This is a genomic window from Pseudomonas sp. B16120 (assembly GCF_044218845.1).
Lineage (GTDB): Bacteria > Pseudomonadota > Gammaproteobacteria > Pseudomonadales > Pseudomonadaceae > Aquipseudomonas > Aquipseudomonas paracarnis.
Map to the genome: position 1 here is coordinate 1 of NZ_CP162588.1, position 56,394 is coordinate 56,394.

A 56,394-nucleotide genomic window follows, 5' to 3' on the forward strand; every position below is an offset into this window, starting at 1 on the left:
GTGTCAGTGGAACTTTGGCAGCAGTGCGTGGAGCTTTTGCGCGATGAGCTGCCTGCCCAGCAATTCAACACCTGGATCCGTCCGCTACAGGTCGAAGCCGAAGGCGACGAGTTGCGTGTCTATGCGCCCAATCGTTTTGTCCTCGACTGGGTCAACGAGAAGTACCTGGGCCGCGTTCTCGAATTGCTCGACGAACATGGCAACGGCCTGGCGCCTGCTCTCTCCTTATTAATAGGCAGCAAGCGCAGCTCAGCTCCTCGCGCCGCGCCGAATGCGCCATTGGCCGCCGCCGCGTCGCAAGCCCAAGCTGCAGTGGCGCCTGTCGCCGCAGCACCTGCACCGACAGCTGCGCCGTCCAAGCCGTCGTCGCGCAAAAATAATGCGCCAGAGAATGAAGAGCCGTCCCGCGACAGCTTCGACCCGATGGCCGGTGCCAGCTCTCAACAGGCGCCCGTGCGCTCCGAGCAACGTACTGTGCAGGTAGAAGGCGCGCTCAAGCACACCAGTTACCTGAACCGCACGTTTACCTTCGAGAACTTTGTCGAAGGCAAGTCCAACCAGCTGGCCCGAGCGGCCGCCTGGCAGGTCGCCGATAACCCCAAGCATGGTTACAACCCGCTCTTCCTTTATGGCGGCGTGGGCTTGGGTAAGACGCACTTGATGCACGCCGTCGGTAACCACCTATTAAAGAAGAACCCGAATGCCAAGGTGGTTTACCTGCATTCGGAGCGCTTCGTGGCCGACATGGTCAAGGCCTTGCAGCTCAACGCCATCAACGAGTTCAAACGTTTCTACCGCTCCGTTGATGCCTTGTTGATCGATGACATTCAGTTCTTTGCCCGCAAGGAACGTTCTCAAGAGGAGTTCTTCCACACCTTCAACGCCCTGCTCGAAGGTGGCCAGCAGGTCATCTTGACCAGTGACCGTTACCCGAAGGAAATCGAAGGCCTGGAAGAACGTCTGAAGTCTCGTTTCGGCTGGGGCCTGACGGTTGCCGTGGAGCCACCGGAGCTGGAAACCCGCGTTGCGATCCTGATGAAGAAGGCCGACCAGGCTAAAGTCGATCTGCCTCACGATGCTGCGTTCTTCATCGCCCAACGCATCCGTTCCAACGTGCGTGAGCTGGAAGGCGCGCTCAAGCGGGTCATCGCCCACTCGCACTTCATGGGTCGCGATATCACCATCGAGCTGATTCGCGAGTCCTTGAAGGACTTGTTGGCCTTGCAGGACAAGCTGGTGAGTGTGGATAACATCCAGCGCACCGTGGCCGAGTACTACAAGATCAAGATTTCCGACCTGCTGTCCAAGCGCCGTTCGCGCTCGGTAGCACGTCCACGCCAGGTTGCCATGGCCCTCTCCAAGGAGTTGACCAACCACAGCCTGCCGGAAATCGGTGATGTGTTTGGCGGACGCGACCACACCACGGTCTTGCACGCATGCCGCAAGATCAATGAACTTAAGGAATCCGACGCGGATATTCGCGAGGACTACAAGAACCTGCTGCGTACACTGACTACGTGATGACACCAGCGCAGCTTATTAAGGCAAGGGACTAGACCATGCATTTCACCATTCAACGCGAAGCCCTGTTGAAACCCCTGCAACTGGTCGCAGGCGTCGTCGAGCGCCGACAGACCTTGCCGGTGCTTTCCAACGTATTACTGGTGGTCGAGGGGCAACAGTTGTCCTTGACCGGTACCGACCTGGAAGTCGAACTGGTGGGTCGTGTCCAGCTCGAAGAGCCTGCCGAACCCGGCGAGATCACCGTGCCGGCGCGCAAGCTGATGGATATCTGCAAAAGCCTGCCTAACGATGCGCTGATCGACATCAAGGTGGATGAGCAGAAGTTGGTGGTCAAGGCAGGCCGCAGCCGTTTCACCCTGTCGACCTTGCCGGCCAATGACTTTCCAACCGTAGAAGAAGGCCCTGGCTCGCTGACGTGCAGCCTGGAGCAAAGCAAGCTGCGTCGTTTGATCGAGCGCACCAGCTTCGCAATGGCCCAGCAGGACGTGCGTTACTACCTCAACGGTATGCTGCTGGAAGTCTCGGAAGGCATCATCCGTGCTGTAGCCACCGACGGTCACCGCCTGGCGATGTGCTCGATGCGTGCCGATATCGGTCAGCCGGATCGTCACCAGGTAATCGTTCCACGCAAAGGTATCCTTGAACTGGCGCGCTTGCTCACCGAGCCGGACGGCAACGTCAGCATCGTGTTGGGCCAGCACCACATTCGCGCGACCACCGGTGAGTTCACCTTCACCTCCAAGTTGGTAGACGGTAAGTTCCCGGACTACGAGCGTGTGTTGCCTAAAGGTGGCGACAAGCTGGTGGTCGGTGATCGTCAGGCTCTGCGTGAAGCCTTTAGCCGTACTGCGATTCTGTCCAACGAAAAGTACCGTGGTATTCGCCTGCAGCTGGCCAACGGCCAACTGAAAATCCAGGCCAACAACCCGGAACAGGAAGAGGCGGAAGAAGAAGTGGGTGTCGACTACAACGGCGCATCGCTGGAAATCGGCTTTAACGTAAGCTACCTGTTGGACGTGCTGGGTGTTATGACAACCGAACAGGTTCGTCTGATCCTGTCGGACTCCAACAGCAGCGCCTTGGTGCAAGAATCCGACAACGACGACTCGGCATACGTTGTCATGCCGATGCGCCTGTAATCATGCTCAGCAGAAGCTAGATGTCCCTCAGTCGCGTCTCGGTCACCGCGGTGCGCAATCTGCACCCGGTGACCTTCTCCCCTTCCCCCCGCATCAACATCCTCCATGGCGCCAACGGCAGTGGCAAAACCAGTGTGCTGGAAGCCATCCATCTGCTGGGGCTTGCGCGTTCCTTCCGCAGTGCCCGTTTGTTACCCGTGATTCAGTACGAACAATTGGCCTGTACCGTATTTGGCCAAGTGGAACTGGCTGAGGGCGGTCATAGCAGCCTGGGGATATCGCGTGATCGTGGTGGGGAATTTCAGATCCGAATCGACGGGCAAAATGCGCGCAGCGCAGCGCAACTGGCAGAGATCCTGCCGTTGCAACTGATCAACCCCGACAGCTTTCGATTGCTGGAAGGTGCCCCGAAAATCCGTCGGCAATTCCTCGACTGGGGCGTGTTCCACGTGGAACCCCGCTTCATGGCCACTTGGCAGCGGCTGCAGAAGGCCCTGCGGCAGCGGAACTCATGGCTGCGGCATGGTACACTTGACGCCGCTTCGCAAGCAGCCTGGGACCGTGAACTGTGCCTGGCCAGCGACGAAATAGATGAATACCGCCGCGCCTATATCAAAGCCTTAAAACCAGTCTTTGAGCAGACCTTGAGCGAGTTGTTGGACCTCGAGGGGCTGACGCTGAGTTATTACCGGGGTTGGGACAAAGAACGTGAGCTGAGTGCAGTGCTCGCAACGTCCTTGCAACGGGATCAGCAAATCGGACACACCCAGGCTGGCCCCCAGCGCGCTGATTTGCGCCTTAGATTAGGTGCACACAATGCTGCGGATATATTGTCTCGCGGCCAGCAGAAGCTAGTGGTCTGTGCGTTGCGTATCGCGCAGGGCCATCTGGTTAGCCAGGCTCGACGCGGTCAGTGTATTTATTTGGTGGATGACTTGCCGTCAGAACTCGACGAGCAGCACCGCCGCTCGCTATGCCGCTTGTTGGAAGACTTACGCTGCCAGGTGTTTATCACCTGTGTAGACCACGAATTATTGAGGGAAGGCTGGCAGACGGAAACGCCAGTCGCTTTGTTCCACGTGGAACAAGGCCGTATCACCCAGACCCACGACCATCGGGAGTGAAGGCATGAGCGAAGAAAACACGTACGACTCGACCAGCATTAAAGTGCTGAAAGGTTTGGATGCCGTACGCAAACGTCCCGGTATGTACATTGGCGACACCGATGATGGTAGCGGTCTGCACCACATGGTGTTCGAGGTGGTCGATAACTCCATCGACGAAGCTCTAGCCGGTCACTGCGACGACATCAGCATTATCATCCACCCGGATGAATCCATCACCGTGCGTGACAACGGTCGTGGCATCCCGGTAGACGTGCACAAAGAAGAAGGCGTTTCGGCGGCAGAGGTCATCATGACCGTGCTCCACGCTGGCGGTAAGTTCGACGACAACTCCTATAAAGTATCCGGTGGTTTGCACGGTGTAGGTGTGTCGGTAGTGAACGCCCTGTCCGAAGAACTGATCCTCACTGTCCGCCGTAGCGGCAAGATTTGGGAGCAGACCTACGTCCACGGCGTACCACAGGAGCCGATGAAAATCGTCGGTGACAGTGAAACCACCGGTACCCAGATCCACTTCAAGCCATCGGAAGAAACCTTCAAAAACATCCACTTCAGCTGGGACATCCTGGCCAAGCGGATTCGCGAACTGTCTTTCCTTAACTCCGGTGTCGGCATCGTCCTCAAGGATGAGCGCAGCGGCAAGGAAGAGCTGTTCAAGTATGAAGGTGGCCTGCGAGCGTTCGTTGAATACCTGAACACCAACAAGACCGCGGTCAACCAAGTGTTCCACTTCAACATCCAGCGTGAAGATGGCATCGGCGTGGAAATCGCCCTGCAGTGGAACGACAGCTTCAACGAGAACCTGTTGTGCTTCACCAACAACATTCCACAACGCGATGGCGGTACTCACCTGGTGGGTTTCCGTTCTGCGCTGACGCGTAACCTGAACACCTACATCGAAGCGGAAGGCTTGGCGAAGAAACATAAAGTCGCCACCACCGGTGACGATGCCCGTGAAGGCCTGACGGCGATCATCTCGGTCAAGGTACCGGATCCGAAGTTCAGCTCCCAGACCAAAGACAAGCTGGTGTCTTCCGAAGTGAAGACTGCGGTTGAACAGGAAATGGGTAAGTACTTCTCCGACTTCCTGTTGGAAAACCCGAACGAAGCCAAGCTGGTTGTCGGCAAGATGATCGACGCTGCACGCGCCCGTGAAGCCGCGCGGAAGGCCCGTGAAATGACCCGCCGCAAAGGCGCGCTGGATATCGCCGGCCTGCCAGGCAAACTGGCTGACTGCCAGGAGAAGGACCCTGCCCTCTCCGAACTGTACCTGGTGGAAGGTGACTCTGCTGGCGGTTCCGCCAAGCAGGGTCGTAACCGTCGCACCCAGGCCATCCTGCCGTTGAAGGGTAAGATCCTTAACGTTGAGAAGGCCCGCTTCGACAAGATGATTTCCTCCCAGGAAGTCGGCACCTTGATCACGGCGTTGGGCTGCGGTATTGGCCGCGATGAGTACAATATCGACAAGCTGCGCTACCACAACATCATCATCATGACCGATGCTGACGTCGACGGTTCGCACATCCGCACCCTGCTGCTGACCTTCTTCTTCCGTCAGTTGCCGGAGCTGATCGAGCGTGGCTACATCTACATCGCCCAGCCGCCGTTGTACAAAGTGAAAAAGGGCAAGCAAGAGCAATACATCAAAGACGACGACGCCATGGAAGAGTACATGACGCAGTCGGCCCTGGAAGATGCCAGCCTGCACTTGAATGACGAAGCGCCGGGTATCTCCGGTGAGTCGCTGGAGCGACTGGTCAACGACTTCCGTATGGTCATGAAGACACTCAAGCGTTTGTCGCGCCTGTACCCTCAGGAGCTGACCGAGCACTTTATCTACCTGCCGGCCGTGAGCCTGGAGCAGTTGGGCGATCACGCCGCCATGCAGGATTGGCTGGCCCAATACGAAGTGCGCCTGCGTACTGTGGAGAAGTCTGGCCTGGTGTACAAAGCCAGCCTGCGTGAGGACCGTGAACGTAACGTATGGCTGCCAGAGGTCGAACTGATCTCCCACGGCCTGTCCAATTACGTCACCTTCAACCGCGACTTCTTCGGTAGCAACGACTACAAGACCGTGGTTACCCTCGGCGCGCAATTGAGCACCCTGCTGGACGACGGTGCTTACATTCAGCGTGGCGAACGCAAGAAGCAGGTCAAGGAGTTCAAGGAAGCCTTGGACTGGTTGATGGCGGAAAGCACCAAGCGTCATACCATCCAGCGCTATAAAGGTCTGGGCGAGATGAACCCGGATCAGCTGTGGGAAACCACCATGGACCCTGCTCAACGTCGCATGCTGCGCGTGACCATCGAAGACGCCATTGGCGCCGACCAGATCTTCAACACCCTGATGGGTGATGCGGTCGAGCCTCGTCGTGACTTCATCGAGAGCAATGCTTTGGCGGTGTCTAACCTGGACTTCTGATCAGGAACATCTGCTAAAAACAAAAGGCCAACGCTTAGCGTTGGCCTTTTTTGTTGGTTCGTAGTCGCGCATTTTTTAAATGCTCCACGTGGAACATCAGGCTGTTTAACTTTCCACAGCGGGTGTCACACTCTCCAACCGATACCCGTACCCATAGATCGTCAACAGCTGCCAACCGCGATCCGCGGTCAGCCCTAGCTTGTTGCGCAGGCGGTAGATATGCGTGTCCAACGGCCGCGACGACACCATTTCTTCGTGGCTCCAGAACCGCTCATACAGGTACTCGCGAGACAACGGTCGGGCCAGGTTGGCAAATAGACAACTTGCCAAACGGTATTCCCGTTCTGTCAGGTTAATGGGCTTGCCCGCTCGGGTGACGGTCAGTTCGGCATCGTCGAACGTCAGATCGTTAAAGCTCTGCACTTCCTGGGTAGCCGACTTTTGCAAACCGTGGCGCCGCAGCACGGCGCTGACTCGGGCTTTGAGTTCGTTGGGCCGAAACGGCTTGCTGACATAATCATCCGCCCCGCTGTTCAACGCCGTCACGATATCGCTTTCGGCATCGCGACTGGTGAGCATGATAACGGCGGGAGGCGACTCCATGTGCTCGCGGGTCCAGCGCAATAACGCGATCCCGGAGATATCCGGCAGTTGCCAGTCGAGGATCAGCAGGTCAAAGGTTTCCCGGCGTAGCTGGCGTAGCAGGTCTTCGCCACGTTCAAAAAAATGCAGGGACCAGGGCTGTTCAGCCGGACCGGGAATCTGTCGCAGTGTCTGTTCCACCCGTCGCAACTCTGCGGGTTCGTCATCCAGTATTGCGACACGCATGGGCGGGGTCCTTCCTACAAAAATACGAGAGCTTGAATGGGGGGCACATGCTGTACAAATGCCGGCCTATGAATCTGAATAATTATGGACGGATTCTACAGTGCCTGGATCTCTCGATACGCTGAAAGCGCCGTAAACTCAATCCACTACGATCCTCAAAGAAGATACCGGCTCCTGTCGTTCCGTAAAAGCGTCGGTGTGATCGCCTCGCCGGGGCGTTATGCCCGCTCCAATGTGCGGTATCGTTCATTGCGCGGTCGTGGGAAGTCCTCCAATGAGACCGAAATAAGCTTCACTGGTTTCAGAACACTGCATGCACTTCATCGCAACCCCATGGAGAGGGATCCTGGGCTTATGACATCTTTACTTAACGACCATCAATGCCTTGGCCCCCTCATGGCGCTAGCCCTGTGAAGCTCTGGCGCAAAACCGAGAAACGCCAACCTACCCAGGCCCAGCTTTTGTTCCATGGGTTGGTTCGTGAATGGCTGTTGATCGGTTTGGTACTCCTGCCCTTTACGGCCTACTTATCCTTGAGCGCTGGCTTAGCGCTCAATAATCCGCTCTATGACAGCCTGCGCCGCCTCACGCCCTTGCCGGTAGATCCACGCATCGTCCTGGTGACCATCGACGCACCCAGCCTGGAAGCACTTGGCCCATGGCCTTGGCCGCGCAGCGTACATGCCGAGCTGATTGAACGCGTGAACGCCGCACAGCCGGCGGGCATTTTGTTGGATGTGATCTTCAGTGAGACCGACCACAGTCATGACGAGCAGCGCCTGGCCGATGCCGTATGCAAAGCCGGCAATGTATTGCTGCCCATCGCCGGAGACAGCAGCGTCAGCCCCAAGGCTCCCATAGCGCCGTTGTCGCCACTGCTCAAGTGCGCCAAGGGTGTCGGTCACATCAACGTCGAAGCGGACAACGACGGTGTGGTGCGCAGCGTGTATCTACGTGAAGGCCCGCCGGGGAGCACGCTTCCTCAGTTGGCGTGGCTGGCGTTCGCCATGAGCGAGCATGCCGAGACGATGCCGGGCCTGCCACAAGAGCCTACTGGAGGGCACTGGCATCAGGAACATGAGATTCGTGTGCCGTTCACTTCGGAACCAGACCATTTTCCCAGTCTGTCCTACGTCAGCGTACTACGCGGCGAGGTAGCTCCCGAGTCGCTGCGGGGTCGCCTGGTTCTGATCGGCGCCTCAGCCTATGGCATGGCCGATCGTTTCGTGACGCCGCTCTCTTCCACCGTGGGCACCACTGCGGGGGTTGAGATCCAGGCTGAAGTACTGAATGGTTTATTGCAGGGTCGCAGCATCGTCGATCTGCCCGGCTGGTTCGCGGCGTTGCTGGCAACGTCCCTGGTGGCCCTGCTGCTGGGCCTTCTGCTTGTGCGCCCCCGTTACGCCCTGTGGATGACCTTGGCGTGCATGGCCGTGGCTTTGCTGGGCTCATGGGGCTTATTGCGCCTGGGCCACTGGTGGAGCCCCGCAGCATGCCTGATCGGTTTGTTGCTGAGTTACCTGATCTGGAATTGGCGACGTCTGAGCGTAATTCTCGCCTACTTTGGCTGGGAACTGGCACGTCTGGATAACGAACCCAAGGTGCTTCCGGAACGTCGTCGCGCGCCCGCCAGTAAGGGCGATGTGCTGCAAGGGCGGATCTTTGCCCTTGAACAAGCCGTCAGTCGTACACGCGATACGCGGCGCTTTATGGCTGACGGGCTGGAGTGCCTGCCGGTAGCAACGCTGATCACCGACCCTCAGGGCAGCATCCTGTTGGCCAACCGCGTGGCCCGTGAAGTATTCGGCAATGACCTGGTCGGCGAAAACCTCGTCGAACAGCTCGCCGATCTAGGCTATCCCCCGCTGCACAATGGTGTACGCCCTGCCCTATCGGCACTGGAACTGGTCGAGTTTCGCGATATCCACCAACGCAGTTTGCGCATGGAGCTAGCCCCTTTGCTGCCTGCCGAAGGGGATTTCGCCCTCGGCTGGTTGTTGAGCCTCACGGACCTGAGCAAGGAGCGTGAAGCACAGCAGCACCGCGAGACGATGCTGCGTTTCCTTTCCCACGACCTGCGTGCACCGCACTCAGCGATCCTTGCCCTGTTGGACGTGCACAACGGGGAGTCCCCGGTGTTTACCCAGATCGAACAGCAGGTGCGGCGGGCCTTGAGCCTGACTGAATCCTTTGTGCAATTGGCCAAGGCTGAAGCGGACGGTTACCAGTTCCAGCCCACCCTGTTTGCCATGCTGGTGATGGACGCTTTTGATCAAGTGGCGGTGATTGCGCAGTTGAAGGGCATCCATTTGGTTCACGACCTGGATGAGGCGGACGAGGCCATGGTCTACGCCGACCAATCGCTGCTCACCCGGGCGTTGTTCAATGTGCTGGAGAACGCGATCAAATACTCCCCATCCGGTACCACCGTCAGGTTGAGGCATGGCAGTGCGCAAGGTTGGTTGGAATGCAGGATAAGCGACCAGGGACCGGGGATTGCGCCTGAGGATCTGCCGGAGTTGTTTAACCAATACCGACGTTTCGATTCGGCTCAAGGCAGTGAGGGGCTTGGACTGGGGCTGACCATGGTTAAAGCAGTGTTGGAGCGGCACGGTGGGCGCATCGTGTGTGAAAGTGAGCTGGGCAAGGGCTCGACGTTTATCCTGCTGCTGCCGTTATTGGAGGACTGAAAAAGCGGCTTTTCTGCTGTGCATAAAAAACCGGTCACAAGGACCGGTTTTTTTATGAAGAAAAAACTTATGCACGTTTTTCTGAATTTTATGAGCTTCAGAAATATGTAAGTAAATCAGCTTGTTATGAAGCAAAAAAGCCAATTCGCCAACAAAGCGTACACAGGTTATCCACAGATGCTCAAACGGCCGGCGTCTCCACCACCACCGGTTCCGGAGGCAGGGAGCCCATGGCCCGTTGCTGCGCCTCATTCCACGCCGCAGCGCGGTCGTTCAGGGCGGCGATGGCACGTGGTCCTTCGCCTTCTGCGTACATCGGTTCGCCGATCACTACGGTGATAGTGCCTGGGCGTTTAGCCCAGCCAGTCTTGGGCCAGAACTTGCCGGCGTTATGCGCAATTGGCAGCACAGGCAGGTTGGCGTTGACCGCCAGGGCGGTACCACCCCGTGAGAACTTACCCACGGTGCCGTAGGGCACCCGCGTGCCCTCGGGAAAGATCAGCACCCAGACGCCGTCCTTGAGCAACTCATCGCCCTTCTTCGCTACATGCTTGAGCGCAGCCTTGGGGTTGTCCCGGTCGATGGCGATCGGACGCAACATGGCCATGGCCCAGCCGAAGAATGGCACATACAGAAGCTCGCGCTTGAGCACCTGGCTCAACGGCGAGAAATACGCCGAGAGGAAGAACGTCTCCCAGGTGCTCTGATGGTTCGAGAGAATCACGCACGGTTGATCAGGAACGTTTTCAGCGCCCTTGACCTCGAAACGAATATTCAGGAACACCTTGCTCAGCCACAACGCGCAGCGGCACCAGTAGACGTTGATAAAGCGATAGCGCGCCTTGAAGGGAAGGAACGGTGCAATAAAAAAGCTCAGGGTGCACCAGAGAAACGAACTGGTGCCCAGCAGCAGGTAAAAGAAAAAGGTTCTGATGGCCTGCAAGATCGACATGGCGGCATTTACCGTTGCGGGACACGGCCCGCCTGCTAAAAGCGCACTCCCGAACAGTCCTTGGTCAGGAAGTCGAGGGCGGCTAGTTGTTGATAAGTTCTGCGGCAACGGCCGCCAGATCGTCAAAAATCAAGGTGCCTACCGGCAGGTTTTTAGCCTGGGTCTTTTCGCCTTTTCCGGTTTTAACCAAAACTGGCTGAGAGTCGACGGCTTTAGCCGCCTCCAGGTCACCGAGGCTGTCCCCGACGAACCATATCCCAGCCAAGGGCACCTTGTAATGTTCTGCAATAATTTTCAACATGCCAGGCTTGGGCTTGCGGCAATCGCAGCCTTCGTCCGGCCCGTGGGGGCAGTAGACCACCAGCCCCACCTCGCCGCCCTGCTCGGCCACTAACGCGCGCAAACGCGCGTGCATGGCCTCCAGGGTCGCGATGTCGTAGTAACCGCGAGCGATGCCGGACTGGTTGGTGGCGATGGCCACCGTCCAGCCGGCTTTGCTCAACTGCGCGATGGCCTCGATCGAACCGGGCAGCGGGATCCACTCCTCCACCGACTTGATGTAAGCGTCGGAGTCGTAGTTGATCACCCCGTCCCGATCGAGAATCAGCAGTTTCAACATGATCAGCCCAGTACGGAGATGTCGGCGATATTGATGAACAAGCCACGCAGGCGCGCCAGCATGGCGTAGCGGTTTTTACGCACGCCAGCATCATCGGCATTGATCATCACCGCTTCGAAGAACGCATCCACCGGCTCACGCAAGGACGCCAGGCGCGCCAACGCTTCAGCGTAGTTACGCTCAGCGATCAGCGGCTTCACGGCGTTCTCGGCCTTGGCGATGGCTGAGTTCAGCGAGAACTCCTTGGCATCGGCAAACAGGCCCGGGTCGACTTCGGCAGTGCCGAGGTTGTCGGCCTTGCTCAACAGGTTCGACACGCGCTTGTTCACGGCGGCCAGGGCATCGGCTTCCGGCAGCTTGCGGAACGCTTGCACGGCTTGTACACGCTGGTCGAAGTCCAGTGCCGAGCCCGGTTGCAGGGCACGTACCGACAGGTAGACGGAAACGTCCACGCCTTCGTCTTCATAACGCGCACGCAGGCGATCGAACACAAACTCCAGCACTTGCTCGGCCAGGCCGGCTTGCTTGACCTTGGTGCCGAACTGGCCGACGGCAAATACCACGGCCTGGGTCAGGTCGAGGTCCAGCTTTTTGTCGATCAGGATACGCAGCACGCCCAAGGCCGCACGGCGCAGGGCATACGGGTCTTTGCTGCCGGTGGGCAGCATGCCGATACCGAAGATACCCACGAGGGTGTCCAGCTTGTCGGCAATGGCCACGGCCGCACCGGTCAGGGTGCTCGGCAGTTCTGCACCGGCACCGCGCGGCATGTACTGCTCGTTCAGGGCCAGGGCGACATCATCCGGCTCGCCGTCGTTGAGGGCGTAGTAGTAACCGGCCACGCCTTGCATCTCTGGGAACTCGCCGACCATCTCGGTGGCCAGGTCGCACTTGGACAGCAAGCCAGCACGCGCTGCCCAGGCTGCGTCGCCGCCAATACGTGGGGCAATGTAGGCCGCCAGCTTGGAAACACGCACGGCCTTGTCGTAGACGCTGCCGAGTTTTTCCTGGAACACCACGTTTTGCAGGCGCAGGTTGAAGTCTTCCAGCTTCTGCTTCTTGTCTTGCTTGAAGAAGAACTCGGCGTCGGTCAGGCGCGGGCGCACGACTTTTTCGTTACCGGCGATGATCTGCTGTGGGTCTTTGCTTTCGATGTTGGCCACGGTGATAAAACGCGGCAACAACTTACCGTCCACGTCCAGCAGGCAGAAGTACTTCTGGTTGTCCTGCATGGTGGTGATCAAGGCTTCTTGCGGCACGTCGAGGAAACGCTCTTCGAACGAGCACACCAGCGGCACCGGCCATTCCACCAGGGCGGTCACTTCGTCGAGCAGGCTTGGCGGCACGATGGCGGTGCCTTCCTGCAGACGGGCCAGCTCTTCGGTGCGCTTGCTGATCAGCTCGCGACGCTCATTGGCGTCGGCCAGCACGTAAGCAGCGCGCAGGTCGTTGAGGTAGTTGGCCGGCGAAGTGATGCGCACGCTTTCTGGATGATGGAAGCGGTGACCACGGGAGTCACGACCGGCCTTCTGGGCGAGGATGGTGCAATCGATGACCTGGTCACCGAGCAGCATCACCAGCCATTGGGTTGGGCGCACGAACTCTTCCTTGCGCGCACCCCAGCGCATGCGCTTGGGGATAGGCAGGTCGTTCAGGGAATCTTCAACGATGGTCGGCAACAGGCTGGCGGTTGGCTTGCCGGTGATGACCTGGCTGAAACGCAGTTTCGGGCCGCTCTGGTCGATCTCGCTCAGCTCCACGCCACACTTCTTGGCAAAGCCAAGGGCCGCCTGGGTCGGGTTGCCTTCGGCGTCGAAAGCCGCCTGGCGCGGTGGGCCGTCCAGGTTGATGCTGCGATCCGGCTGCTGGGTTTCCAGCGCGGTCAGCAGCACAGCCAGGCGGCGCGGCGCGGCGTAGACCTTCTTGGCTTGAAACTTCAGGCCAGCGGTCTGCAGGCCTTTTTCGATACCGGCCAGGAATGCATCGGCCAGGGTATTGAGGGCCTTGGGTGGCAGCTCTTCGGTGCCCAGTTCAACCAGGAAATCTTGAGCACTCATTGTGCAGCCTCCAGCTTAGCCAACACTTCATCACGCAAATCCGGGGTTGCCATCGGGAAGCCCAGCTTGGCGCGAGCCAGCAGGTAGGCTTGGGCGACGGAACGCGCCAGGGTGCGCACACGCAGGATGTATTGCTGGCGCGCAGTAACCGAAATGGCACGGCGGGCGTCCAGCAGGTTGAAGGTATGGGAGGCCTTCAACACCATTTCATAGCTTGGCAACGGCAGCGGCTGGTCGAGTTCGATCAGGCGCTTGGCTTCGCTTTCATAGAAGTCGAACAGTTCGAACAGTTTGTCGACGTTGGCGTGTTCGAAGTTGTAGGTGGACTGCTCCACCTCGTTTTGGTGGAACACATCGCCGTAAGTCACCTTGCCGAACGGGCCGTCAGCCCATACCAGGTCGTAGACCGAGTCCACGCCTTGCAGGTACATGGCCAGGCGCTCAAGGCCGTAGGTGATTTCGCCGGTGACCGGGTAGCACTCGATGCCGCCGGCTTGCTGGAAGTAAGTGAACTGTGTCACTTCCATGCCATTGAGCCAGACTTCCCAGCCCAGGCCCCAGGCGCCCAGGGTTGGCGATTCCCAGTTGTCTTCGACGAAACGAATGTCGTGCACCAGTGGGTCCAGGCCGACATGTTTCAGCGAGCCCAGGTACAGCTCCTGGAAGTTGTCCGGGTTGGGCTTCAATACCACCTGGAACTGGTAGTAGTGCTGCAGACGGTTCGGGTTTTCGCCGTAGCGGCCGTCAGTCGGGCGGCGACTGGGCTGCACATAAGCGGCGTTCCAGGTTTCCGGGCCGATGGCCCGCAGGAATGTAGCGGTGTGGAAAGTGCCGGCGCCTACTTCCATATCGTAGGGCTGAAGTACCACACAACCTTGCTCGGCCCAGTATTGCTGGAGGGCGAGGATCAAGTCTTGGAAGGTACGCACGGCTGGCGTAGGCTGGCTCACGAAATTCACCTGTTACTTGGGCTGCGATTTAAAGAGCGGGAGTATACCCGATTCGGCCCCGCCACCACTCCCTGGAGCCTTATGCCACGCTGCTTTTGGTGTTCTGAAGATCCGCTGTACATGGCTTATCACGATCAAGAGTGGGGAACGCCGCTGCGCGATGCGCAGGGTTTGTTCGAGTTGCTTTTGCTCGAAGGGTTCCAGGCAGGCCTGTCCTGGATCACCGTTTTACGCAAACGCGAGCATTATCGAAAGGTGTTGTTCGGCTTTGACGCGCAGCGTCTGGCGCAATTGAGCGATGACGAAATCGAGGTGCTGATGCAGGACCCGGGTATCGTGCGCAATCGCTTGAAGCTCAACGCTACCCGGCGCAACGCCGCGGCCTGGCTGGCGCTGGAAGATCCCGTGGGGTTGCTGTGGTCGTTTGTCGGCGGCAAACCCAAGGTCAATCACTTCAAGGATCGCAGCGACGTCCCGGCGATCACGCCCGAAGCCCAAGCCATGAGCAAAGCCTTGAAAAAGGCCGGCTTCACCTTCGTCGGGCCGACCATCTGCTACGCCTTCATGCAGGCCTCGGGCATGGTCATGGACCACACCCAGGACTGCGACCGTTACGCGGACTTGGTCAACGCCGGTTAGAATGCCGGCTTTGCGCACCACACACGATCAGGAGTGACCTGTGGAAAAGTTTAAAGGCGCCTTGCTGGTAGGCGCTCTTCGGTTGTTTGCCCTGCTGCCCTGGCGCGCCGTACAAGCCGTCGGCACGGGGATCGGCTGGATCATGTGGAAAACCCCCAACCGTTCCCGCGATACCGTGCGGATCAACCTCTCCAAATGCTTCCCGGACATGGACCCTGCAGAACGCGAGCGCCTGGTGGGCCGCAGCCTGATGGACATCGGCAAGTCCCTCACCGAAAGCGCCTGCGCGTGGATCTGGCCGGCGCAGCGCTCCATCGACCTGGTCCGCGAAGTCGAGGGCTTGGAAGTGCTGCACGAGGCCCTGGCTTCTGGCAAAGGCGTGGTGGGCATCACCAGCCACCTGGGCAACTGGGAAGTGTTGAACCACTTCTATTGCAGCCAGTGCAAACCGATCATTTTCTATCGCCCGCCCAAGCTCAAGGCGGTGGACGAACTGCTGCGCAAACAACGCGTGCAGCTGGGCAACCGCGTGGCGGCTTCCACCAAGGAAGGCATTCTCAGCGTGATCAAGGAAGTGCGCAAAGGCGGCCAGGTGGGCATTCCTGCCGACCCGGAGCCGGCTGAGTCCGCCGGGATCTTCGTACCGTTTTTTGCCACCCAGGCGCTTACCAGCAAGTTCGTGCCGAACATGCTCGCGGGCCACAAGGCGGTGGGTGTGTTCCTGCATGCCCTGCGGCTGCCGGACGGCTCGGGCTACAAGGTGATCCTGGAAGCGGCGCCGGAGGACATGTACAGCACCGACACCGCGACGTCCTGTGCGGCGATGAGCAAGGTAGTTGAGCGCTATGTAGGCGCTTACCCAAGCCAGTACATGTGGAGCATGAAGCGCTTCAAGAAACGCCCGCCGGGTGAGGCTCGGTGGTATTGATACACCGCTGACCTCCAGCCCAATGGAGATCAAATGTGGGAGCTGGCTTGCCTGCGATAGCATCACCTCGGAGTGCCTGATATACCGAGGTGTCTGCATCGCAGGCAAGCCAGCTCCCACAGGTGATCACCTCAGGTTTGGCGATCAAGTTTCTTCAGGAACACCGTCATTTCTTTTTCGGCCTGTTTGTCGCCATGGGCCTGGGCGGCTTCGATGCCCTTCTCCCATGCCAGGTGTGCTGCCGCGCGATCTTCCAATCCCAGCCGCGCCTTGCCCAACAACTTCCACGCCGCTGAATACTTCGGATCGAACTCGACGCATCGCTGCAAATGCTCGGCCGCCGTTGCGTTGTCCTTCAGGTCCAGATAACCCTTGCCCAGGCCAAAGCGCAGCAGCGAATTATCCACACCCTTGGCGAGCATTTTTTCCAGGGATTCGAGCATGACTGTGCGTCCTTTAGCTATATAACGGTTTCGATATCGTCATCGCGGCCAAGCCCGCTCCCACACTTGGAACGCGATCACATGTGGGAGCGGGCCTGCCCGCGATGGCGGCGGCAGGCTCACTCAATTTTTTAATCAGAAAAAACTCAGCCCCACGTGGAACAGCTTCTCCACATCGCGGATATGTTTCTTGTCCACAAGGAACAAAATCACGTGGTCTCCGGTGGCGATCACCGTGTCGTCGTGGGCAATGATCACTTCTTCATCGCGAATGATCGCGCCAATGGTGGTACCGGGCGGCAGGCCGATATCGCGGATCGCCTTGCCAATCACTTTGCTGGACTTGGAGTCACCGTGGGCAATCGCCTCGATGGCTTCCGCTGCGCCACGGCGCAACGAGTGCACGCTGACAATGTCGCCACGCCGTACGTGGGCGAGCAAGGTGCCAATGGTCGCCAACTGCGGGCTGATGGCAATGTCGATATCGCCGCCCTGGATCAGGTCGACATAGGCCGGGTTATTGATGATGGTCATCACCTTCTTCGCCCCCAGCCGCTTGGCCAGCAAGGACGACATGATATTGGCTTCATCATCGTTGGTCAGGGCCAGGAAGATATCGGCGTCGGCGATGTTTTCTTCCATCAGCAGGTCACGGTCCGAGGCGCTGCCTTGCAGTACAACAGTGCTGTCGAGGGTGTCGGACAAATGCCGGCACCGCGTCGGGCTCATCTCGATGATCTTCACCTGGTAGCGGCTTTCGATGGCTTCTGCCAAACGCTCGCCAATCTGCCCACCGCCGGCGATGACGATGCGTTTGTAGCTTTCGTCGAGCCTGCGCATTTCGCTCATGACCGCACGAATGTTCGCCTTGGCGGCGATGAAAAATACTTCGTCGTCAGCCTCGATCACCGTATCGCCCTGGGGCAGGATCGGCCGGTCACGGCGGAAAATCGCGGCGACGCGGGTTTCCACATTCGGCATGTGCTCACGCAGCTGGCGCAATTGCTGGCCAACCAGCGGCCCGCCGTAATAGGCCTTCACGGCTACCAGTTGCGCTTTGCCTTCAGCGAAGTCGATAACCTGTAGCGCACCTGGAATTTCGATCAGGCGCTTGATGTAGTGGGTCACGACCTGTTCCGGGCTGATCAGGACGTCTACCGGGATGGCGTCGTTGTCGAACAGCCCGGCGCGGGTCAGGTAAGCCGCTTCGCGCACCCGAGCGATCTTGGTCGGGGTGTGGAACAGGGTGTGGGCGACCTGGCAGGCGACCATGTTGGTCTCGTCGCTGTTGGTCACAGCCACCAGCATGTCGGCATCGTCGGCACCGGCCTGGCGCAGCACCGTCGGAAACGACGCGCGGCCTTGCACCGTACGAATGTCCAGGCGGTCGCCCAGGTTGCGCAAGCGCTCGGCATCGGTGTCGACCACGGTAATGTCGTTGGCTTCACCGGCCAAATGTTCGGCCAGCGTGCCACCCACCTGCCCTGCTCCAAGGATGATGATTTTCATCCGGTCACTCCCTTAAAACCATTCAGCCGCGCACGGCGGCAATCTTGATCAGTTTGGCGTAGTAGAAGCCATCGTGCCCGCCTTCCTGCGCGAGCAGTTGGCGGCCGTGGGGCTGCTTGATGCCGGCGCTGGTGGCAAGGTCCAGTTCGCGTGCGCCGCTGGTGCGGGCGAGGAAGGCTTGGATGACCTCGGTATTTTCGGTGGGCAGCGTGGAGCAGGTGGCGTAAAGCAGGATGCCGCCGACTTCCAGAGTCGGCCACAGCGCGTCGAGCAGTTCGCCTTGCAACACCGCCAGGGCGGCGATGTCGTCGGGCTGGCGGGTCAGCTTGATGTCCGGATGACGGCGGATCACGCCGGTGGCGGAGCAAGGAGCGTCCAGCAGGATGCGCTGGAATGGCTTGCCGTCCCACCACGTCGCGGTGTCGCGGCCGTCGGCGGCGATCAGGTCGGCGTTGAGGCCCAGGCGTGCAAGGTTTTCCCGCACACGCACCAGGCGCTTGGCCTCAAGGTCCACAGCCACCACACCGGCCAGGTCTTTTTCAACCTCAAGGATGTGACACGTCTTACCGCCTGGCGCGCAGCAGGCGTCGAGTACGCGCTGGCCTGGGGCCAAATCGAGCAGATCGGCAGCCAATTGCGCGGCCTCGTCCTGCACGCTGATCCAGCCTTCGGCAAAGCCCGGCAGGCTGCGTACATCGGCGGCGACTTCCAGCACGATACCGTCCGTGCTGTACACGCACGGGGTGGCGTTGATGGCCGCGTCGGCGAGTAATTGCAGGTATGCATCCCGGCTGTGGTGGCGACGGTTGACCCGCAGGATCATCGGCGGGTGCGCGTTGTTGGCCGCGCAGATAGCCTCCCATTGCTCGGGCCAAAAGGCCTTCAGGGATTTTTGCAGCCAGCGCGGGTGGGCGGTGCGCACCACCGGATCATGTTCCAGCTCGGCCAACAGCGTTTCGCTTTCACGCTGGGCGCGGCGCAGCACGGCATTGAGCAGCGCCTTGGCCCAGGGCTTTTTCAGCTTGTCGGCGCAACCGACGGTTTCACCAATGGCGGCGTGGGCGGGCACGCGGGTGTAGAGCAACTGGTAGAGACCCACCAGCAACAGCGCCTCGACATCCGCGTCCGCCGCTTTGAACGGTTTTTGCAGCAGCTTGGCGGCCAACGCAGACAACCGTGGCTGCCAACGGGCGGTGCCAAAGGCCAGGTCCTGCGTAAACCCCCGGTCGCGGTCTTCAACCTTATCCAACTGCGTGGGCAATGAACTGTTCAGCGAAGCCTTGCCGTTGAGCACGGCGGCGAGAGCCTTGGCGGCGGCCAGACGTGGGTTCATTGAGTGACCACTCCAAGCGTGGTGCCCAGGGCGAATTTCTCACGACGACTGTTGAACAAATCACTGAAGTTCAGCGCCTTGCCGCCGGGCAATTGCAGACGCGTCAGGCACAGCGCCTGTTCACCGCAAGCCACCAACAGGCCGTCTTTGCTGGCGCCGATGATCTCACCGGGAGCGCCTGCGCCATCGGCCAGGGTCGCGGCCAACACTTTTAAGGCTTCGCCGTTCAGGGTGCTGTGGCAGATCGGCCATGGGTTGAAGGCACGTACCAGGCGCTCCAGTTCCACGGCTGGGCGGCTCCAGTCGATGCGTGCTTCGTCTTTGTTCAATTTGTGCGCGTAGGTGGCCAGGCTGTCGTCCTGTACCTCGCCTTCCAGTGTGCCGGCAGCCAGGCCGGCGATGGCCTGGATCACGGCGGGCGGCCCCAGTTCAGCGAGGCGGTCGTGCAGGCTGCCGCCGGTGTCTTGGGCGGTGATCGGTGTGGTGACTTTGAGCAGCATCGGCCCGGTATCCAGGCCGGCTTCCATGCGCATCACGGTCACGCCGCTCTCGCTGTCGCCTGCTTCAACGGCACGTTGAATCGGCGCCGCACCGCGCCAGCGGGGCAGCAGTGAAGCATGACTGTTGATGCAACCCAGGCGCGGTATATCCAGCACAGCCTGAGGCAGGATCAAACCGTAAGCCACCACCACCAGCAGGTCCGGCTTCAGCGCGGCCAGTTCGGCCTGGGCGTCGGCGTTACGCAGGGTCGGCGGTTGCAGCACCGGAATGTTGTGCTCCAGTGCTAATTGCTTGACCGGGCTCGGCATCAGTTTTTGCCCGCGACCGGCCGGGCGATCCGGCTGGGTGTACACCGCGACGATGTCATAAGGGCTGGCAAGCAGCGCCTTGAGGTGTTCGGCGGCAAATTCAGGAGTGCCGGCAAAAACAATGCGCAATGGCTCGGTCATGGGAGTTCTCGGTTAAAAACAGTCACAAAAGAAAAAGGCTTGCCGCAGCAAGCCTTTGGAAGAAGGGCATCAAGCTTGCTGGCGATGCTTTTTTTCCAGCTTTTTCTTGATCCTGTCCCGCTTGAGCGTGGACAGGTAATCGACAAACAGTTTGCCGTTGAGGTGGTCGCATTCATGCTGGATGCACACCGCCAACAGACCTTCGGCAATCAGCTCAAACGGCTTGCCGTCACGGTCCAGCGCCTTGATCTTCACGCGCAGCGGGCGTTCAACGTTTTCGTAGAACTCCGGCACCGACAGGCAGCCTTCCTGGTATTCGCCCATCTCTTCGGTCAGCGGTTCGAACTCAGGGTTGATGTACACCCGAGGTTCGCTGCGATCTTCCGACAGGTCCATGACCACGACACGCAGGTGCACGTTGACCTGGGTAGCGGCGAGGCCGATGCCCGGGGCTTCATACATTGTTTCAAACATGTCATCGACCAACTGACGAACCTTGTCGTCCACTACGGCCACCGGCTTGGCGATCGTGCGCAGGCGCGAGTCGGGAAATTCGAGGATGTTCAAAATAGCCATAAGCGTAATTGCTGCACATGTGAGGAAGAGACAAATCGGCGGTGGGATGGACCCATACGGCCGGTGTGAAACGCTCGGAAGCCGCGAAGGCTATGGCATTTCACGCGAACGCACATAATAAAGGAGATTCACCCCATGAGGAAATCGCTACTCGTCTTGCTGCTGTGGGCCCCGTTCGCCACGGCATTGATTGTGCAACCCACTGAGCGTCTGGATCAGGCCGCGCAACAGGCCATTCAGCATTTTTTACTGCACAACCGTATTTTTGAATCCCCCCACGACCTGGACAACGCGCCTTATATTGTTGCGGCTCAAGGCGGGCGCGTGCTGGGTGCCAACGACGAGCGTGTGCATGCGCGCGGGCATCTGGACCCGGCCCAGCCCAGCTACGGGATCTTTCGGCGGGGCAAGGCCTACACCGACCCCGTTACCCAGGAATTACTCGGCATCAATGCCGACGACATCGGCACTGCACGCTTTGTGCTTGCCGACAGCCTCACCACCTTGGCAGTGCAACGGGTGACCCAGGAAATTCGCCCGGGTGACCGTTTGTTGCGCGCCGAGCCTCCCGTTGCTTTGGCCAGCCTGGAACCCTGCAAACCCGCACCCTTGATTACAGGGCACATCATCGACATCCCCAAGGGCGTCACGCAGATTGGCGTGCTCGATGCTGTGACCCTGAACAAGGGCCGCCGCGATGGCCTGATGGAAGGCCAACTGCTCACGGTGATCAAGGCTGGCGCCACCGTGCGAGACGCCCTCACCGGTACGCCCACGCCGCTCCCGGATGAGCGAGCGGGCACCCTGCTGGTGTTTCGCACCTACGAAAAGCTCAGCTATGCCCTGGTGCTCAGTGCTTCAAGGTCGTTGGCCGTGCAAGACCGTTTCGAGACGGCTCAACAAGCGCAATAAATAGCCTGCTAAATAAGTTACCAACAGAGTTATCCACAGCTTGTTCCGGTCAAGGATGATCATATGAATCCGATAAACAGTAGCGATATTTCCCCGGCAGAGCTGGAAGCCCGGCTACGCTTGCACAGGCTGCCAGAACTGGGGCCCAAGCGTTTTCACGTGTTGATCGAAGCCTTTGGTTGCGCTTCCAAGGCCCTGAGTGCTCCCGCCAGCGCCTGGCGTTCCCTCGGTTTGCCCGCCATCAGTGCCGAGGCCCGACGTAGCCCCAAAGTCCGTGACGGTGCCAGTGAGGCGTTAGCCTGGCTGGCGCGCCCGGCCCAGCATTTGCTGATGTGGGACCAACCAGAGTACCCGGCGTTGCTCGCGCAGATCGACGATGCGCCGCCGTTGTTATTCGTGGCGGGCGACCCCGGTATTCTGGAAAAACCACAGTTGGCCATGGTCGGAAGCCGGCGTGCCTCTCGCCCAGGCATGGACACGGCAGCGGCCTTTTCCCGCAGCCTGGCGAGCGCCGGTTTTGTCATCACCAGTGGGCTGGCGGTGGGCATTGACGGCGCGGCGCACCAGGCGGCATTGGACGTGGGCGGCCATACCATCGGCGTGCTTGGCACTGGCCTGGAAAATTTTTATCCACAGCGCCATCGCAAGCTTGCTGCGGCGATGATCGCCCAAGGCAGCGCCGTGGTTTCCGAGTTTCCACTGGATACCGCGCCCCAGGCCGGTAATTTCCCACGGCGCAACCGGATTATCAGCGGGTTGTCGTTAGGCGTGCTCGTGGTGGAGGCCAGTATGTCCAGCGGCTCGCTGATCACCGCACGCCTGGCGGCGGAGCAAGGGCGCGAGGTGTACGCGATTCCGGGTTCCATCCACCACCCCGCCGCCAAGGGCTGTCATCAACTGATCCGTGATGGCGCGGTGCTGGTGGAAACCATCGAGCACATTCTTGAAGGCCTGCGCGGTTGGCAGCGGTTGCCCCCTGCTGCGCCGGTGCCCGTGACCCATCCGCTGGTGGCGCTGCTGCACGCGGCACCGCATAGCAGCGAAGCCTTGGCGATTGCCAGCGGCCGGCCGTTGTCCCAAGTGCTGGCCACCCTGACGGAGCTGGAGTTGGAGGGCCAGGTGATTTGCGAAAGCGGGCGCTGGCTGGCGCGGTGTCGGCTTTTGTAGTGGACGTTTTTGGCGCTAGGTTTTGTAACGAAGATCGGTAAACTGCCCAGAGCTTTAGTCCGGAGAGTAAACAATGGTCAACAGGTGGCGTGTGCTGGAAGCCGCACGGGAAATTCGCGCAGGCGCGGTGATCGCCTATCCGACCGAAGCGGTCTGGGGCCTGGGCTGCGACCCGTGGAACGAAGAAGCAGTGGATCGGCTGCTGGCGATCAAGAACCGCTCGGTCGACAAAGGCCTGATCCTGGTGGCGGACAATATTCGTCAGTTCGACTTTCTGTTTGAAGATTTCCCGGACACATGGATCGAACGCATGGCCAGCACCTGGCCAGGGCCGAATACCTGGCTGGTGCCCCATCAAGACTTGCTGCCCGAATGGGTCACGGGTGTGCACGACACCGTAGCGCTGCGGGTCAGTGATCATCCGTTGGTGAGAGATTTGTGCGCCGAGGTCGGCCCGTTGATTTCCACCTCGGCCAACCCACAGGGCCGCCCGGCAGCCCGCACGCGGATTCGCGTGGAGCAGTATTTTCGCGGGCAAGTGGACCTGGTGTTGGGCGGCGCCTTGGGTGGGCGCAAGAACCCGAGCCTGATTCGGGACCTGGTGACGGGTGATGTGGTGCGCCCCTCGTAGGTGCAGCTCGTTCCCACGCTCTGCGTGGGAACGCCGCATTGGACGCTCTGGGTCCGCTTGTGACGCAGAGCGTCACGGTATGCATTCCCACGCAGAGCGTGGGTACGATCTTAAGGCAGCAGGATGGTCGATCCAGTCGTGCGCCGCCCCGACAACTCCGTCTGCGCTTTGGCCGCCTCTGCCAGCGAGTAGCGCTGGTTGATATCAATGCGCACCTTGCCACTTTTGATCATCGAAAACAGATCGTCCGCCATCGCCTGCAAGTTCGCCGGGTTGTTCGCGTAGGTCGCCAAAGTAGGCCGGGTCACGTACAGCGATCCTTTCGCCGACAGAATTCCCAGGTTCACCCCATCCACTGCACCCGACGCATTGCCGAAGCTCACCAACAAGCCCCGTGGCGACACGCTGTCGAGCGAGGTCAGCCAGGTGTCTTTGCCGACGCCGTCATATACCACCGGGCACTTCTTGCCGTCAGTCAATTCCAGTACGCGTTGTGCGACATCCTCCTTGCTGTAGTCGATGGTTTCCCAGGCCCCCAGCGATTTGGCCAAAGCGGCTTTTTCCGGGGAGCTGACCGTACCGATCAACTTCACGCCCAGGGCCTTGGCCCATTGGCAGGCCAGGGAACCCACGCCACCGGCGGCGGCGTGGAACAAAATGGTTTCACCGCCTTTGAGCTCATAGGTCTGGCGCAACAGGTATTGCACGGTCAGGCCTTTGAGCATGGCACCGGCGGCCTGTTCAAAGCTGATCTCATCCGGCAGGTGCACCAGGTTGGCGGCAGGCAACACATGCAGCTCGCTGTAGGCACCCAGCGGGCCGCTGCCGTAGGCAACACGGTCGCCGATTTTGAATTGGCTGACTTCACTGCCCACGGCATCGACCACACCAGCGCCTTCCGCACCCAGGCCCGATGGCAGGGTGGGCGGCGCGTAGAGACCACTGCGGAAATAGGTGTCGATGAAGTTCAGGCCGATAGCTTCGTTGCGCACCCGAACCTGCTGTGGGCCAGGCTCCGCTGGCGTGTAGTCCACATATTCAAGTACTTCGGGGCCGCCATGGGCGCTGAACTGGATACGTTTGGCCATCTGCACTTCTCCTTGGGTTCGAATCTGCGTAGCCCCCTATCGGACTCCTAAGCTTGATCCTCGTCAACTGCTGTGCACCTAAGTGCAGTGGCATGTAGGCGCAGTGGTATCCTGTGCGCCCATTTGCCGCCGACGCCCCATGGGCCTCGCGTAGCTTTGCCCGATTCAAGGTGATGCCATGACTACCCGCACCGAGGCCGTTAAAGCCTACCTGCTTGACCTGCAAGACCGCATTTGCAGCGCCCTGGAAACCTTCGAGACGGACACTCGCTTTATCGAAGACGCCTGGACCCGGCCAGCCGGCGGTGGCGGTCGTACCCGTGTGATGGAAAACGGTTCGGTGATCGAAAAAGGCGGTGTCAACTTTTCCCACGTGTTCGGCAGCGGTCTGCCACCGTCTGCCAGTGCCCATCGCCCTGAACTGGCGGGCCGTGGGTTTGAGGCCCTGGGTGTGTCACTGGTGATCCATCCGCATAACCCTCATGTACCGACTTCCCACGCCAATGTGCGGTTTTTCATCGCTGAAAAAGAAGGCGAAGAACCGGTGTGGTGGTTCGGTGGTGGCTTCGATCTCACCCCGTATTACGGCAATGAAGAAGACTGCATTCACTGGCACCGCGTGGCCGAGCAGGCCTGTGCACCGTTTGGCCCGGACGTGTACTCCCGCTACAAGGCCTGGTGTGACACCTACTTCCACATCAAGCACCGCAACGAGCCCCGTGGCATCGGTGGGCTGTTCTTCGATGACTTGAACGAGTGGGGCTTTGACACCTGCTTCGCCTTCATCCGCGCCATCGGCGATGCCTACATCGATGCCTATCTGCCGATTGTGCAGCGTCGCAAGGCCATGGCGTACACCGAGCAACAACGCCAGTTCCAGGAGTTCCGCCGGGGCCGCTACGTTGAGTTCAACCTGGTCTATGACCGGGGCACCCTGTTCGGCCTGCAATCGGGCGGGCGTACGGAGTCGATCCTGATGTCGCTGCCACCTCAGGTACGCTGGAGCTACGACTGGAAGGCCGAAGCCGGCAGCGAAGAGGCGCGCCTCACCGACTACTTCCTGCAAGACCGTGACTGGCTCGGCGTTGCCGCGCCCAAGGCGGCGGTGTGATGGACCGTTATGTGGTGTTCGGCAACCCCATCGGCCATAGCAAGTCGCCGCTGATTCATCGTCTGTTCGCCGCCCAGACCGGCGAGCAACTGGACTACAGCACGATGCTCGCGCCGTTGGAGGACTTCACCGCCTGTGCCCGTGAGTTTTTCCAACAGGGCCGTGGCGCCAACGTGACCGTGCCGTTCAAGGAAGAGGCCTATCGCTTGGCCAATACCCTGACCGAACGTGCCCAGCGCGCCGGCGCCGTGAACACCTTGAGCAAACTGGCTGACGGCACGTTGTTGGGCGACAACACCGACGGCGCGGGCCTGGTGCGCGACTTGACGGTCAATGCCGGGCTGAGCCTGCAAGGCAAACGCATCCTGTTGTTGGGCGCCGGTGGCGCGGTACGCGGTGCGCTGGAGCCGTTGCTGGCGCAGCAACCCTCGTCGTTGATCATCGCCAACCGCACCGTGGAAAAGGCCGAGCGACTGGCTGAGCTGTTCGATGACCTGGGCCCGGTGTCTGCCAGTGGTTTCGACTGGTTGCGTGAGCCGGTGGACGTGATCATCAATGCCACGTCGGCCAGCCTGTCAGGCGATGTACCGCCGATTGCCGGCAGTCTGATCGAGCCGGGCAAGACCTTCTGCTACGACATGATGTACGCCAAGGAACCCACTGCATTCTGCCGCTGGGCGAGCGAGCAAGGCGCGGCGGTGGCGATGGATGGCCTGGGCATGCTGGTGGAGCAAGCGGCGGAAGCCTTCTTGCTGTGGCGCGGCGTGCGTCCGGATTCGGGCCCCGTACTGGCCGAACTGCGCCGGCAATTGGCCTGATTCCCCACTCCAAATGTGGGCACAGTTAAAATGTGGGAGCTGGCTTGCCTGCGATAGCAATAGGTCAGTTACCCATGTGCTGGCTGACCCACCGCTATCGCAGGCAAGCCAGCTCCCACAGTTTTGATCGCGTTCAGTTTTCAAAGTCGATGGGGCAGTTATCGGGCCCGTCGAGCTTTTTCAGCTCCTCGACCACCTGCGGCCTGGCCCCACGCAACGTCAAGCTACGGCCCAACCCCGCCAACCGCCGCGCCTCCTGGTGCAGCATCTCCACCCCGGAATAGTCGATAAAGTTGATCTGCTGCGCCTCGATCACCACCCGCTCACCCTGCAGACGTTGCAGGCGCACTTGCAGGTAATGGCTGGCGCCAAAAAAGATCGAGCCGCCCACCCGCAACACATCCGCTTCACCGTCGCGCCAGTGTTGCACCCGTGGCTGCGAGGTGCGTTTGAGGTAGAAAAACAGCGACGCCAGTACCCCGGCATAGATCGCCGTTTGCAGCTCCAGCAACAAGGTGGCGACACAGGTCAGGCTCATCACCACAAATTCGGCGCGGCTGACCCGGAACAGCGCACGAATGCCGCGGTGGTCCACCAGGCCCCAGCAGATCAGCAGGATGCTCGCCGCCATGCTCGGGATCGGAATATGCGCAATCAACGCTGCGCCAAATAACGCGAATAACGCCACCCACAGAGCCGAAAAAACCCCCGCCAATGGCGAACAGGCACCCGCCTCATAACTGAGGCCCGAGCGGGTGAACGATCCGGCTGACAGGTATCCGGAAAAAAATCCGCCCACGATGTTGGATAAACCCTGGGCGCGTACTTCCTGGTTGGCGTCGAGCAGTTGTTGCGAGCGGGCGGACAGCGAACGGGCAATCGACAGGCTGGTCACCAACCCCAGCATTCCCACCGCTACGGCACTGGGCAGCAGGCGTAGTACCAGATCCAGATCCATCGGCAACGGGCTGAACGGCGGCAGTTTGCCAATAAACGAACTGACCCGTGCCACATGCCCGAACATCGCCGGCAACAGCCATGCCGCCAGGCTGCCCAACACCAAGGCGATCAACAATGTCGGCCAACGTGGCACCAGGTACTTGAGCAGCATACCTGCCAGCAATGTACCCAGCCCCAGGGCCAGGGACGCGTGGTCCCACTCGCCACGATGGTCGATCAGCGCCAGCAGGCCATTGATAGCCGTGGCCTGGCTCGGTAAATCCAAGCCGAGCAGGTTGGGCAGTTGCCCCAAGGCGATCACTACGGCGGCACCCAGGGTGAAACCCAGCACCACCGAATGGGAGACAAAGTTCACCAACGCGCCGAAGCGCAGCAGGCCGAGCAACCATTGGAATACCCCGGCGAGGAAGGTCAGCAACAGTATGAGGGTGATGTAGTCCTGGGAGCCTGGCACGGCCAGTGGGCTGATGCTGGCGTAAAGCACGATGGAGATGGCGGCCGTGGGCCCGCAGATCAGGTGCCAGGACGAGCCCCACAGGCAGGCGATCAATACTGGGATGATGGCTGCGTAGAGCCCATATTCGGGTGGGAGACCGGCGATCAGTGCGTAGGCAATCGACTGCGGCAGCGCAAGCACAGCGCCGCTGAGGCCGACGATCGCGTCCCGGCCGACGCTGGCGCGGGTTTGGCGCGGCAGCCAGCGCAGGAAAGGCAAGAGTGTATGGCGGTTGGGCCGGGGCATCGCAGGCTCGGATAAAGGGTTTTGGCAAGAGTATCAATATGCATGGGTACCTGTGGGAGCTGGCTTGCCTGCGATGCTGGCGCCTCGGTGTGAGAGGCATACCGGGGTGATGCTATCGCAGGCAAGCCAGCTCCCACGGGGTCGCCGGCAAGCGTCAGAGTTGATCGTTCCCACGCTCTGCGTGGGAATGCTGCTCGGGACGCTCTGCGTCCGATTTTAACGTCAGAGTTTGGCTTTTACCGCCGGCAACGCCTCCTGGCCGTCCAGGGTTTTCACCCCCTCCAGCCATTGGTCCAGGACCGCCGGGTTGGCCTTGATCCACGTCTTCGCCGCCTGCGCATTGCTGACCTTGTTGTTCGCCACGTCAGCCATGATGCTGTTCTCCATGGCCTGGGTAAAACTCAGGTTGGTCAGCAGTTTGCCGACATTGGGGCACGCTTGTGCGTAACCCTTGCGAGTCAAGGTATAGACGCTGCCTGTGGCACCAAAGTACTGCTCGCCGCCCTTGAGGTAGCGCATTTTCAGTTGCACGTTCATCGGGTGCGGGGTCCAGCCGAGAAAGGTGATGAAACGCTGTTTCTTCACCGCTCGCGAGACCTCTGCGAGCATCGCCTGTTCGCTGGACTCGATCAGCTTCCACTGCCCCAGGTCGAAATCATTTTTCTTGATGATCTCCTGCAACGAGATATTGGCTGGTGCGCCGGAGCCGATGCCGTAGATCTTCTTGTCGAACTTGTCGGCAAATGTGTTCAGGTCGGCAAAGTCATGCACCCCGGCGTCCCACACATAGTCCGGCACGGCGAGGGTGAACTCGGTGCCCTCCAGGTTCTTCGCCAGTTGCACCACATCGCCGTTGGCCACGAACTTGTCGTAGAAGCCCTGCTGCGCCGGCATCCAGTTGCCGAGGAAGACATCCACCTGGCCGTCCTTGAGCCCGCCGAAGGTAATCGGCACCGCCAGGGTGTCGACCTTGGGTTGATAGCCCATGCCCGTCAGCAGGAAACTGGTGATAGCGTTGGTGGCGGCAATATCGCTCCAGCCTGGATCGGCCATCTTTACCGTTTCGCAGCGAGTGTCTGCGTACACCTGGGCGCTGCTGAGCACCACCAAACTCAGTACCACGGTCAACTTTTGCATGGCCTTCCCTCTGTCTACTTATTGGTTTTGGCAGGGTTGTGGAAAACGTGCTTTGCGCTCCAGGTCATCAAGGTCGATATGGTTGCGCATGTACTGCTGACTGGCGTCTACCAGTGGCTGGTGATCCCAGCTCTTGAGCTTGCCTTGGGTCAGCGCTTCAAACACCAGGCGGCGACGGCGTTGGCTGGCGAGCACCTGTTGATGGATCGCCGGGATGTCCCATTTAGCCCGCGCTTCGCGCAAGAACGCCTCGAACAATGGCCGATGTTCAGCTGACTGGCTGAGGTTTTCCTGCTCGTTCGGGTCGTTGTACAGATCGAACAATAGGCAAGGATCGTCCTCGCTGTAGATGAATTTGTAGGCGCCCCGGCGAATCATCATCAATGGGCTGACGGTGCCTTCGGCCATGTATTCGCCAAACACTTCGTCATGCCCGCCCTGCCCCTGCAAGTGCGCGACCAGCGAGCGGCCGTCCAGCGGCAAGTGCGGATCCAGTTCGCCTCCGGCCAATTCCACCAGGGTCGGCAACAAGTCGGCGGTCGACACGGCCTGGGCGACGCGGCCAGCGGCGAACTGCCCCGGTGCACTGATCAGCAGCGGCACGCGGGCGGCCATTTCAAACCAGTGCATTTTGTACCAGAGGCCGCGCTCGCCAAGCATGTCGCCGTGGTCGCCAGAGAAAATGATCAGGGTGTCGTCGGCCAGGCCGGTGTCTTCCAGGGTCTGCAGCAGCTTGCCGACGTTGCTGTCGATATAGCTGCAGGCACCGAAGTAGGCGCGGCGGGCGTCGCGGATCTTATCCACAGGCAGCGGTTTGTCCCACAAGTCATAAACCTTGAGCAGCCGCTGGGAATGCGGGTCGAGATCGGCCTGGGGCGGCGTCGCGGGCATTGGGATCTCGGTGTCGGCGTAGAGGTCCCAGAACGGCTTGGGAATGGTGTAAGGGTCGTGGGGATGAGTCATCGACACGGTCAGGCAGAACGGCTGGTCGCCCGGCTCGCGGATGTGGTCGAACAGATATTGCTGGGCCTTGAACACCACCTCTTCGTCGAAATCCAGCTGGTTGGTGCGTACACACGGACCGGCTTGCAGCACCGAGGACATGTTGTGATACCAGGTAGGGCGTACGTCTGGCTCATCCCAGTTCACCGCCCAGCCGTAGTCGGCGGGATAGATGTCGCTGGTCAGGCGTTCCTCATAGCCGTGCAACTGGTCGGGGCCGCAGAAGTGCATCTTGCCCGACAGTGCGGTGCGGTAGCCCAGGCGGCGCAAGTAGTGGGCATAGGTCGGCACGTCGGCGGGGAAATCGGCGGCGTTGTCGTAGGCGCCGATCTTGCTCGGCAACTGGCCGCTGACCAAGGTGAAGCGCGACGGTGCGCACAACGGGCTGTTGCAATAGGCAGCGTCGAACACCACGCCTTGTGCCGCCAGGCGGCTGAGGTTGGGCAGCTTGATCGGGGAAGGCCCGTAGAACGGCAGCATCGGCGCGGCCATCTGATCGGCCATGATGAAAAGAATATTCTTGCGCTTCATGGTTTCTCGGCATTCCATAGGCAGTGTTTATGCCAATGAGCATGCGGTCCTTAAATTATGGGGTAAAGCCCATGCACAGCAATGACTAGGATAAGTTGAGCTTATGTATGAAGCGTTGGGTGGCCTCTCTCTCGATTTGCTGCGCGCCTTTGAGGCGGCGGCGCGTCATCGCAGTTTCACCGCGGCCGCGATGGAGCTGGGTACCACCCAACCGGCGGTCAGCCAGCAAATCAAACGCCTTGAAGAGCAACTGGCGATCCGCCTGTTTGATCGCATTTACCGCGGCATCGAACTGACCGACGCTGGCGCCCGGCTGTTCGAGCATGTGCAAGGCGGCCTGCAGAACATCAATCAGGGCCTCGGCGCCATCACTCAACAAAGCCAGCATGAAGTGCTGCAAGTCGCCACCGACTTTGCCTTCGCCGCCTATTGGCTGATGCCACGCCTGCATCGCTTTCACCAGGCCAACCCGCAGGTGGATGTCAGCCTGGTCACCAGTGAGCGCAACCACGCCACGCTGCGCAGCGATATTGATGTGGCGGTGCTGTTTGGCGATGGCCGTTTCAAGCAGGGCGAAAGCCTGTGGTTGTTCAATGAGGAAGTGTTCCCGGTGTGCAGCCCGCAGTGGCTCAAGGAGCAGGTCGCGCCCCTGACGGTGCAGACCTTGCAAGACTGCCCGTTGCTGCACCTGCACCAGGAAAACAACAGCCAGTGGTTCGACTGGAATAGCGTGTTCCGTGAATTGGGTATCACGGCTGCGCCGACCCCTGGGCAATTGCGCTTTGACAACTACACCTTGCTGATCCAGGCCGCGATTGCCGGCCAGGGCGTCGCCATCGGCTGGCGCCACCTGGTGGATAACCTGCTGGAGCAGAATTGGCTGTGCCGGCCGATCAGCCACACGGTGACGTCGCGCTTGGGCTATTACGTGGTGCAGCCCCAGCGCAAACGCCGTGGGCAGTTGGTGGACCGATTTGTCGAGTGGCTGGTGGCGGAACAGGCCAGCAGTGCGCAGTCGTTGACCGGGCTGGCCCTGCCGTCGATTGCGGTCTAGGATCGGCGCACAGTGGAACCGGAGTCTGCCATGCAACGTATCAAGGGCTACCACGCCCATATCTACTTCGATGCCAGCACGATCGAGCAGGCGCGCACGCTCTGTGAAGACGCCGCCAAGTTGTTCCCGCTGCGCATGGGCCGCGTGCACGAGCGGCCCGTGGGCCCGCACCCGGATTGGAGTTGCCAGTTGGCGTTCGAGCCGGAATATATCGGCGTGGTGTTGCCGTGGCTGGCGCTGCATCGCAATGGTCTGGTGGTGTTCCTGCACCCTGAAACCGGTGACGACCTCAAGGACCACACCGATTACGCCATCTGGATGGGGGCGATGCGCGAACTGGACCTGTCTATTTTTTAGCCTTTCCTACCCGATAATCCCGCGTCTTTCCCTAAGTAAAAACAGGATGAGTTGTAGGATTTATCTTGTCTTGTCTCATTATATGGGATTGATATTTATATATTGAGATATTCCGCGCCCTAGGTTTATATTCGCCCATCTGCTTTTATCAGCACCCACTCATTTCAGGTGAAGCGATGCAGGCGCAATTGATCGCGCTCGATTGGGGGACCAGCTCCCTTCGTGCTTACAAACTCGGCCCCGCGGGGGTTGTGCTGGAACAGCGCTCGCTGGCTACGGGCATCATGCATTTGCCCACAGCGTCCCGGGAAATAGCCGGTGTGCTGTGCACCGATGGCTTTGAACTGGCGTTCGATAGCGCCTGTGGCGATTGGCTTGATGCCCAGCCCGAGCTGCCGGTGATCGCTTGCGGCATGGTCGGCAGCGCACAGGGTTGGAGCGAGGCGGCCTATCGCAGCACGCCCGTGGATGTCGCCAGTCTCGGCCAGGCGTTGCATGGCATACGCAGCCTGCGCGGGGTGCAGGTGCATATCGTGCCGGGGGTGATCGAGCAAGTGGGTCTGCCTAATGTCATGCGTGGCGAAGAAACCCAAGTGCTCGGCGTACTGCAAGGGCTAGGGCCCCAGGTGTTGATCGGCCTGCCCGGCAGCCATTCCAAATGGGTCGAGGTGGTGGAAGGCCGCATTACCCATTTCGATACCTTCATGACTGGCGAAGTGTTTGCGGTGTTGAGCAAGCACAGCATCCTGGGGCGTACCCAGCAGGCGAGCGAGCAGTTCCAGGCCGAGGCGTTTGATCGAGGCGTGCGCGTGGCGCTGTCCAACGATGGTCAGCGTGGCGTACTTTCGACCCTGTTCAGTGCCCGTACCCTTGGGCTGACCGCGCAGCTGGCGCCCGACCAGCAACCCGATTACCTGTCTGGCCTGCTCATCGGCCATGAGCTCGCCGGCTTGCCAGATTCGGCCAAACATCAGCCGATCATCCTGGTCGGCGCTGCTGCACTTTGCGCCCGCTATCAACGCGCCCTCGCCCTTTGCGGATTTGCCCACGTCAGCCTGGCGCAAGAAGCCACTGAGCGTGGCCTGTGGCAACTGGCGCAAGCCGCCGGGCTCATTCGACCTGTACTGGAGGCCTGACATGCTCAAGCAAGCACTCGCACAAAACGGTTTGATCGCCATCCTGCGCGGCCTACGCCCCGACGAAGCCCAGGCGGTCGGCCAGGTGCTGTACGACGCGGGGTTTCGCGTGATCGAAGTGCCGCTCAACTCGCCAGACCCTTACACCAGCATCCGCATCCTGCGCGACAGCTTGCCCGCCGATTGCCTGATCGGTGCCGGCACGGTGTTGACGCCTGAGCAGGTCGAACAGGTCAAGGCCGCCGGAGGCCAGGTGATCGTCATGCCCCACAGCGATGCCAAGGTGCTGCGTGCCGCTAAAGCGGCGGGCCTGTACTTGTCGCCTGGGGTAGCCACGCCTACCGAAGCCTTTGCCGCACTGGCCGAAGGCGCCGATGTGTTGAAGCTGTTCCCGGCCGAGCAGATGGGCCCTTCAGTGATCAAGGCATGGCTGGCGGTATTGCCGGCGGGCACATTGCTGCTGCCGGTGGGCGGCATCACCCCGGACAACATGCAGGTGTTTACCGACGCCGGCGCCAAGGGCTTCGGATTGGGTTCCGGGCTGTTCAAGCCGGGCATGACAGTGGATCAGGTTGCGAGCCGTGCCCAGGCTTATGTCGCCGCCTGGAAAGCCCTCGGCTGAGAGCATATTCCGCGCCCACAGGCGCTGCATCTATAAGAGAGACAAGAGATGAAAATCACCAAACTGACGACCTTTATCGTTCCGCCGCGCTGGTGCTTCCTCAAGGTCGAAACCGACCAGGGTGTGACCGGCTGGGGCGAGCCGGTGGTCGAGGGCCGCGCTCACACGGTGGCCGCCGCCGTCGAAGAACTGTCCGACTACCTGATCGGCAAAGACCCACGCAATATCGAAGATATCTGGACCGTGCTCTATCGCGGCGGCTTCTACCGAGGCGGCGCGGTGCACATGAGCGCCCTCGCCGGTATCGACCAAGCGTTGTGGGACATCAAGGGCAAAGCCCTCGGTGTGTCGGTCAGCGATCTGCTGGGCGGCCAGGTGCGTGACAAGATTCGCGTGTACTCATGGATCGGCGGTGACCGCCCCGCCGACACCGCCCGTGCTGCCAAAGAGGCCGTAGCGCGTGGCTTCACGGCGGTAAAAATGAACGGCACCGAAGAATTGCAGTTCGTCGACAGCTTCGAAAAAGTCGACCTGGCCTTGGCCAACGTCGCTGCCGTGCGCGATGCGGTCGGCCCTAACGTGGGTATCGGCGTCGACTTCCATGGCCGCGTGCACAAGCCGATGGCCAAGGTGCTGATGAAAGAGCTCGACCCATACAAACTGATGTTCATTGAAGAGCCGGTGCTGAGCGAAAACTACGAAGCGCTGAAAGAACTGGCGCCGCTGACCAGTACGCCGATCGCCCTGGGCGAGCGCCTGTTCTCGCGCTGGGATTTCAAGCGGGTGCTCAGCGAAGGCTACGTCGACATCATTCAGCCGGACGCCTCCCACGCCGGTGGGATTACCGAAACCCGCAAGATCGCCAACATGGCCGAAGCCTACGACGTGGCCTTGGCCCTGCACTGCCCACTGGGCCCGATTGCCTTGGCGGCATGCCTGCAATTGGATGCGGTTTGCTACAACGCGTTTATCCAGGAGCAGAGCCTGGGTATTCACTACAACGAAAGCAATGATCTGCTCGACTACGTGCGAGACCCGGGCGTATTCGACTATGACCAGGGCTTTGTGAAGATCCCCAACGGCCCGGGGTTGGGCATTGAGATCAACGAGGAGTATGTGGTTGAGCGCGCGGCCATCGGCCATCGCTGGCGCAACCCGATCTGGCGCCATGCCGATGGCAGTTTTGCCGAGTGGTGATTTCCACTTGATTGAAACGCGCTAAAAATGTGGGAGCTGGCTTGCCTGCGATGGCGGTGGGCCAGTCACCGCAGCGGTGCCATTCATGCCGCCATCGCAGGCAAGCCAGCTCCCACATTGAGCGCGTTCCTTCCTCAACAAATATAAAAAGAGGCACCCCCCATGCACCCTGAATCCCTCACCGGGCAGGCTTCTTTAGTCACGCCCAGCAGAAAGCGCTTTTTCATCATGGTGCTGCTGTTCATCACCGTGGTCATCAACTACCTCGACCGCAGCAACCTGTCGATTGCCGCGCCCGCGCTGACCAGCGAGCTGGGGATCGACCCGGTGCAAGTCGGGCTGATTTTCTCTGCCTTCGGCTGGACGTACGCGGCCATGCAAATCCCGGGTGGCTGGCTGGTAGATCGAGTGCCGCCGCGCATTCTCTACACGGCAGCCCTGCTGCTGTGGTCGATTGCCACCGTGATGCTCGGTTTCGCCGCCAGCTTTATCGCGCTGTTTGTGCTGCGCATGGCCGTGGGCGCGTTGGAGGCACCGGCCTATCCCATCAACAGCCGTGTGGTCACCACCTGGTTTCCCGAGCGTGAGCGCGCCACGGCTATCGGCGTCTATACCTCCGGGCAATTCGTCGGCCTGGCGTTCCTCACCCCGGTGTTGGCGTGGCTGCAGCACCAGTACGGCTGGCACATGGTGTTTGTGGTAACCGGTGGCATCGGCATCCTGTGGGCGGCGATCTGGTATGCGGTGTATCGCGAGCCCAAGGATTTCAAAGGCGTCAACGAAGCCGAAGTCCAACTGATCCGCGACGGTGGCGGGCTGGTGGACATACAGGCTAAAACCGTCAAGGCACCCTTCAGTTGGACCGACCTCGGCATCGTGCTGAGCAAGCGCAAGCTGTGGGGCATCTACCTGGGCCAGTTTTGCCTGAACTCCACGCTGTGGTTCTTCCTGACCTGGTTCCCGACGTACCTGGTGAAATATCGCGGCATGGACTTTATCCAGTCTGGCTTGCTGGCCTCCTTGCCGTTCCTGGCCGCGTTTGTGGGCGTGCTGTGTTCGGGGGTGTTTTCCGATTGGCTGATTCGGCGTGGGGCGTCAGTGGGCTTTGCGCGCAAGTTGCCGATCATCAGCGGGCTGCTGATTTCCACGGCGATCATCGGGGCCAACTACGTGGAATCGACGGGGTGGGTCATCGCGTTTCTGGCGGTGGCGTTTTTCGGCAATGGCCTGGCGTCGATCACCTGGTCGTTGGTGTCGACCTTGGCGCCTGCCCGTCTGCTGGGGCTGACCGGCGGGGTGTTCAACTTCATTGGCAACCTGGCGGCGATTGCCACACCTATCGTGATTGGTTTTCTGGCCAGTGGCTCATCGTTTGCGCCGGCCATCACCTATATCGCGGTCTTGGCGTTGCTCGGTGCGCTTTCCTACATATTGCTGGTCGGCAAAGTCGAGCGGATCGAGCTGTAAAAAGGGCGACCTTCGGGTCGCCTTTTTTTGTTCTACGGCACCGACATCTCGTTGCGAAATATATTGTGCGGGTCCCAGCGCTGCTTGGTACGGCGCAAGCGGCTTTCGATCATCAGATCGGGAAAGAAGATTTTGTACCACTGGGGGTTTTTGCCGTTGGCCGGGTTACCTCCTTTGTAAGTCATGTCGAGGTCGGGATAATTGATGTAGCAGCCTTCGAACGCATCGTTGAGCGGCACGCCTTGAGCGTCGGCAAACGCGTTGAAGTACAGCCCCCGGATCCAGTCAGCATGGACTTGGTCCGCAGCGGCGCTGTCGCCGTGCCAGTAACATTGGGGTTGCCACTTGAGGAAGGACGACCGCTGGGCGGCCGACGACTCCTTGCGTACGGGCGCACTGGCGGCGTTGATCTGGCCGCCGAAGGACTGGATCTGGATCAGGCTTTGTGTCAGGTGGTTGTCTGGGTCTGGCCAGGTCAAGGCCCGCCAGATGGCCTCTAATACGTGAGGGCTGAATTCACCTTTCTGATAGGCCGATTTATAGCGCCCACGCTGATTGTCTCCCGAACCATTCAATGTTTGCTGGCACGCCAGCCAATCCAGGCGCCGCGCCGCAGCCTGGGCGGATGACACTGAGTCGATGGGGCGCCCGCCGGCTGTGCCAGGCGGCAAATGGACCACATGAAACGGCACCAGCGACTCGGTGGCAGGTAAGCCGATGGCCGTGAGCATCTTGTCGACAAAATCATCGAAGGGCGCAAGGTCGTTCAGCTCACCCTCCTTGTCCACATAATGGATGCCCAGGGTGATATTGCCTGTGTGCTCGTGGCGCATTTCCAGTTTGGTCGCCAGGCCCCAGGTGTCCGGGTTGTTCTGATGGCTGGCAAACCATAGCTGGTAAGCCGCCAGCAGATTGTTCAGTGCATCCTGGGTCAGTACTGACCAATCCCATTCCAACACCAGCCACAGTACTTCTTTGGGGGCCGGTGGCAGGTCTTCGAAGTAATAGCTGGTGATAATGCCGAATTGCCCACCCCCCGCACCGCAGCACGCGGCGAACAGGTCCAATTCGTCCTGTTGCGTGCTGTCCCTGCTGACATGGCGCGGTTCGAGCCCTTTGCCTTGGCTGTCAGGCACCAGGATATCGACCCCGCTGAGCCAGTCACACACCAGTCCATACTTGCGCGACAGCAGCCCGTAGCCGCCACCACAAATGTGCCCGCCCAGGCCCACTGAGTAACATGACCCGCCGGGCAGGGTCTTGTTGGCTTGCTTGTACAACATGCTATAGCTGTCCCAGGCCTGGCTGCCGGCCTCGAGGCGAAAGCGGTAGCGAAAGGGCTGCGTGGGATTCAGCTCGGAACCGATCTGGCCGCTGGCATCGTAGACCACTCGGTTCAGCGCGCTGATATCCAGGATCGATAGCACCTCATGCGGGCTGTCGGGCATCTTGTTGGCGACAAACCCTTCGTAGCAATGACCGCCGCTGCGTACGGTGATGCGCCCATTGGGCAGGGCCAATGCCTGGGCGGCGGCGTCCATGATGTCTTGCGGGCTGCGGCACAGGTAAATCAGATTGGCGCCCTTGGTCGACGACTGGCCCTGCACGTTTCCCAAGGGCCAGCGCAGGTTGAAGCCTTTTTGTAGGGCTGAGTGACGACGGTCTGAAACCGTGACGAGATCAAATGCCATGATGTACTCCTTAAAGAGACAAGAATGACTTCTGATGCGGCTAACTTAACGACCGAGGGGCAAGGACTGCAGGACTTGCGAAGGTGGTTAGACGGCAAAGGGCACGAAGTGCGATAAAAAAGGAGGTGGGCGACATGCCCACCTCCTTTGAAGCCTAGCGTATGAGCTGCGGTCGTTGTGCAGTTTACTTGCGTGCGTTGCGAACACCTTCCGACAGCGCCGCGCACAGGGTCAGTACGCCGTCAATGGCTTGCTGGTCGTTCTTGGCCGTGGCGATGTGATCGATCAGCGCCGAACCCACTACCACCCCGTCTGCCAGGCGTGCGATGGCCGCTGCCTGGTCCGGTGTGCGGATACCAAAGCCGATGCTGATCGGCAGGTCGGTATGACGGCGCAGGCGGGTCACGGCTTCTTCGACGTGTTCCAGAGTGGCGGCGCCCGCCCCGGTAACACCGGCGACCGACACGTAATACACAAACCCGGAGCTGCCATTGAGCACAGTAGGCAGGCGCACATCATCGGTGGTCGGCGTGGTCAGGCGGATAAAGTCGATGCCTGCGGCCTGGGCCGGGTCGCACAGCTCGCCGTTGTGCTCGGGGGGCATGTCCACCACGATCAGGCCGTCGACGCCAGCTGCCTTGGCATCGGCAATGAACTGCGACACGCCATATTTATGGATCGGGTTGAAATAGCCCATCAACACCAGCGGCGTGTCGTTGTTGTCCTGGCGGAACTCGCGAACCATCTGCAGGGTTTTCAACAGGTTCTGTTTGGCGGCCAGCGCGCGGATATTGGCCAGTTGAATGGCCGGGCCGTCGGCCATCGGGTCGGTGAAGGGCATGCCCAGTTCGATCACGTCGGCGCCAGCGGCCGGCAAGCCCTTGAGGATCGCCAGCGAGGTGTCATAGCCGGGGTCGCCAGCGGTGACGAAGGTCACCAGGGCGGCGCGGTTTTGTTCTTTAAGTTGCGCAAAGCGCGTTTGCAGGCGGCTCATCAGTGTTTCTCCTGCTTGGACTGTTCCATATGGTGCATCACGGTCTGCATGTCTTTGTCGCCACGGCCCGAGAGATTGACCACCATCAGATGATCCTTGGGCAAGTTTGGCGCGCGCTTGAATACTTCAGCCAGGGCGTGGGCGCTTTCCAGGGCAGGAATGATCCCTTCCAGGCGGCAGCATTTGTGGAAGGCTTCCAGGGCTTCGTCGTCCGTTACCGAGGTGTATTGGACGCGGCCAATGTCATGCAACCAGGCGTGTTCCGGGCCGATGCCGGGGTAGTCCAGGCCTGCGGAAATCGAGTGGGCGTCGATGATCTGGCCGTCGTCGTCCTGCAGCAGGAAGGTGCGATTGCCGTGCAGCACGCCCGGGACGCCGCCGTTGAGGCTGGCGGCGTGCTTGCCGGTTTCGATGCCATGGCCTGCGGCTTCAACGCCGATGATCTCGACGCTGGTGTCATCCAGGAACGGGTGGAACAGGCCCATGGCGTTGGAACCGCCGCCGATGCACGCCACCAGGCTGTCCGGCAGGCGGCCTTCCTGGGCTTGCAGCTGGGTGCGGGTTTCCTTGCCGATCACTGCCTGGAAGTCGCGCACCATCGCCGGGTATGGGTGTGGGCCGGCCACGGTGCCGATCAGGTAGAAGGTGCTGTCGACGTTGGTGACCCAGTCGCGCAGGGCTTCGTTCATGGCGTCTTTGAGGGTGCCGGTGCCGGCGACCACGGGGATGACCTCGGCGCCCAGCAGCTTCATGCGAAACACGTTGGCCTGCTGGCGCTCGATGTCGGTGGTGCCCATGTAGATCACGCATTGCAGGCCAAAGCGCGCCGCCACAGTTGCGGTGGCCACGCCGTGCATGCCGGCGCCGGTCTCGGCGATGATGCGTTTCTTGCCCATGCGCCGGGCCAGCAGGATCTGGCCGATGCAGTTGTTGATCTTGTGCGCGCCGGTGTGGTTGAGCTCTTCGCGCTTGAGGTAGATCTTGGCGCCGCCGCAGAACTCGGTGAGGCGTTCGGCAAAGTACAGCGGGCTTGGGCGTCCGACATAATCGCGCTGAAAGTAGGCCAATTCTTCGTTAAACGCCGGATCTACCTTCGCCGCTTCGTATTCACGGGCCAGGTCGAGAATCAACGGCATCAGGGTTTCAGCGACGTAGCGGCCGCCGAACGCACCAAACAGGCCGTTGGCGTCGGGGCCGTTGCGTAGATCGGTCTGGGACTGAGTCATGGGACGCTCCAGGAAAAATGTGTTTAAAGGCAATGACGGTCACTCTACTCGTGACGCCCTGGCCTGAAAACCGATAAGATCGCCGTAACCTGTCAGGAAAATTCACAGATGAGTCGTGATCTCCCGCCCCTTAATGCCCTGCGCGCTTTTGAAGCCACTGCTCGCCTTAACAGCGTCAGCCAGGCTGCGCAGCTATTGCACGTGACCCACGGTGCTGTCAGCCGGCAGTTGAAAGTACTGGAGGAGCATTTGGGCGTGAGCCTGTTCGTCAAGGATGGACGCGGCCTTAAACTCACAGATGCTGGCGTCAGGCTACGAGATGCCAGCAGCGAGGCTTTTGAGCGGTTGCGCGACGTGTGCGCCGAACTCACCCAACGCGGCGCTGATGCGCCCTTCGTTCTTGGCTGTTCAGGCAGCTTGCTGGCGCGTTGGTTTATCCCTCGGCTGGGGCGGTTGAATGCCGACTTGCCGGATTTACGCCTGCACCTGTCGGCGGGCGAAGGCGATCTGGACCCGCGCCGTCCGGGGCTGGATGCCCTGCTGGTATTCGCTGAGCCGCCTTGGCCGGCGGACATGCAAGTGTATGAACTGGCCAGCGAGCGAATCGGCCCGGTCTTGAGCCCCCGCTTCGCCGGTTTTGAACACCTGCGTCAGGCCCCAGCGTCGGAACTGCTGGAGCAACCCTTGCTTCACACCACGTCAAGGCCGCAAGCCTGGCCCAGTTGGGCACGGCAACACGGCATCGAACCCGGTGCGCTGAAGCTCGGCCAGGGGTTTGAGCATTTGTATTATTTACTGGAAGCGGCGGTTGCCGGCTTGGGAGTGGCAATTGCGCCAGAACCGCTGGTGGCAGAGGACCTGCGAGCGGGTCGCCTGGTGGCGCCGTGGGGGTTCAGTGAAACCCCGGCGCACCTGGCGTTGTGGCTACCCAAGCGCGCCGCAGACGGGCGCGCCGGGCAGTTGGCGCAATGGCTCAAGGCTGAGCTGTTGCGTCAACCGGTGTAACCGGTCAATCAGTCACCGCGCTTGCACAGCAGGTAAGCCGCCAGCAGGCCCAGCGCGCCCACGGCGACGCCAGCGGTCGTCCATGGGTGCTCTTGTGCGTAGTCACGGGTGGCAGCGCTGGTTTCGCGGATTTTGACTTTGCTTTCTTCGTAGGCGTCGCTGATCAGATGGCGAGAGTGCTTGAGCGCGTTCTCGGCATTGCTCTTCAAGGCCTTCAGCGTTTTGCGCGACTCATCGGACGCGTCGTCCTTGAGGCTCTCCAGAGATTTGAGCAGGCTCGAAATCTCGGCTTCCATGCTTTCCAGCGACGCTTTGCGTAAAGAAGTGTTGGCCATGTGGACATCTCCTGAAGTGATTGAGTGGCGTGTGTAGATACCGACTGCGCCGGTTTCAGAAAGTGCAGTAATTCTGAACTTTCGCCTCCCAACGGTCGCCTGAAGCAGTACGCACATTCGCTGCTAGTCTTGATTGACGACCTAAAGGAGAAACGCCATGAGTGATCATCACACGTACAAGAAAGTCGAACTGGTAGGCTCTTCCACCACCAGCATCGAAGACGCGATCAACAATGCCCTGGCCGAAGCCAACAAGAGCATCAAGCATCTGGAATGGTTTGAGGTGACCGAAACCCGTGGTCACATCAAGGATGGCAAGGCTGCACACTTCCAGGTCACGCTCAAAGTGGGATTCCGCATTGCCAGTAGTTGATCGGCAGAGTTGAACTTTGCCCGCTGGCCGATTGCCATAACCTGCGCTACAAACAACGGGTGCCGACGCGATGAGCGTCGGCACGCTCTTTTTGATCAGCGCAAGGAAAGTAACGGATGAAGAAGTTTCTGTTAGCGGTAGGGTTGTTGAGCATTGCGGGTACCGCTATGGCGGCGGGCAAGCCTTGTGAAGAGTTGAAAAGCGAAATCGCAGCGAAAATCGACGCCAAGGGTGCTTCGGGGTATTCGCTGGAAGTGGTGGACAAAGGTGCTACGCCAAGTGACCACACAGTAGTTGGCACCTGCGAAGGTGGCACCAAGGAAATTGCCTACAAGCGCGGTTAATCTCGTGTTGTGGACATAAAAACCGACGCAAGTGCGTCGGTTTTTTTCGCTTGGATTTCAGCCCTTCATCACTTGTGCGAGCAGCTCGTAGGAATGAATCCGGTCGGCGTGCTCATACAGGTCACTGGTAAAAATCAGCTCATCAGCGCCGGTCTGCTCGATCAACACCTCCAGCTTGGGGTTGTACGCCGGAATCCCAGAAATTTCCGTCAGCCCAGCTCCAGTCCCGCCACGAGCGCATCCAGGTCGATGAACTTGCCGTCAGTCTGGAAGGTGTAATGCCCGTTCAGCAGGATGTGCCGCCAGGCCGCTGGCGACATCTGCGTGATCAACGCCAGCGCCTTGGCATTGCCAGCTGCCTCGTACTTCGTCAGCAGCAGGGACAGGATCGCCGAGTTGTAGAAGATGATCGCGTTGCCGATCAGCCTGGCGCACTGGTTGCTGATCTCGATTTCGATGTCGGTGCGGCCGGTCAATTCCTTCTTCCCACCGACTTGGGCGATGGTCGAGCGTAGCTGGTGATAGGGGAGCCCGCAGAATTCGGAAAAAATCGTACGCTAAGGTTTTCCGGGCAATCGTAGCGGCCTGAACTTCCCGATCTCCAGCCTGCGGCTCTGCCGCCAGACGTAATCGCCAGTCAGGTTGATGTGCTCCCAGCCCAGCGGCAATAGGTATTGCAGCAGCTCGCCGCCCACCGACTTGCCAGCCTCGACCAGCCCCAAGTGATGCACTCCAGATACATCGTGTTCCATAGCACGATGGCCGTCACCAAGTTTGGGCTTCTGGCTCTGTAGCGCTGCGGCTCGAAGTTCCGATCCTGATTTTGCCTAAAACTGGACACTAGCTATTGTCTTTGAACAACGTCGATACGGTACGGGCAACATGGTCTGCACCGTCACTGATTTCACGCATAATAGTTGTTACAGTTGCGATCTGATCGTTGTTTTCTTCGGCGCTTCTAGCGATGCTGTTCATATCTATATTCAGTTGCTGAGTAAGCTTTCCGTTAGCAGTTACCACATTCTGGATTTCCACGGTGGCACTGCTAGTTCGAGCTGCCAACTGACGAACCTCGTCGGCTACTACAGCAAAGCCTCGGCCCATTTCACCCGCTCGGGCAGCTTCAATTGCGGCGTTAAGTGCTAGTAAGTTAGTTTGTTCTGCCACGCCTTGGATGATGGTAACAATTTTCTCGATATCTTTAGCCTGAGCATTTAGCTGTGTAATCGAAATAACCGCACCGTTTATTAAATTAAATGTACCCTGAGATAGTTCAATTGAACTAGCAAGGGACTCCATGCCCCGCACGGAAATTTGAGATGTCTCCTCGGCGGTGGTGAAGGAAAGCTCTGCGGCCTGACGGATTTCATCAGCCTTATGCTTCTGCGAGCTGACGTCGGTGGCAAATTTTAACACTTTCACAACCTGGCCGGCTTCATCAATGACGGGGTTGTAGGTGGCCTCAAGATAGATGGTCTCTCCCGATGCGGTCTTGCGCTCAAATTGCCCGCTTAAAAAAGTTCCTCCCTTTAAACTCTGCCAAAAATTTGGATTTTCTTGATAAAAATTATCGAAACAGAACATTCGGTGGTGTCGACCCTTGATATCGCTGAGGCGATAACCCATAGCACGGAGGAAATTCTCATTTGCATGCAGGATGTCACCGTTAGGTGTGAACTCGATCTCCGCCATCGAGCGGGAGATGGCTGCATGGACGGCTCTTAGTGAGAGTAACTCGTTTTCTCTCTGAGTGACATCTGAGCCAATCTTAATGATTTCAATAACTTTTCCATCTTGATTTTGAACTGGAATATAAGTAGCCTCAATCAATACTAAGTTACCGTCTTTGCGCAGCCGCCTAAATAAACCTGATTGAAGATGGCCGTCAGCCAATTTCTGCCAGAAGCGCGAATAATCAGCTGTGTTAGCATAATTCTTTTCGCAGAAAATTCTGTGGTGCTGCCCTGCTATTTCTTCGAGTTTGTAACCAAGCATCTCTAGAAAGATATTGCTCGCATAGATTACGCTCCCGTCTGGCCTGAATCTGATTTCCGCGACATTTCGACTTATTGAATCAAGCTGCCGCTGTAGTTCTGAGAGCTTATTTTCTGTGTCCAGCAGTTGTTTGTTTTTATTGAAAAACATAATCATTACCTTTGTGCAAATAAAATAATACTTGGGGCCCAATTTATACTGTATCGGTTAGCGCAACCGCTTCTTGAGAGCATAGCTCTTTATAGTTGGAAAATTAGCGATTTGCAGCCATGTGTCATATTGAGCTATGCCTCAACCTGGCGTCAGTGTCGTTTTCAGAAGACGACCGCACCATCTGACTGGATGTAACGCCTGGTGTGCATACGGCTCCTGACAGCCCAATATCAGGAGTCGTCTGCACCAATCTCGACTATGCTCAATACTCGTGTGCACCAAAGCGAGGTTTGGGCATGACATCAGACACTCCACCGATTGCCGCGCAAGGCGTGGCCACCCTGCCCGACGAGGCATGGGCGCAAGCCCGGCACCGGACGGAAATCATCGGGCCACTGGCAGCGCTTGAGGTGGTCGGGCATGAAGCCGCCGATGAGGCAGCCCAAGCGCTGGGCCTGTCCCGGCGACAGGTATATGTCCTGATCCGTCGCGCCCGGCAGGGTACTGGCCTGGTAACAGACCTGACGCCCGGCCGATCCGGCGGCGGCAAAGGCAAGGGGCGCTTGCCGGAACCGGTCGAGCGCATCATCCGCGAGCTGCTGCAAAAGCGCTTCCTGACCAAGCAGAAACGCAGCCTGGCGGCGTTCCACCGCGAAGTCGCGCAGGCGTGCAAAACCCAGAAGCTGCCGGTGCCGGCGCGCAACACCGTGGCCCAGCGGATTGCCGGACTACACCCGGCGAAAATAGCCCGCAGCCGGGGCGGGCAGGACGCTGCCCGTCCCTTGCAAGGCGCGGGTGGCATTCCGCCCGAAGTCACCATGCCGCTGGAACAGGTGCAGATCGACCACACCGTCATCGACCTGATCGTGGTCGACGAGCGCGACCGGCAACCGATTGGCCGCCCATATTTGACCCTCGCCATCGACGTGTTCACGCGCTGCGTACTCGGCCTGGTGGTCACGCTGGAAGCGCCGTCCGCCGTCTCGGTCGGCCTATGCCTCGCGCATGCCGCCTGCGACAAGCGGCCCTGGCTGGAAGGGCTGAATGTGGAAATGGACTGGCCGATGAGCGGCAAGCCCAGGCTGCTCTATCTGGACAACGCGGCCGAGTTCAAAAGCGAAGCGCTGCGCCGTGGCTGCGAACAGCATGGCATCCGGCTGGACTATCGCCCACCAGGCCAGCCGCACTACGGCGGCATCGTGGAACGGATCATCGGCACGGCGATGCAGATGATCCACGACGAATTACCGGGGACGACCTTCTCCAATCCCGGCCAGCGCGGCGAGTACGATTCCGAGAAGATGGCCACCCTGACGCTGCGCGAGCTGGAGCGCTGGCTCGCGTTGGCGGTAGGCACCTATCACGGCTCCGTGCACAACGGCCTGCTCCAGCCGCCGGCCGCGCGCTGGGCCGAGGCCGTGGAGCGCGTTGGCGTCCCGGCCGTCGTTACCCGCCCCACCGCGTTTTTGGTCGATTTCCTGCCGGTGATCCGCCGCACCCTGACCCGCACCGGCTTTGTCATCGACCACATCCACTACTACGCCGACGCCCTCAAGCCGTGGATTGCCCGGCGCGAGCGCTTGCCCGCCTTCCTGATCCGGCGCGATCCGCGCGACATCAGCCGCATCTGGGTACTGGAACCGGAAGGTCAGCACTATCTGGAGATCCACTACCGCACCTTGTCCCATCCGGCCGTCACCCTCTGGGAACAACGCCAGGCGCTGGCCAAATTGCGTCAGCTCGGGCGCGAGCAGGTGGACGAGTCGGCGCTGTTCCGCATGATCGGGCAGATGCGCGAGATCGTGACCACCGCCCAGAAGGCCACGCGCAAGGCGCGGCGCGACGCTGATCGCCGCCAGCACCTCAAGACGTCGGAGCCACCGGCCAAGCCCATACCGCCGGATGTGGACATGGCTGACCCGCAGGCAGACAACCTGCCGCCGGCCAAACCGTTCGATCAGATCGAGGAGTGGTAGCCGTGGACGAATATCCCGTCATTGACCTGTCCCACCTGCTGCCAGCGGCACAGGGTTTGGCCAGGCTGCCGGCAGACGAGCGCATCCAGCGCATTCGCGCCGACCGCTGGATCGGCTACCCGCGCGCGGTCGAGGCGCTGAACCGGCTGGAAACTCTGTATGCGTGGCCGAACAAGCAACGCATGCCAAACCTGCTGCTGGTCGGCCCCACCAACAACGGCAAGTCGATGATCGTCGAGAAATTCCGGCGGGCGCACCCGGTCGGCACCGACGCTGACCAAGAACATATCCCGGTGCTGGTCGTGCAGATGCCGTCAGAGCCATCGGTGATCCGCTTCTATGTCGCGCTGCTGGCTGCGATGGGCGCGCCGCTGCGCCCGCGCCCACGGCTGCCGGAAATGGAGCAACTGGCGCTGGCCCTGCTGCGCAAGGTCGGCGTGCGCATGCTGGTGATCGACGAACTGCACAATGTACTGGCTGGCAACAGCGTTAACCGGCGCGAGTTCCTCAACCTGCTGCGCTTCCTCGGCAACGAGCTGCGTATCCCCCTGGTCGGGGTCGGCACGCGCGAGGCGTACCTGGCCATCCGTTCGGACGATCAGTTGGAAAACCGCTTCGAGCCGATGCTGCTGCCGCCGTGGGAGGCCAATGAGGACTGCTGCTCGCTGCTGGCCAGCTTCGCGGCGTCACTCCCGCTACGGCGGCCATCCCCGATTGCCACGCTGGACATGGCCCGCTACCTGCTCACCCGGAGCGAAGGCACCATCGGCGAGCTTGCACATCTGCTGGTGGCGGCGGCCGTCGCCGCCGTGGAGAGTGGCGAGGAAGCGATCAACCACCGCACGCTCAGCATGGCCGACTACATCGGCCCCAGTGAGCGGCGGCGACAGTTCGAGCGGGAACTGATGTGAAGTCCGCGCCGCGCTGGCCGCTGCATCCGGCACCCAAGGAAGGCGAAGCCCTGTCCTCATGGCTCAACCGGGTCGCCGCCTGCTACCAGATGGACGTGCACGAGCTGCTGGCCCACGATCTTGGTCACAGCCAACTTGATGACCTGGATACCGCACCATCCTTGTCGTTGCTGACGGCGCTCTGCCAGCGCAGTGGCGTCGAGCTGGAGCGGTTGCGCAGCATGAGTCTTGCAGGCTGGGTGCCGTGGCTGCTCGACAGTCTCGACGATTCGGTACCAGCAGCCTTGGAAACCTATACATTCCAATGCGCGGTGCTCCTGCCCAAGCGCACCCGCAAGGTGCGGTCCATCACTCGCTGGCGTGCCTGGCTACCGAGCCAGACGATTCGCCGGGCGTGTCCGCAGTGTCTGAACGATCCAACGAATCAAGCTGTGCTACTCGTCTGGCAGCTCCCCTTGATGCTGAGCTGCCCGCAGCATGGCTGCTGGCTGGAGTCCTACTGGGGCATGCACGGCCGGTATCTTCAGTGGGAAATCGCCGATGCTGCGCCGCGCCCTGCCGATGACGCAATCGCCTGCATGGACCGGCGCACCTGGCAGGCGCTGACGACGGGTTTTGTGGAGCTGCCGCGTCGGCGTGTCCACGCCGGCTTGTGGTTCCGGCTGCTGCGCACCCTGCTTGATGAGCTGAACACGCCGCTCTCGCACTGCGGCAGTTGCTCGGCGAGCATCCGCCATGTCTGGGAGCGCTGCGGCCATCCGCTGCGCGCCGGGCAGAGTCTGTGGCGTCCCTACGAGATTCTGGCCCCGGCGGTGCAGTGGCAGATGCTGGAGGCGGCGGCCACCGCCATCACGCTGATCGAGTCAAAGGCGCTGATCCCGCGCGGGGAACAGGCCGCGCTGTTTCAGACGGAGCCGCACACTGGTTTCACCAACGGCCTGCCGGCGAAGGTGCCGAAGCCGGAACCCATCAACCACTGGCAACGAGCAGCCCAGGCCATCGATGAGGCCATCATTGAAGCGCGACACAACCCGGAGACGGCCCGCTTGCTGTTCACACTGGCGTCCTACGGGCGACGCGACCCCGAATCCCTGGAACGTTTGCGCGCCACGTTCACCAAGGAGGGCATCCCGCCGGAGTTTTTGTCACATTACGAGCCTGAATGGCCGTTTGCAGGTCTTAGACTAAATGACGGGTTAAGTGACAGTTTTTGACGGCGAGAACTTTCTGGCTCACACTGTCACATAATCGAACGTATATGTGACAGGTACGACATGCTGATAGGCTACATGCGGGTATCGAAGGCGGACGGCTCCCAGGCTACCGATTTGCAGCGCGACGCGCTGATTGCCGCCGGGGTCGATCCAGTACATCTTTACGAGGACCAGGCATCCGGCATGCGCGAGGATCGGCCCGGCTTGACGAGCTGCCTGAAGGCGTTGCGAACTGGCGACACACTGGTCGTGTGGAAACTGGATCGGCTCGGACGCGACCTGCGACATCTCATCAACACCGTGCACGACCTGACTGGGCGCGGCATCGGCTTGAAGGTATTAACCGGGCACGGCGCGGCCATCGACACCACGACCGCCGCCGGCAAGCTGGTCTTTGGCATCTTCGCCGCCCTGGCCGAGTTCGAGCGCGAGTTGATCGCGGAGCGCACGATTGCCGGCCTAGCCTCGGCCCGCGCGCGCGGGCGGAAAGGCGGCCGGCCGTTCAAGATGACCGCCGCCAAGCTGCGGCTGGCGATGGCGGCAATGGGTCAGCCAGAGACCAAGGTCGGCGACCTGTGCCAGGAACTTGGCGTCACGCGGCAGACCCTGTATCGGCATGTTTCACCCAAGGGTGAGCTACGTCCAGATGGCGAGAAGCTACTCAGCCGAATTTGATGCCGGCATGAGGCAACGTAGCGACAGCGTGGTTTGTCTCAATGGGAAGCGCTCATGATCGATCTTTGAAGGCCCGCAGCAGTCGTGTCACAGACAGGACGAACAAACCGGTCAGCGTGAGGGCTGCGATACCCCAGTACTCTCCGATGAACGCGCCGGCCGTCGTGCCGGCCAGCACAATGGCGAGAATCGGCAAATGGCAGGGACAGGTGAGCACGGCCAGCGCGCCCCACAGGTAGCCGGTGATCGGTTTGTGCGTCTCGGACGGCAAGCGCTCGGGGCTGTTCATGGCAGACTCTCCGCGTGCTGTGCCGGCTCGGTCGGCATGGTGGCCAACTGCACCTCCAGATCGGCCAACGCTTCGCGCCGACGCTCGACGAACTGGCGCAGAACGGCAAGCTGCGCGGCCGCTTCATCGCCGTCCGCAGCATCCAGCGCCCGGCACAGCCGCGCCAGCGCGTCCAGGCCGATGCCCGCCTCGAAGGCCGCCCGCACGAAGCACAGCCGTTGCAAGGCGGCATCATCGAACAGGCCATAGCCGCCCGGGGTGCACGCCACCGGACGCAGCAATCCGCGCAGCAGGTAGTCGCGCACGATATGCACGCTCACCCCGGCATCAAGGGCCAGCCGGGACACGGTGTAGGCGCTCATTGAAAACCTCCTTTTTTTATCCAGCGCAGCAGGAAAGCTGCTTCACGTCCTTGTTGAAGGTCTGCGCCGCAAGCTTCAACCCCTCGACCATTGTCAGGTAGGGGAACAACTGGTCGGCCAGTTCCTGCACCGTCATGCGGTTGCGGATGGCGAGCACCGCCGTCTGGATCAGTTCGCCCGCTTCCGGGGCCACCGCCTGCACGCCGATGAGCCGTCCGCTACCTTCCTCGATGACCAGCTTGATGAAGCCGCGTGTGTCGAAGTTGGCAAGCGCTCGCGGAACGTTGTCGAGTGTCAGCGTGCGACTGTCGGTCTCGATGCCATCGTGGTGCGCTTCCGCCTCGCTGTAGCCCACGGTGGCGACTTGCGGGTCGGTGAACACCACTGCCGGCATCGCGGTCAGATTGAGGGCTGCGTCGCCGCCGGTCATGTTGATCGCGGCACGGGTGCCGGCGGCCGCTGCCACGTAGACGAACTGCGGCTGGTCGGTGCAGTCGCCGGCCGCGTAGATGTTCGGGTTGCTCGTGCGCATGCCTTGGTCGATAACGATGGCCCCTTGCGCATTGACAGTGACCCCCGCCGCGTCCAGCGCGAGGCTGCGCGTATTCGGTGCCCGACCGACGGTACGGGATTGGTCGTCGAAATTAAGCACCAGGTCAGCGAGCTGCCCAATTATGGCTCGTCGCCTTTGGGGCTTGTTGCGTCGTGAGCGTGAAACCCCGTCGCTGCCACCGATCAACGTGAAGCGAGTTTATCGCGTCCTGCTTGATCACAACTCGTTGTTGGCACGACGAATCAAACAGCCTGCCGTACAGCGCCGGCATGAAGGCCGGATCTCCGTCACTACCAGTGATACCGCTGGTGTTAGGATGGTTTTGAGTTCCATTGCGACGACGGTGCGAAGTTAAGCGTGTCCTTTGCGCTGGACTGCTGTGATAGCGAAGCCACCTTTAAAGTGAAGTACTGATCCATCGAGCGATCAGGGGATTCACCTGCCTTACCAAGCCGTTGGCTGCGAATAAACGGCTGCAAAAAAAACGCCCCGGTGGGGCGTTAAAACTCATCTCTTCCCAAAGAAGCTACAAAGGAGCGACAAAATAGCTCCAGAGATGAGTGTTGCTGCGCAGATCAGTTGAAACTGGTATGCCGAGTTAAATTAGAAACCGAATCGAATGTTACCGAATAGTAACACTCTGAGCAATACTCTAGCTGAGAGCAACACGGTTATTGACTTGAGTTGGGCATCATGCCGCATAGCCATGGCGTCTTGCGTCACTTGGCCTATCATTTCGACGGGGCATTTTAAAATCGAAACGCTTGCGTGGGCGCATGTTCAATTGCAGGGCTACCAGCGTAGGCGAAGACATCCAGGGCAATGGCAGAAGCAGCCCGCTGGACGCCATCGCAGCCAAAGCGAGCCCACCCACGCGCCAGGCACGACGCTTGTACAGCACCTCGTGCGCAGCAGAAACCAGGCATGTGCCGGATCGGTTCACGATGAAACCCACGGTAAACGCAAGGGCAGCTACGAGCACCAGTACCCAGATAGGCAAGAGATCAGGCATCGATGGCGTCCTCAGCGTCGGTGTTGTTTCGGGTGATACGTGAGTAAGAACACGAAAGCTGATCAGCCCGCCACGGGAATGCGCATGGTGACGAACTCTTCCGCCGCCGTCGGGTGCACGCCGATGGTTTCATCGAAATGCTGCTTGGTCGCGCCTGCCTTGAGCGCGATCGCTAGCCCCTGGATGATTTCACCGGCATCCGGGCCCACCATGTGGCAACCCAGAACCTTGTCGGTGTCTGCGTCGACCACCAACTTCATCAGGGTGCGCTCCTGGCAGTCGGTCAACCTTAGCTTCATCGGCTGGAAGCGGCTTTCGAAAACCTGCACCTTGTGGCCGTCAGCCTTGGCTTGCTCTTCGCTCAAGCCGACTGTGCCAATGTTCGGCAGGCTAAACACCGCCGTCGGGATCATCGCGTAATCCACCAGGCGATATTGCTCAGGCTTGAACAGACGACGCGCCACCGCCATGCCTTCGGCCAACGCCACTGGCGTCAGCTGCACGCGCCCGATCACATCGCCAATGGCCAGGATCGACGACTCAGTCGTCTGATAGAGATCGTCCACTTCAACAAAGCCACGCTTGTCCAGTTTGACGCCGGTGTTTTCCAACCCCAGGTTGTCGAGCATCGGACGTCGGCCGGTGGCGTAGAACACGCAATCTGCTTCCAGCGCGCGCCCGTCTTTCAGGGTGGCCTTGAGGCTGCCGTCGGCCTGTTTATCGATGCGTTCGATATCAGCATTGAACTGCAAGTCCATCCCGCGTTTGGTCAGCTCTTCCTGCAGATGCTTGCGCACCGCTCCATCAAAGCCGCGCAGGAACAGATCGCCGCGATACAACAGCGTTGTTTGCGTGCCAAGGCCATGGAAAATCCCGGCAAACTCCACCGCGATGTAACCGCCACCCACCACCAGCACGCGCTTGGGCAGTGCTTTGAGGAAGAACGCTTCGTTGGAACCGATGGCATGCTCGCGTCCCGGAATGTCCGGAATCTGCGGCCAGCCGCCGGTGGCGATCAGGATATGTTTGGCGGTGAAGCGCTCACCGTTGATCTCCACCTGGTGCGGATCCACCAGGCGCGCGTGCCCTTCATGCAGGGTCACGCCACTGTTGACCAGCAGGTTGCGATAAATGCCATTGAGGCGATTGATCTCGCGGTCTTTGTTGGCAATCAAGGTCGGCCAATCAAAGTTCGCCTCACCCAGCGACCAGCCGAAACCACTGGCCTGCTCAAAATCTTCGGCAAAGTGCGCGCCGTAGACCAGCAGTTTTTTGGGCACACAACCCACGTTGACGCAGGTACCGCCTAGGTAGCGGCTTTCAGCCACGGCCACCTTGGCACCATAGCCTGCGGCGAAACGCGCAGCCCGAATACCGCCAGAGCCCGCACCAATTACATAAAGGTCAAAATCGTAGGCCATATCACTCTCCTCGGCAGGCAACAGCAAACCTATTGCGGCCCTTATCCGGCGCATTGCGACCGGCCAGCTACTTGCTCGTCAATTGGGTGAGGGCACCCAGATCGTTTGTTCGCATCTCTAAAGTGGACCAATATGCCTTCACTATTGAACGTAAAAACTCGGTGGCTTGGATAACCACTTGGCGCTCGCTGAAAGTCGCGCCGTTAGGCATGCTGAAGGCGCCACCGTTGAGTTCCATGACGATATCGTCGGCGACTAGAGCGCCGTTTTTTTCGACTTGGTTATGTGAAAATCGTAAACAACGTCTAAATAGCAGGGGACTAAACGTCCCCGGTCAAATTTGCGCCGGTTTAGCCGCAGGTTCATTTACATAGCAAAAGTTGCTGCTCTGTTGGACAAGCAATGTTCGCCAAGACTATTCGGCGAAAGCGGCTTCGAGATTGAGTTTTGCGGCATCACCTTCCCGTTGAAAGCCAGGCTGGTTCAACTTCACGGACCATACATAGTCGTGTTTAAATGACAATGATTGAATCACGCCCTGCCTAACTCTCTGACATTGCTGATTAACAGCAATCACATATCATAGAGTTGTTATACGTAGTATGGAAACGAATCTAGTTATGCTTTCCGCCTATGTTGTGTGCTGGCACTCGGGCCGACGGCCACGCTGTCCCCCGGAGTGAAAAGGTCAGCAACATAGTACCCATCAAGGCGCACCGACCCACGTGGTGCGGCATTGCGCTCAGTCACTGCAACTGCCCCCCCTGAACGACACTCACGTACCCTTACTGAAAGTAGGCCTACCCCACACAAAGGCTACCGCTTGCATCCGCGGTCGCACCTACTGCCAAAATCCTCTCACCTAATTTCCGTAAACACTCCATCCAACCCCCCCCACCTCCAACGCAAAACCTGTCAGATTTTGGTATAGTCTCGTCAAGAATCTAACGCCTGCGCCGGATGTTACTTTCCGGCAAGTAGCATGTCAAGAGCAGTGGGTGCCACATAAAAAAATAGGTGTTATGTGATGACTAATACTCCAACGGACCAGACAGCGCTTGCAGAAAAAGAGAAGCGCTCAACTGCACCGAGAGAGAGAATTTTGCGTGCTGCAGGAGAGATGTTCCATAAATATGGAATTCACGCAGTCGGGGTTGAGGCGATTGCAGCAGCAGCGCACAGCAACAAAATGACTTTGTATCGACACTTTTCCTCTAAAGAGATGTTAATTGCAGCCACCATTCGAGAGCAGCACAAAGCGAGTGAAGCTGCATGGCAAGCATTACAGGAGGCGTATCCGAATGATCCGCGGGGAGAGCTCAACGGTTGGCTAGAAATGATGTACGCCTATATCCAGTCGCCAGGAGAACTGAGCTGCAAATTCATAGATAAGGCAATAGATGTACGGGACGCTCAACATCCAGCTCGGGTGGCGATTGAGGAAATCAATCATGTGCACATCAATCATCTGATCGAGATGTGCCGTGCCATAGGCTTCAAGAGCCATGAGGTACTGGCTGTCAATTTGTTCATTGTATTTAAGGGCGCAGACGAAAGCCGCCATATCGGAACTCATCGTTTGGCAGTATCGCTTCGTCAAATGGTACAAACACTGATCGCCCCCCATGAGCCGCATTAAGGGCTTCAGTGCTACACCGATTTTCGGTCAGTGCTAATAGCCCTGGCTGACACTTCAACGTTTCTCTAACAGCCAATCACTGCCTATTGCTCCTTTGTGCAGTAGGTGGTAGCTTGCTGGGTGTTACTTTTTGGTAATATTCCAGTTTGATGATTTTTAATACGTAACTGCCGCTAGCTCGGCTTTGCTGGACCTTCCGGCATTTGCCAACGGCGCAATAGGCTACGTAAACCGTGCATAGTGGTCTAAGTGAGGTTGTTCAGGCTGGTAGCGAGTTCTACAAGCAGATGACACTGAGGCCATTGCCCGTGGCCGGTTACGACGCAATGTTTAAGTAGACGTCCGCAGTACTAACTGGGTGCAGGACATATATACCTCGAAATGAAGCTGGACTGGACACCTACCGGGAGAAGCACCTCTATGAATAATAAAGCATTTGCCCCCCATCGCTTGCTGATGAAAGCGGTACTTGCCGCTGTTCTTGCCAGTTCTACGCTGCCGGCACATGCGAGCCACCATTTTGAGGTTGCCATTGCACGAACCAACACGGCGATCAGCCAGTTGGACAACTACGTGTTTCAAGCGGCTTCACCGGGGCGCACGGTCATTATCATGAATGTGAATTCAAGTCCGCGTCATGGTGCTACCTTCTCGCCGAATGCCTTGTACAACATTCATGTTGCCTTGGATGACAAGTTCAAGGAGGGGCACACATTCTCGTTCCAGTTTCGCGACGGTCAGGTCATGGCCTACTTGTCGGACAACCCAAACGGGCGAGTGGGTGAAACGGGTGTGGACATTGGTAAAGGTAAGGTCGGCGGCAGCGTCAATCTGAAGGACAAGATTGAACTTTGGACCGGTATCATCAAAGACCCGTTCTACGGTAATTCGTCTGGCCTGGGAGCGTATTCGGCGCAACTGAAGGCTGGCAAGTATGACCCTCAAGTCTGGAAGTCCGCCTCCGGCACCAATATTTTCAAAGACCAGGAATGTGGTGCAATTGTGCTGGAAATTCCCAATGAAATGCTGGGCAAAAATATCAAGGTCTTCATGACGACGGCGCTCAAGGAAAATGGCAAGTGGAGCCAAGTTCAATACTCGGCCAATCCTTTGCTGTCGCACGTTATGTATTTCGAAGACGAGGCTGTCAGAGTCGAGCATGATCGCAGCCGACCCAACACCCAGTCAGTACTGAAAAACTTCGTATCAGCGAGCACTGCGCGCGCTTCAGGCATTGCACAGACGCAGGCTCAACCATTCGCCTATGGCGACAAAGTGGCGGATGCGCTGATTCCCGATGTGCTGAATTATGAGGTTGGCAGCAAGGCAGGGTATTCGGCCGATGTGCGTAACGGACGTTACCTTGATGATGATGCGATGAGTGCCATGCTCACCCTCCTCATAGGCAAACCCACCGACCAGGCCATCGACAATCCAAAGTTGTATACCGATCAGTTCCCCTACGTCATTCCGTCAGACAAAAAGTGATCTGAGGTCAAACTTGAACATGAGGCTAGGCCCGCACCATAAGGAAAGGCACACCATGATCACTAATCACTTAGGCACAGTGGGTGCGAGCTTCGTACTGCTATTGATGACCAGCGCAATAGT

Annotated in this window: 50 protein-coding genes and 6 pseudogenes (1 of these 56 only partly in view); 28 read left to right on the forward strand and 28 right to left on the reverse strand. The window is 59.7% G+C overall.

What is annotated here, in order from left to right; all coding sequences use genetic code 11:
• The 4 genes from dnaA to gyrB are packed head-to-tail and all read left to right on the forward strand — an operon-like array spanning position 1 to position 6,209.
• Entirely contained in the window at positions 1–1,521 is a 1,521-nt protein-coding gene (gene dnaA / locus AB4P90_RS00345; RefSeq protein WP_032901521.1) for a chromosomal replication initiator protein DnaA, read from the forward strand.
• 38 nt (positions 1,522–1,559) lie between these two features.
• Positions 1,560–2,663: a DNA polymerase III subunit beta gene (dnaN, locus tag AB4P90_RS00350; protein WP_003187250.1), complete on the forward strand. Its 1,104-nt coding sequence runs from the start codon at positions 1,560–1,562 to the stop codon at positions 2,661–2,663.
• A gap of 20 nt (positions 2,664–2,683) precedes the next feature.
• Positions 2,684–3,787, forward strand: a complete 1,104-nt coding sequence (recF, locus tag AB4P90_RS00355) for a DNA replication/repair protein RecF (protein ID WP_003187251.1) — start codon at positions 2,684–2,686, stop codon at positions 3,785–3,787.
• 4 nt (positions 3,788–3,791) lie between these two features.
• Positions 3,792–6,209: a DNA topoisomerase (ATP-hydrolyzing) subunit B gene (gene gyrB / locus AB4P90_RS00360; RefSeq protein WP_003187253.1), complete on the forward strand. Its 2,418-nt coding sequence runs from the start codon at positions 3,792–3,794 to the stop codon at positions 6,207–6,209.
• A gap of 105 nt (positions 6,210–6,314) precedes the next feature.
• Here gyrB and AB4P90_RS00365 read toward each other — a convergent pair whose 3' ends face one another.
• Complete coding sequence (locus AB4P90_RS00365; protein WP_014716281.1) at positions 6,315–7,037, reverse strand: response regulator transcription factor; 723 nt, start codon at positions 7,035–7,037, stop codon at positions 6,315–6,317.
• A gap of 410 nt (positions 7,038–7,447) precedes the next feature.
• On the opposite strand from AB4P90_RS00365, the gene AB4P90_RS00370 reads away from it, so the two are divergent.
• Positions 7,448–9,727, forward strand: a complete 2,280-nt coding sequence (locus AB4P90_RS00370) for a CHASE2 domain-containing protein (protein WP_073843354.1) — start codon at positions 7,448–7,450, stop codon at positions 9,725–9,727.
• Positions 9,728–9,908: 181 nt separating this feature from the next.
• On the opposite strand, the gene AB4P90_RS00375 is transcribed toward AB4P90_RS00370, so the two are convergent.
• The 4 genes from AB4P90_RS00375 to glyQ all read right to left on the reverse strand — a co-directional run bounded on the left by AB4P90_RS00375 (position 9,909) and on the right by glyQ (position 14,305).
• Positions 9,909–10,679, reverse strand: coding sequence for a 1-acyl-sn-glycerol-3-phosphate acyltransferase (locus AB4P90_RS00375; RefSeq protein ID WP_003187258.1), 771 nt, complete (start codon positions 10,677–10,679; stop codon positions 9,909–9,911).
• An 82-nt stretch (positions 10,680–10,761) separates the two neighbouring features.
• A complete protein-coding gene (gene gmhB / locus AB4P90_RS00380; protein ID WP_173877514.1) occupies positions 10,762–11,301 on the reverse strand; it encodes a D-glycero-beta-D-manno-heptose 1,7-bisphosphate 7-phosphatase in 540 nt (179 codons plus the stop codon).
• Positions 11,301–13,355, reverse strand: coding sequence for a glycine--tRNA ligase subunit beta (glyS, locus tag AB4P90_RS00385; RefSeq protein ID WP_014716283.1), 2,055 nt, complete (start codon positions 13,353–13,355; stop codon positions 11,301–11,303). The genes gmhB and glyS overlap by 1 nt, the downstream gene beginning before the upstream one ends.
• Positions 13,352–14,305 (reverse strand): glycine--tRNA ligase subunit alpha, encoded by a 954-nt coding sequence (gene glyQ, locus AB4P90_RS00390; protein ID WP_003187265.1) that lies wholly within the window; start codon positions 14,303–14,305, stop codon positions 13,352–13,354. The genes glyS and glyQ overlap by 4 nt, the downstream gene beginning before the upstream one ends.
• An 81-nt stretch (positions 14,306–14,386) precedes the next feature.
• Here glyQ and AB4P90_RS00395 point away from each other — a divergent pair, with 81 nt between their 5' ends.
• Both AB4P90_RS00395 and AB4P90_RS00400 read left to right on the forward strand, forming a co-directional pair.
• Complete coding sequence (locus AB4P90_RS00395) at positions 14,387–14,944, forward strand: DNA-3-methyladenine glycosylase I (protein ID WP_014716284.1); 558 nt, start codon at positions 14,387–14,389, stop codon at positions 14,942–14,944.
• A gap of 40 nt (positions 14,945–14,984) precedes the next feature.
• The gene (locus AB4P90_RS00400; protein ID WP_014716285.1) at positions 14,985–15,872 is read left to right on the forward strand and encodes a lysophospholipid acyltransferase; all 888 of its coding nucleotides are present in this window, start codon (positions 14,985–14,987) and stop codon (positions 15,870–15,872) included.
• 131 nt (positions 15,873–16,003) lie between these two features.
• Here AB4P90_RS00400 and AB4P90_RS00405 read toward each other — a convergent pair whose 3' ends face one another.
• The 5 genes from AB4P90_RS00405 to def form a co-directional block, all read right to left on the reverse strand.
• A complete protein-coding gene (locus tag AB4P90_RS00405; RefSeq protein ID WP_014716286.1) occupies positions 16,004–16,315 on the reverse strand; it encodes a M48 family metallopeptidase in 312 nt (103 codons plus the stop codon).
• Positions 16,316–16,450: 135 nt separating this feature from the next.
• Positions 16,451–17,824: a Trk system potassium transporter TrkA gene (gene trkA / locus AB4P90_RS00410; RefSeq protein ID WP_014716287.1), complete on the reverse strand. Its 1,374-nt coding sequence runs from the start codon at positions 17,822–17,824 to the stop codon at positions 16,451–16,453.
• 22 nt (positions 17,825–17,846) lie between these two features.
• Positions 17,847–19,157 (reverse strand): 16S rRNA (cytosine(967)-C(5))-methyltransferase RsmB, encoded by a 1,311-nt coding sequence (gene rsmB, locus AB4P90_RS00415; protein WP_122300912.1) that lies wholly within the window; start codon positions 19,155–19,157, stop codon positions 17,847–17,849.
• Positions 19,154–20,107: a methionyl-tRNA formyltransferase gene (gene fmt / locus AB4P90_RS00420; protein ID WP_014716289.1), complete on the reverse strand. Its 954-nt coding sequence runs from the start codon at positions 20,105–20,107 to the stop codon at positions 19,154–19,156. Before fmt ends, rsmB begins: the two co-directional genes overlap by 4 nt.
• Before the next feature lie 69 nt (positions 20,108–20,176).
• The gene (gene def, locus AB4P90_RS00425) at positions 20,177–20,683 is read right to left on the reverse strand and encodes a peptide deformylase (protein ID WP_003187273.1); all 507 of its coding nucleotides are present in this window, start codon (positions 20,681–20,683) and stop codon (positions 20,177–20,179) included.
• Positions 20,684–20,818: 135 nt separating this feature from the next.
• On the opposite strand from def, the gene AB4P90_RS00430 reads away from it, so the two are divergent.
• The 3 genes from AB4P90_RS00430 (at position 20,819) to AB4P90_RS00440 (ending at position 23,393) form a co-directional block, all read left to right on the forward strand.
• A complete protein-coding gene (locus AB4P90_RS00430) occupies positions 20,819–21,595 on the forward strand; it encodes a hypothetical protein (RefSeq protein WP_032901539.1) in 777 nt (258 codons plus the stop codon).
• Positions 21,596–21,658: 63 nt separating this feature from the next.
• Positions 21,659–22,762 (forward strand): DNA-processing protein DprA, encoded by a 1,104-nt coding sequence (gene dprA, locus AB4P90_RS00435; RefSeq protein ID WP_073452729.1) that lies wholly within the window; start codon positions 21,659–21,661, stop codon positions 22,760–22,762.
• A gap of 73 nt (positions 22,763–22,835) precedes the next feature.
• Complete coding sequence (locus tag AB4P90_RS00440; protein WP_014716292.1) at positions 22,836–23,393, forward strand: L-threonylcarbamoyladenylate synthase; 558 nt, start codon at positions 22,836–22,838, stop codon at positions 23,391–23,393.
• Positions 23,394–23,503: 110 nt separating this feature from the next.
• Here AB4P90_RS00440 and AB4P90_RS00445 read toward each other — a convergent pair whose 3' ends face one another.
• Positions 23,504–24,481, reverse strand: coding sequence for a quinone oxidoreductase family protein (locus tag AB4P90_RS00445; protein WP_395605572.1), 978 nt, complete (start codon positions 24,479–24,481; stop codon positions 23,504–23,506).
• 178 nt (positions 24,482–24,659) lie between these two features.
• Here AB4P90_RS00445 and hemF point away from each other — a divergent pair, with 178 nt between their 5' ends.
• Both hemF and aroE read left to right on the forward strand, forming a co-directional pair.
• Positions 24,660–25,592 (forward strand): oxygen-dependent coproporphyrinogen oxidase, encoded by a 933-nt coding sequence (hemF, locus tag AB4P90_RS00450; RefSeq protein ID WP_014716294.1) that lies wholly within the window; start codon positions 24,660–24,662, stop codon positions 25,590–25,592.
• Complete coding sequence (gene aroE / locus AB4P90_RS00455) at positions 25,592–26,410, forward strand: shikimate dehydrogenase (RefSeq protein WP_014716295.1); 819 nt, start codon at positions 25,592–25,594, stop codon at positions 26,408–26,410. Before hemF ends, aroE begins: the two co-directional genes overlap by 1 nt.
• Positions 26,411–26,543: 133 nt before the next feature.
• Here aroE and AB4P90_RS00460 read toward each other — a convergent pair whose 3' ends face one another.
• The 3 genes from AB4P90_RS00460 to betC form a co-directional block, all read right to left on the reverse strand.
• Positions 26,544–28,112 carry a SulP family inorganic anion transporter gene (locus AB4P90_RS00460; protein WP_073843348.1) on the reverse strand — a complete coding sequence of 523 codons (1,569 nt, stop codon included), beginning with the start codon at positions 28,110–28,112 and terminating at the stop codon, positions 26,544–26,546.
• Between the two features lie 222 nt (positions 28,113–28,334).
• Positions 28,335–29,249 (reverse strand): choline ABC transporter substrate-binding protein, encoded by a 915-nt coding sequence (gene choX, locus AB4P90_RS00465; protein WP_014716297.1) that lies wholly within the window; start codon positions 29,247–29,249, stop codon positions 28,335–28,337.
• A gap of 18 nt (positions 29,250–29,267) precedes the next feature.
• Positions 29,268–30,782, reverse strand: coding sequence for a choline-sulfatase (gene betC / locus AB4P90_RS00470; RefSeq protein WP_130174808.1), 1,515 nt, complete (start codon positions 30,780–30,782; stop codon positions 29,268–29,270).
• Positions 30,783–30,885: 103 nt separating this feature from the next.
• Here betC and AB4P90_RS00475 point away from each other — a divergent pair, with 103 nt between their 5' ends.
• From AB4P90_RS00475 to AB4P90_RS00500, 6 genes are all read left to right on the forward strand, one after another.
• On the forward strand, positions 30,886–31,836 hold the full coding sequence (locus AB4P90_RS00475) for a choline sulfate utilization transcriptional regulator (protein ID WP_395605573.1): 951 nt from the start codon (positions 30,886–30,888) through the stop codon (positions 31,834–31,836).
• Between the two features lie 30 nt (positions 31,837–31,866).
• On the forward strand, positions 31,867–32,193 hold the full coding sequence (locus AB4P90_RS00480; protein WP_014716300.1) for a DOPA 4,5-dioxygenase family protein: 327 nt from the start codon (positions 31,867–31,869) through the stop codon (positions 32,191–32,193).
• Positions 32,194–32,369: 176 nt separating this feature from the next.
• Positions 32,370–33,329, forward strand: coding sequence for a 2-dehydro-3-deoxygalactonokinase (locus AB4P90_RS00485; RefSeq protein WP_038448344.1), 960 nt, complete (start codon positions 32,370–32,372; stop codon positions 33,327–33,329).
• 1 nt (position 33,330) lies between these two features.
• Entirely contained in the window at positions 33,331–33,951 is a 621-nt protein-coding gene (locus tag AB4P90_RS00490; RefSeq protein ID WP_014716302.1) for a 2-dehydro-3-deoxy-6-phosphogalactonate aldolase, read from the forward strand.
• A 48-nt stretch (positions 33,952–33,999) separates the two neighbouring features.
• Positions 34,000–35,148, forward strand: coding sequence for a galactonate dehydratase (gene dgoD, locus AB4P90_RS00495; RefSeq protein WP_003187297.1), 1,149 nt, complete (start codon positions 34,000–34,002; stop codon positions 35,146–35,148).
• 162 nt (positions 35,149–35,310) lie between these two features.
• Positions 35,311–36,615, forward strand: coding sequence for an MFS transporter (locus AB4P90_RS00500; RefSeq protein ID WP_073452739.1), 1,305 nt, complete (start codon positions 35,311–35,313; stop codon positions 36,613–36,615).
• 32 nt (positions 36,616–36,647) lie between these two features.
• Here the strand turns inward: AB4P90_RS00500 and AB4P90_RS00505 are convergent, their stop codons facing one another.
• From AB4P90_RS00505 to trpB, 3 genes are all read right to left on the reverse strand, one after another.
• On the reverse strand, positions 36,648–38,306 hold the full coding sequence (locus AB4P90_RS00505; protein WP_395605574.1) for a BBE domain-containing protein: 1,659 nt from the start codon (positions 38,304–38,306) through the stop codon (positions 36,648–36,650).
• A 184-nt stretch (positions 38,307–38,490) separates the two neighbouring features.
• The gene (trpA, locus tag AB4P90_RS00510; RefSeq protein WP_014716305.1) at positions 38,491–39,300 is read right to left on the reverse strand and encodes a tryptophan synthase subunit alpha; all 810 of its coding nucleotides are present in this window, start codon (positions 39,298–39,300) and stop codon (positions 38,491–38,493) included.
• Positions 39,300–40,526 carry a tryptophan synthase subunit beta gene (gene trpB / locus AB4P90_RS00515; RefSeq protein WP_014716306.1) on the reverse strand — a complete coding sequence of 409 codons (1,227 nt, stop codon included), beginning with the start codon at positions 40,524–40,526 and terminating at the stop codon, positions 39,300–39,302. The genes trpA and trpB overlap by 1 nt, the downstream gene beginning before the upstream one ends.
• Positions 40,527–40,634: 108 nt before the next feature.
• Here trpB and AB4P90_RS00520 point away from each other — a divergent pair, with 108 nt between their 5' ends.
• The gene (locus AB4P90_RS00520; protein WP_019816921.1) at positions 40,635–41,531 is read left to right on the forward strand and encodes a LysR family transcriptional regulator; all 897 of its coding nucleotides are present in this window, start codon (positions 40,635–40,637) and stop codon (positions 41,529–41,531) included.
• Between the two features lie 8 nt (positions 41,532–41,539).
• Here the strand turns inward: AB4P90_RS00520 and AB4P90_RS00525 are convergent, their stop codons facing one another.
• Positions 41,540–41,866 carry a YqjD family protein gene (locus tag AB4P90_RS00525; RefSeq protein WP_003187304.1) on the reverse strand — a complete coding sequence of 109 codons (327 nt, stop codon included), beginning with the start codon at positions 41,864–41,866 and terminating at the stop codon, positions 41,540–41,542.
• A 157-nt stretch (positions 41,867–42,023) separates the two neighbouring features.
• Here AB4P90_RS00525 and AB4P90_RS00530 point away from each other — a divergent pair, with 157 nt between their 5' ends.
• Together AB4P90_RS00530 and AB4P90_RS00535 are read left to right on the forward strand one after the other, a co-directional pair.
• The gene (locus AB4P90_RS00530; protein WP_005783406.1) at positions 42,024–42,239 is read left to right on the forward strand and encodes a dodecin; all 216 of its coding nucleotides are present in this window, start codon (positions 42,024–42,026) and stop codon (positions 42,237–42,239) included.
• 116 nt (positions 42,240–42,355) lie between these two features.
• Positions 42,356–42,583: a DUF1161 domain-containing protein gene (locus AB4P90_RS00535; RefSeq protein ID WP_014716308.1), complete on the forward strand. Its 228-nt coding sequence runs from the start codon at positions 42,356–42,358 to the stop codon at positions 42,581–42,583.
• 57 nt (positions 42,584–42,640) lie between these two features.
• Here the strand turns inward: AB4P90_RS00535 and AB4P90_RS00540 are convergent.
• The 5 genes and pseudogenes from AB4P90_RS00540 to AB4P90_RS00560 form a co-directional block, all read right to left on the reverse strand.
• Positions 42,641–42,763 (reverse strand): annotated as a pseudogene (locus AB4P90_RS00540) (LLM class flavin-dependent oxidoreductase); the annotation flags it as partial.
• A gap of 29 nt (positions 42,764–42,792) precedes the next feature.
• Positions 42,793–43,107, reverse strand: a pseudogene (locus AB4P90_RS00545) (Tn3 family transposase); the annotation flags it as partial.
• Between the two features lie 33 nt (positions 43,108–43,140).
• A pseudogene (locus AB4P90_RS00550) lies at positions 43,141–43,403 on the reverse strand (Tn3 family transposase); the annotation flags it as partial.
• Positions 43,404–43,423: 20 nt separating this feature from the next.
• Positions 43,424–43,882, reverse strand: a complete 459-nt coding sequence (locus tag AB4P90_RS00555) for a methyl-accepting chemotaxis protein (protein WP_275941885.1) — start codon at positions 43,880–43,882, stop codon at positions 43,424–43,426.
• Between the two features lie 135 nt (positions 43,883–44,017).
• Positions 44,018–44,734, reverse strand: a pseudogene (locus AB4P90_RS00560) (PAS domain-containing protein); the annotation flags it as partial.
• Positions 44,735–45,027: 293 nt separating this feature from the next.
• Here AB4P90_RS00560 and AB4P90_RS00565 point away from each other — a divergent pair.
• From AB4P90_RS00565 to AB4P90_RS00580, 4 genes are read left to right on the forward strand one after another with little or no spacing between them, the layout of a single operon-like run.
• Complete coding sequence (locus AB4P90_RS00565) at positions 45,028–46,707, forward strand: Mu transposase C-terminal domain-containing protein (protein WP_034011913.1); 1,680 nt, start codon at positions 45,028–45,030, stop codon at positions 46,705–46,707.
• Positions 46,708–46,709: 2 nt separating this feature from the next.
• Positions 46,710–47,618 (forward strand): TniB family NTP-binding protein, encoded by a 909-nt coding sequence (locus AB4P90_RS00570; protein ID WP_003465065.1) that lies wholly within the window; start codon positions 46,710–46,712, stop codon positions 47,616–47,618.
• Positions 47,615–48,832, forward strand: a complete 1,218-nt coding sequence (locus AB4P90_RS00575) for a TniQ family protein (RefSeq protein WP_054471483.1) — start codon at positions 47,615–47,617, stop codon at positions 48,830–48,832. Before AB4P90_RS00570 ends, AB4P90_RS00575 begins: the two co-directional genes overlap by 4 nt.
• A gap of 60 nt (positions 48,833–48,892) precedes the next feature.
• Positions 48,893–49,507 (forward strand): recombinase family protein, encoded by a 615-nt coding sequence (locus AB4P90_RS00580; RefSeq protein WP_000904941.1) that lies wholly within the window; start codon positions 48,893–48,895, stop codon positions 49,505–49,507.
• A gap of 52 nt (positions 49,508–49,559) precedes the next feature.
• Here AB4P90_RS00580 and merE read toward each other — a convergent pair whose 3' ends face one another.
• From merE to gorA, 5 genes and pseudogenes are all read right to left on the reverse strand, one after another.
• The gene (gene merE, locus AB4P90_RS00585; protein ID WP_001087809.1) at positions 49,560–49,796 is read right to left on the reverse strand and encodes a broad-spectrum mercury transporter MerE; all 237 of its coding nucleotides are present in this window, start codon (positions 49,794–49,796) and stop codon (positions 49,560–49,562) included.
• Positions 49,793–50,158, reverse strand: a complete 366-nt coding sequence (gene merD / locus AB4P90_RS00590; RefSeq protein WP_003465059.1) for a mercury resistance co-regulator MerD — start codon at positions 50,156–50,158, stop codon at positions 49,793–49,795. The genes merE and merD overlap by 4 nt, the downstream gene beginning before the upstream one ends.
• Before the next feature lie 16 nt (positions 50,159–50,174).
• A pseudogene (locus tag AB4P90_RS00595) lies at positions 50,175–50,777 on the reverse strand (FAD-dependent oxidoreductase); the annotation flags it as partial.
• A 621-nt stretch (positions 50,778–51,398) separates the two neighbouring features.
• Positions 51,399–51,507, reverse strand: a pseudogene (locus tag AB4P90_RS00600) (IS30 family transposase); the annotation flags it as partial.
• Positions 51,508–51,785: 278 nt separating this feature from the next.
• On the reverse strand, positions 51,786–53,144 hold the full coding sequence (gene gorA / locus AB4P90_RS00605; protein WP_078481996.1) for a glutathione-disulfide reductase: 1,359 nt from the start codon (positions 53,142–53,144) through the stop codon (positions 51,786–51,788).
• Between the two features lie 1,027 nt (positions 53,145–54,171).
• Between gorA and AB4P90_RS00610 the strand changes: the two genes are divergently transcribed.
• The 3 genes from AB4P90_RS00610 to AB4P90_RS00620 form a co-directional block, all read left to right on the forward strand.
• Positions 54,172–54,783, forward strand: coding sequence for a TetR/AcrR family transcriptional regulator (locus tag AB4P90_RS00610; protein ID WP_198834212.1), 612 nt, complete (start codon positions 54,172–54,174; stop codon positions 54,781–54,783).
• A gap of 420 nt (positions 54,784–55,203) precedes the next feature.
• A complete protein-coding gene (locus tag AB4P90_RS00615) occupies positions 55,204–56,271 on the forward strand; it encodes a DUF4331 family protein (RefSeq protein ID WP_161493054.1) in 1,068 nt (355 codons plus the stop codon).
• A gap of 55 nt (positions 56,272–56,326) precedes the next feature.
• Positions 56,327–56,394 carry the start of a cytochrome c family protein gene (locus AB4P90_RS00620; protein ID WP_078481993.1) on the forward strand. 316 nt of this gene lie beyond the right edge of the window, so only the first 68 of its 384 coding nucleotides appear in the window; it begins with the start codon at positions 56,327–56,329; its stop codon lies off the right edge, out of view.

Bases quoted from the DNA above. Each gene is read 5' to 3' on its own strand.
- dnaN (WP_003187250.1), top strand. From the start codon at position 1,560: ATGCATTTCACCATTCAACGCGAAGCCCTGTTGAAACCCCTGCAACTG.
- recF (WP_003187251.1), top strand. From the start codon at position 2,684: ATGTCCCTCAGTCGCGTCTCGGTCACCGCGGTGCGCAATCTGCACCCG.
- gyrB (WP_003187253.1), top strand. From the start codon at position 3,792: ATGAGCGAAGAAAACACGTACGACTCGACCAGCATTAAAGTGCTGAAA.
- AB4P90_RS00365 (WP_014716281.1), bottom strand. From the start codon at position 7,037: ATGCGTGTCGCAATACTGGATGACGAACCCGCAGAGTTGCGACGGGTG.
- AB4P90_RS00375 (WP_003187258.1), bottom strand. From the start codon at position 10,679: ATGTCGATCTTGCAGGCCATCAGAACCTTTTTCTTTTACCTGCTGCTG.
- glyS (WP_014716283.1), bottom strand. From the start codon at position 13,355: ATGAGTGCTCAAGATTTCCTGGTTGAACTGGGCACCGAAGAGCTGCCA.
- AB4P90_RS00395 (WP_014716284.1), top strand. From the start codon at position 14,387: ATGCCACGCTGCTTTTGGTGTTCTGAAGATCCGCTGTACATGGCTTAT.
- AB4P90_RS00405 (WP_014716286.1), bottom strand. From the start codon at position 16,315: ATGCTCGAATCCCTGGAAAAAATGCTCGCCAAGGGTGTGGATAATTCG.
- trkA (WP_014716287.1), bottom strand. From the start codon at position 17,824: ATGAAAATCATCATCCTTGGAGCAGGGCAGGTGGGTGGCACGCTGGCC.
- rsmB (WP_122300912.1), bottom strand. From the start codon at position 19,157: ATGAACCCACGTCTGGCCGCCGCCAAGGCTCTCGCCGCCGTGCTCAAC.
- fmt (WP_014716289.1), bottom strand. From the start codon at position 20,107: ATGACCGAGCCATTGCGCATTGTTTTTGCCGGCACTCCTGAATTTGCC.
- def (WP_003187273.1), bottom strand. From the start codon at position 20,683: ATGGCTATTTTGAACATCCTCGAATTTCCCGACTCGCGCCTGCGCACG.
- AB4P90_RS00430 (WP_032901539.1), top strand. From the start codon at position 20,819: ATGAGGAAATCGCTACTCGTCTTGCTGCTGTGGGCCCCGTTCGCCACG.
- dprA (WP_073452729.1), top strand. From the start codon at position 21,659: ATGAATCCGATAAACAGTAGCGATATTTCCCCGGCAGAGCTGGAAGCC.
- AB4P90_RS00440 (WP_014716292.1), top strand. From the start codon at position 22,836: ATGGTCAACAGGTGGCGTGTGCTGGAAGCCGCACGGGAAATTCGCGCA.
- AB4P90_RS00445 (WP_395605572.1), bottom strand. From the start codon at position 24,481: ATGGCCAAACGTATCCAGTTCAGCGCCCATGGCGGCCCCGAAGTACTT.
- hemF (WP_014716294.1), top strand. From the start codon at position 24,660: ATGACTACCCGCACCGAGGCCGTTAAAGCCTACCTGCTTGACCTGCAA.
- aroE (WP_014716295.1), top strand. From the start codon at position 25,592: ATGGACCGTTATGTGGTGTTCGGCAACCCCATCGGCCATAGCAAGTCG.
- AB4P90_RS00460 (WP_073843348.1), bottom strand. From the start codon at position 28,112: ATGCCCCGGCCCAACCGCCATACACTCTTGCCTTTCCTGCGCTGGCTG.
- choX (WP_014716297.1), bottom strand. From the start codon at position 29,249: ATGCAAAAGTTGACCGTGGTACTGAGTTTGGTGGTGCTCAGCAGCGCC.
- betC (WP_130174808.1), bottom strand. From the start codon at position 30,782: ATGAAGCGCAAGAATATTCTTTTCATCATGGCCGATCAGATGGCCGCG.
- AB4P90_RS00475 (WP_395605573.1), top strand. From the start codon at position 30,886: ATGTATGAAGCGTTGGGTGGCCTCTCTCTCGATTTGCTGCGCGCCTTT.
- AB4P90_RS00480 (WP_014716300.1), top strand. From the start codon at position 31,867: ATGCAACGTATCAAGGGCTACCACGCCCATATCTACTTCGATGCCAGC.
- AB4P90_RS00485 (WP_038448344.1), top strand. From the start codon at position 32,370: ATGCAGGCGCAATTGATCGCGCTCGATTGGGGGACCAGCTCCCTTCGT.
- AB4P90_RS00490 (WP_014716302.1), top strand. From the start codon at position 33,331: ATGCTCAAGCAAGCACTCGCACAAAACGGTTTGATCGCCATCCTGCGC.
- dgoD (WP_003187297.1), top strand. From the start codon at position 34,000: ATGAAAATCACCAAACTGACGACCTTTATCGTTCCGCCGCGCTGGTGC.
- AB4P90_RS00500 (WP_073452739.1), top strand. From the start codon at position 35,311: ATGCACCCTGAATCCCTCACCGGGCAGGCTTCTTTAGTCACGCCCAGC.
- AB4P90_RS00505 (WP_395605574.1), bottom strand. From the start codon at position 38,306: ATGGCATTTGATCTCGTCACGGTTTCAGACCGTCGTCACTCAGCCCTA.
- trpA (WP_014716305.1), bottom strand. From the start codon at position 39,300: ATGAGCCGCCTGCAAACGCGCTTTGCGCAACTTAAAGAACAAAACCGC.
- trpB (WP_014716306.1), bottom strand. From the start codon at position 40,526: ATGACTCAGTCCCAGACCGATCTACGCAACGGCCCCGACGCCAACGGC.
- AB4P90_RS00520 (WP_019816921.1), top strand. From the start codon at position 40,635: ATGAGTCGTGATCTCCCGCCCCTTAATGCCCTGCGCGCTTTTGAAGCC.
- AB4P90_RS00525 (WP_003187304.1), bottom strand. From the start codon at position 41,866: ATGGCCAACACTTCTTTACGCAAAGCGTCGCTGGAAAGCATGGAAGCC.
- AB4P90_RS00530 (WP_005783406.1), top strand. From the start codon at position 42,024: ATGAGTGATCATCACACGTACAAGAAAGTCGAACTGGTAGGCTCTTCC.
- AB4P90_RS00535 (WP_014716308.1), top strand. From the start codon at position 42,356: ATGAAGAAGTTTCTGTTAGCGGTAGGGTTGTTGAGCATTGCGGGTACC.
- AB4P90_RS00555 (WP_275941885.1), bottom strand. From the start codon at position 43,882: ATGGAGTCCCTTGCTAGTTCAATTGAACTATCTCAGGGTACATTTAAT.
- AB4P90_RS00565 (WP_034011913.1), top strand. From the start codon at position 45,028: ATGACATCAGACACTCCACCGATTGCCGCGCAAGGCGTGGCCACCCTG.
- AB4P90_RS00580 (WP_000904941.1), top strand. From the start codon at position 48,893: ATGCTGATAGGCTACATGCGGGTATCGAAGGCGGACGGCTCCCAGGCT.
- merE (WP_001087809.1), bottom strand. From the start codon at position 49,796: ATGAACAGCCCCGAGCGCTTGCCGTCCGAGACGCACAAACCGATCACC.
- merD (WP_003465059.1), bottom strand. From the start codon at position 50,158: ATGAGCGCCTACACCGTGTCCCGGCTGGCCCTTGATGCCGGGGTGAGC.
- gorA (WP_078481996.1), bottom strand. From the start codon at position 53,144: ATGGCCTACGATTTTGACCTTTATGTAATTGGTGCGGGCTCTGGCGGT.
- AB4P90_RS00610 (WP_198834212.1), top strand. From the start codon at position 54,172: ATGACTAATACTCCAACGGACCAGACAGCGCTTGCAGAAAAAGAGAAG.
- AB4P90_RS00615 (WP_161493054.1), top strand. From the start codon at position 55,204: ATGAATAATAAAGCATTTGCCCCCCATCGCTTGCTGATGAAAGCGGTA.